This window comes from Arthrobacter sp. UYP4 (assembly GCF_057291175.1).
In genome coordinates this window covers 230,102-285,010 of sequence record NZ_JBXAVU010000001.1, presented here as the reverse complement: position 1 = coordinate 285,010, position 54,909 = coordinate 230,102, and the positions used below count along the sequence as shown (strand labels likewise).

The following is a 54,909-nucleotide window of genomic DNA, read 5'->3' as shown; positions in this document are numbered from 1 at the left end:
GGGACGAGGTGCGCGAGTTCCGCGAAGACCCCGCGGTCGATGTCGAGCGTCTTGAGGTTCCGGACGTTCACGCCGATGATGCGGGCCTCCGCGGCCGCGGCACGCCGCACCTCCTCCGCCGTGTGCGTCTCCACGATCGCGTTCATCCCGAGCCGGTGTGTCAGGGCCAGGAACGAGGTGAGCTCCTCGTCGGAGAGGGCCGCGACGATCAGGAGGACGACATCGGCTCCGTGGGCGCGCGCCTCCCAGATCTGGTACTCGTCCACCGTGAAGTCCTTGCGGAGCACGGGGAGGCCCACGGCGGCGCGGACGGCGTCGAGGTCGGCGAGCGATCCACCGAAACGCCGCTGCTCCGTCAGCACGGAGATGACGGCGGCACCGCCCTGTTCGTAGGACGCGGCGAGGGCCGCCGGATCGGCGATGTCGGCCAGGGCACCCTTGGACGGGCTGCTCCGCTTCACCTCGGCGATGACCGCCAGGGCATCGCCCCGGCCTGCCCCGAGCGCCTCGAAGGCGTCGAGCGGAGCGGGTGCGGCGAGGGCTGCGGCCCGGACGTCCTCGAGGGGAAGGCTACGGCGACGCTCCGCGAGGTCCTCGCGGACGCCGACGATGATGTCGTCGAGGACCGTCATCTAGTGGCCGTTGTTCTTGAGCTTCGATCCGCCCACGCCGTAGCCGATCCTGCGCATGATGAAGCCGACGATCAGGCCGACGAACATGATGCCGATGCCGACCCAGAAGAGCAGCGTGCCGAAATCGTGATTGCCCTCGGTGCTGGCGAGGATGTAGGCGAAGGAGGCGAGTGCGGCTCCGGCCAGCATGATGAACACGCAGGTCCACGCCGCGGGGCTGTTGCCGTGACCGATCGTCTCGTCGCCCATCTGGGCGTGGTTCGCGGGGGTGTTGCGGGTAGCGGAGGTGCGGGTCTCGGATGCCATGGAAATCTCCTTCGAACGGGTTCCGTTCCATTCTGCCATTGATGGCGTGACCCGGCGGAACGTGGATGGTGGTGGAGCCGGTGGACGGCGGCTCCGGGCGGCGTGGCCGGGGAAGAGGTCAGCGCGTCGGATCGTTGCCGCGCGAGAGCTCGTCCCAGCTGTCGATCTCGTCCGCGTGGGAGCTGGTGCGCCCTGTCGGCGTGCGGGCGGAGCCGGGGGCCTCGACCGGGCCGGTGCCCGGTACCGGGGGAGCGTCCTCGGCGCCGCTGCCGGAGCCGTCGGACACAGCACTGCCGGAACTGCCGGAACTGCCGGAACTGCCGGAACTGCCGGAACTGCCGGAACCGCCGTCGCGCCCTGCATCCTGCTCCGCCGTGGGCACCGACGGGGTAGGCGGGGTGGGCGGGGTCGACACGCCCGGCCCAGCCGTCCGCGCGGCGTCGTCGGAGACGGCGCCGGGGGCGACGTCACCGGTGGACGGGGCCGGCGCGCCGGGTCGGAGGCCGCCTCCAGGAGTCCGCCCGACCCGGGACGCGCCGGCGTCGTACCGCCGGTTCACCCCCCAGGTCCGGCCCGCCAGGACCACCCAGGCGGCGGCGAGTGCCACCAGGATCCCGGCCACGACGGCGAGCCAGGGCATGCCGGTCGCGCTCGCCTCGGCTCCGGTCAGGCCGCTGACACCGATGGCGGTGCCGATGGCCGGCTCTGCCGCTCCGGCGGGATCGAGGGCCACGGATGCGCTGGACAGTGCGATCCCGACGCCGGACAGCACGAGGATGACGGCGATGATCCAGCGCGCCACCCGGCCGGCGATCGAGACGGCGAGCGCCGCGGCCAGCGCCACGAGTGCGAACGCCGTCACGGGGGTCGCCGCGTCGCTGCCCGCGATGGCGAGGTCGGGCATCTGGACGGCATCCTGCGGCAGGCGCACCGAGAGCCAGGTCCGGGTCGTCGAGCCGAAGGCGAGCAGTGCGAGGACCACGATCCCCATCACCACGATTCCGCGGCGCGCGAAGCGGCGCGGTGCCGGTCCCTCCGCGGCGCTCACGGCACGTCCGCCGTCGCCGGGCGCAGGCCGGCCGCCGTGAGTGCCGCGCGCAGTGGCGCTGCTGCCTTGTTGACCGTCTCGAGTGCCTCGGCCTCGAGGACGGAGTCGGCGACGATCCCGCCGCCGGACTGCACATAGGCCTTCCCGTTCCGCAGGAGCGCGGAGCGGATGGCGATCGCCATGTCCATGTCCCCGGCGAAGTCCAGGTAGCCCACCACTCCCCCGTAGATGCCCCGCCGGTGGGGTTCCACCTCGTCGATGAGGCGCAGCGCGCGTGGCTTGGGTGCGCCGGAGAGCGTGCCGGCCGGGAAGGTCGCCGCCAGGACGTCGTAGGCGCTCCTGGCGGGCGAGAGCCTGCCGACCACGGTGGAGACGAGGTGCATGATGTGGCTGAACTTCTCGACCTCCATGAACTGCGTGACGTCGACGCTGCCCGGTACGCAGACCTTCGAGAGGTCGTTGCGCGCGAGGTCGACGAGCATGAGGTGCTCCGCCTTCTCCTTGGTGTCGGCGCGGAGCTCGACGGCGAGGTCGCGGTCCTCCTCGGTGGTCCTCCCGCGGGGGCGGGAACCGGCGATGGGGTGCGTGATGACCTCGTCGCCCGTGACCGTCACGAGGGCTTCGGGTGAACTGCCCACGATCGAGTAGCCCTGCCCCTCGGCGTCCTCGAGGCTGAACAGGTACATGTAGGGGCTCGGGTTCGTGGTGCGGAGGATGCGGTAGACGTCGAGGGCCGAGGCGTCGCACTCGATCTCGAAGCGGCGGCTGATGACCACCTGGAACACGTCGCCGTCCACGATGGCCCGCTTGCCGCGCTCGATCGCCTTCAGGTAGTCGGGCTCGAACCAGGACTCACGCACGCGGCCCATGGACGCCTCGGCTGTCGGCGCGTCCGGTGCCATGACGGACACGGCGAGCTCGGCGGGAGCCACGAGCGTGGCGAGCATCGCGCGGACCCGCGCGACGGCGTCGTGCCAGGCCTCGTCGACGCGCTCGTCCGTGCCGTCGAAGTTGATCGCATTCGCCACGAGGGTCAGGGAGCCCTCGGCGTTGTCGTGGATGGCCAGGTCGGAGACGAGGCACATCGCCAGCTCGGGCAGCAGCAGGTCGTCCTCGGGCGGGCTGGTGAGCCGCTCCCAGTGCCGGACGGCCTCCCAGCCCACGAAGCCGACCATGCCGGACGTGAACGGGGGCAGCTCCTCGAAGCGCTCCGTGCGGAGCGCCTCGACCGTGAGGCGCAGGGCCTCGACGGGGTCACCGCCCACCGGTACCCCCGCCGGCGGTTCACCCAGCCAGTGCGCCTCGCCGTCGCGGGTGGTCAGCGTGGCACGGGACCGCGCGCCGATGAAGGAGTAGCGCGACCACACCCCGCCCACGGCCGCGGACTCCATCAGGAACGTCCCGGGCTGCCCGGCTGCGAGCTTCCGGTAGATGCCGATGGGCGTGTGGGAGTCCGCGAGGACCTTGAGGTGCACGGGGACCACACGGCGGCCCTGGGCCAGCTCGCGGAATTCCTCGAGGGTGGGGCGGATCGTGCCCAGCTGCTCCATGGCGTCAGGGTCCTTTCACATCGGGACGGCCGGCGGTCACGGCGGGCAAGGCCCGGCCGTCGAAGCAGGTGCGCGTGCCGGTGTGGCAGGCCGCACCCTCCTGGTCGACCGTGACGAGCAGGGCATCGCCGTCGCAGTCCAGCGCGACGCCCCTGACCCACTGCCGGTGGCCGGAGGTGTCACCCTTGCGCCAGTACTCCGAGCGGGACCGCGAGTAGAAGGTCACACGGCCGCTCGTGAGCGTGCGGTGCAGCGCCTCCTCGTCCATCCACCCGAGCATCAGCACCTCGAGTGTGTCGTACTGCTGGACGACGGCGGCGACCAGGCCGGCGTCGTCCTTCTTCAGCGCTGCGGCGATGGCCGGGTCGAGGAGCGGACGCTCCTCCCCGGCGACGTCGGTCGGGGCAGCGGCGGGATTGTCCGGGGAGGAGGTGGAGGAAGGCATCACCTGTGATTCTAGTGCGGTCGACGGCGGGGCGCGGCGCACCTGCCCCGGCCGGTGTCCCCCGTGCTACTTTCAGCTGTGATGCACTACGTAACCCCGTCCCGCGAGGTCCTGGCCGAGACGCTGCTGGCAGCCGGCCCCGACGCACCGACCCTGTGCGAGGGCTGGCGGACACGCGACCTGGCCGCACACCTCTACCTCCGCGAGCACAAGCCTGCGCTGGGCGTCGGGATGGTGGTCCCGAGGCTGGCGGCCCTCACCGAGCGTGCGACGCGGGACATGGCCGAACGCGCCGCATCACCTGCCGGTTTCGAAGCGCTGGTGAACCGGTTCCTGGCGGGACCGCCCGCCCTCTCGCCGATGCGCATCAACCCGATCGACAAGAGCGTCAACCTGATCGAGTACTTCGTCCATACGGAGGACGTCCGCCGCGCCGGCACCCGATGGGCTCCACGCGCACTCGACGGGGACTACGCGGAGGCGCTCTGGGAGGAACTCGTCAAGCGTGCTGCGATCCTGTACCGCGGCGCGGACCTCGGCATCGTGCTGGTACGCCCGGGCGGTCCGCGGCACGTGGCCAAGCGCGCACCGGTCTCGGTGGCCATCGTCGGGGACCCCGGAGAACTCCTCCTGCACGCCCACGGCCGGCGCCGGCAGGCCTTGGTCACCTTCGAGGGTCAGCCGGACGCGGTCGCCCTGCTCGAGAGCGCCGACGTCGGCATCTGAAGCCGCCGCGCGGCTCCTGCGTCCACCGGCGCCTGGAGTGCGGACCGACCGCGCAGAGACTGCGGGCCGCGCTCCGATCGCGAGTACCCACCCATGGCGCTCACCAGTACACCGGCCTCACACCGACCTCGGCCGTGCCACCGCTCCGCCCCTGACCGGGGGCGGAGGATGGTCCGGACCGTCAGCGGACGGGGAACCCCGCAGCGCGGATGGCGGCCTTGACCTGCGCGATGGCGTCCACCGGGCCGAAGTGGAAGACGGACGCGGCGAGGACCGCGTCGGCGCCTGCCTCGACCGCCGGCGGGAAGTGCTCCGGCCTGCCGGCCCCGCCCGAGGCGATGAGCGGCACCCCGACGGCGGCACGGACGGCGCGGATGAGTTCCAGGTCGAAACCCTCCTTGGTGCCGTCGGCATCGATGGAGTTGAGCAGGATCTCGCCGACACCGCGGTCCGCCGCTTCCTTCGCCCACGCGACGGCGTCGATCCCGGTCCCCTTGCGGCCTCCGTAGGTGGTGACCTCGAAGCCCGACGGGGTGCTCGCGTCCCGGGTGCGCCGCGCGTCGAGCGAGAGCACGAGGACCTGCGCCCCGAAGTGGCCCGTAATCTCGTCGATGACGGAGGGGCGTGCGACGGCGGCCGTGTTGATGGACGCCTTGTCCGCACCGAAGCGCAGGAGGCGGTCGACGTCGGAGATCTCGCGCACGCCTCCGCCCACGGTCAGCGGGATGAAGACCTCCTCGGCGGTTCGGGCGACCACGTCGAAGGTCGTCTCGCGGTTGCCGGAGGACGCTGTGACGTCGAGGAAGGTCAGCTCGTCCGCGCCGGCGCGGTCGTAGCGGTGCGCGAGCTCGACGGGGTCACCGGCGTCGCGCAGGTCCTCGAAGTTGACGCCCTTGACGACGCGCCCGGCGTCGACGTCGAGGCAGGGGATGACGCGGACGGCGACGGTCATGGCTGTGCTCCCCTAGATCCGGCAGGCGTGGATGGTGCTGACGAGGATGGCGCGCGCGCCGAGTTCGTACAGCTCGTCCATGGTGCGGTTGGTCTGGTTCCGCCGGACCATGGACCGCACGGCGACCCACTCGGAGTCGCGCAGCGGCGAGACCGTCGGGGACTCGAGGCCCGGCGTCAGGGCGGCGGCCTCGTCGACGAGGTCCTTGCGGATGTCGTAGTCCATCATCACGTACTGGCGTGCCACGAGGACGCCCTGCAGGCGCCGCAGGAGCACGTCGAGCCCTGCGGGGGCCTCGACGCCCGCGCGGCCGATCAGCACGGCCTCGCTCTGGAGGATGGGGTCCCCGAAGATCTCCATCCCCGCGGCACGGAGTGTGTTGCCGGTCTCGACGACGTCGGCGATCGCGTCGGCCACGCCGAGGCGTACCGAGGACTCCACGGCACCGTCGAGCCTTACCACTGCGGCGCTGATGCCGCGCTCGGCGAGGTAGTCCTTGAGCAGGCCCTCGTAGCTCGTGGCGAGGCGCTTGCCCTCGAGCTGCTCGACTGTGGCGAAATCGCCCACCGGACCGGCGAAGCGGAAGGTCGACGCGCCGAACCCGAGCTGCAGGAGCTCCTCGGCCTGCACCTGCGCGTCGAGGAAGAGGTCCCGGCCGGTGATGCCGACGTCGAGCGTGCCCGAGCCGACGTACACGGCGATGTCACGGGGACGGAGGAAGAAGAACTCGATCTCGTTCTCGGGATCGACGAGCACGAGCTCCCGGGAATCACGGCGCTGGCGGTAGCCGGCCTCGGCGAGCATGGACGAAGCGGCCTCGGAGAGGGCGCCCTTGTTGGGGACTGCTACACGGAGCATTGGGGGTCTTTCGCTGGATCGGAGGGGTGGCACGCGGGAGCCGCGGGCGGGGTACGCCGGGGCGGCTAGAGATGCTTGTAGACGTCCTCCAGGGTGAGTCCCTTCGCCAGCATGAGGACCTGCAGGTGGTACAGCAGCTGGGAGATCTCCTCGGCGGCATCCTCGGTGGACTCGTACTCGGCGGCCATCCACACCTCGGCGGCCTCTTCGACGACCTTCTTGCCGATGCCGTGCACGCCTGAATCGAGCTCCGCGACGGTCCGCGATCCGGCGGGCCGCTCGGCGGCCTTCGCACTCAGTTCCTCGAACAGGGAATCAAAGGTTTTCACGTCCCCTAGGCTATCGGCTCGGCGGGCCGACCCGTTCCTCCGGCTCCCCGGTGTGACGGACGCCTCCGCGCTCACCGCGTCCACGATCGCAGGACGGCGGCCGTCGCCAGCGCCGCGGAGACCGCCTCGTGCCCCTTGTCCTCGGAGGAGCCCGGCAGGCCGGCGCGGTCGAGCCCCTGCTGTTCGGTGTCGCAGGTCAGCACACCGAAGCCCACCGGCACGCCCGTGCTGACGCTCACGTCCGTGAGGCCGGACGTCGCCGCCTGGCAGACGTACTCGAAATGGGGGGTGCCGCCCCGGATGACGACGCCGAGCGCTGCCACGGCGTCCACGTGCGGAGCGAGGCGTGCGGCGGCGACAGGCAGTTCGAAACTGCCGGGGACGCGGATCTCGGTCACCTCGGCTCCCGCCTCGGCTGCGGCACGGCGGGCGCCGTCGAGCAGACCGTCCATGATCTGCGTGTGCCAGCTGGCCGCGATGATCGCGAGACGCAGGGGGGCGCCCTCCTGCGTGGTCAGTCCGCTCATGTCGATGCTGGGTGCTCCGTGGCCGCTCATGGTTCTCCTTCGGTGGTGCTGATGCTGGGTGGGGTGGTTCGTCGGGTCGTGGTGGGGTGCCGCCGGCTCAGGCGCCGGCCGCGTCCGGCTGCTCGTCGACGTCGTCGCGGCCGTCGCGCTCCCCCAGGTACGCGACGAGGTCCTCGATGGAGACGAGCGGGATGCCGTGGTCGTCGGCGAAACGGCGCAGAGCGGGCAGACGCATCATGTCACCGTGGTCGTGCACCAGTTCCGCGATGACCGCGGCGGGCCGCTTGCCGGCGAGCCGGCTCAGTTCGACGCCGGCCTCGGTGTGTCCCTGCCGCTCGCGGACGCCGCCGGGGGCGGCGCGCAGCGGGAAGACGTGACCCGGCCGGGTGAGGTCCGAGGGGACGCTCGCCGGATCCGCGAGCACCGTCACGGTGCGGGCGCGGTCCGCGGCGCTGATCCCGGTGCTGACACCGGTCGCGGCGTCGCACGAGACCGTGTAGGCCGTGCCCTTCGAGTCCTCGTTCACGGCGGTCATCGGTGGCAGGAGGAGACGGTCCGCGTCCTCGGTCAACAGCGGCACGCACAGGACGCCCGACGTCCAGCGCACGGTCCAGCCCACCAGTTCGGGTGTGGCGTCCTGGGCGGCGAACACGATGTCGCCCTCGTTCTCACGGTCCTCGTCGTCGACGACGACGACGGCGCGTCCCGCGGCGATGGCCTCGACGGCGTCCCCGATGGGGTCCAGCCGGATGCCTCCTGCAGCGCTCACTGCCCGCCTCCGGCGTCCGTGCCCGACCGCGCATCCACGGCGGCGAAGCCGAGGAGCCGTTCGGCGTACTTCGCGAGCACGTCCATCTCGAGGTTGACGGGGTCGCCGAGGGACTTGGCCCCGAGGCCGGTCTCCTTGAGGGTGGTCGGGATCAGCCCGACCTCGAACCACTGCTCCGGTTCGTCGGGTGCGCTGACGGCGGTGACGGTCAGCGAGACACCGTCGATGGCCACCGAGCCCTTCTCCGCCGCGTACCGGCCGAGTTTCGCCGGGAGGCCGAAGCGGAGCCGGTGCCAGGCGCCCAGGTCCTCGCGTTCCAGCAGCACCCCGAGGCCGTCCACGTGGCCCTGCACGACATGCCCGTCGAGGCGGCCCCCGGCCGGGACGCAGCGCTCGAGGTTGACGGGCGCCCCCGGTTGCAGCTCGCCGGTGGTGGTCCGGCGGAGGGTCTCCCCCATGACGTCGACGCCGACTCGTCCGCCGTCGAGCGTCACGGCCGTCAGGCACACGCCGTTGACGGCGATGGACGCGCCGGGGGTGAGGTCCTGGCCGGTCTGCGGCGCCTCGAAGACGAGGAGGCCGCTCTCGCCGTCGGGCGCGAGCTCGAGTGAGACCACGCTGCCCTGCTCGGACACGATTCCTGTGAACACTGGTACTTCCTTCGGCTGGAGGTCGGGACTGGGGATGGGGCTGGGGATGGGGCTGGAGAGGTCAGGGGCCGGTGGACGGTGGCCGCAGATGCATCCGGACGTCCGGGCCCAGCTGCTGGATGCCGGGCCCCCCGGCATCGTCGAGGGCCCACCGGGCGGCGGCTTCGAGGGTGCCCACGCCCAGGTCGGGGAACGCCGGTGCGCCGTCACCGAGGACCAGCGGGGCGACGTAGCTGAACAGCTCGTCCACCACGCCCTCCCGGAGGAAGGCGGAGGCGACGCGGGGTCCGCCCTCGACCAGGAGGTGGCGGACTCCCCTGCCGAACAGCTCGTCGAGCACCTCCCGCACGTCCCGCGTCGGCAGGTGGAGGAAGCCCGGCCCCCTGATCGCGGCGTCTTCGGGTACGGCGGTGCGCCCCATCACGACGCGCAGGCCCTTACCCGGGGTCGGGGTCGCTGCGGGGGCGCCGCGGGGCGTGAGGCGGGGGTCGTCGGCGAGGAGGGTACCCGTGCCCACCAGGACGGCGTCGGCGAGGGCACGGATCCGGTGGCCGTCCGCGCGCGCCTGCGGACCGGTGATCCACTGGCTCGTCCCGTCCACGGCCGCGACCCGGCCGTCGAGCGACTGCGCGGACTTGAGCGTGACGAACGGTCGGGCTCCAGCGAGGGCTGCGGCCCAGCGTGCGTTGAGCCGGCGGGAGCGGTCGGCGTCGAGACCGCCGACGCAGTCGACGCCCGCTCCGCGGAGCCGCTGCGCTCCCCCCGCAGCCGGCCCGTTGACGTCGGCGGCGGCGTACACGACGCGTGCGACACCCGCGTCGATGAGGGCCTCGCTGCAGGGGCCCGTCCGGCCGGTGTGGTTGCACGGTTCGAGGGTGACCACCACGGTGGCGCCGCGCGGGTCGCCGCCCCGACGACGGACGTCGGCGAGGGCCGCCGGTTCGGCGTGCGGCGTGCCCGCGCCCCTGTGGTGGCCCTCGCCGAGGAGTGCGCCGTCGGCCGAGAGCACGACGGCGCCGACGAGGGGGTTGGCGCCGCGCACTCCCTGCGCTGCGAGGTCCAGGGCGCGGCCCATCGCCTCCGACTCTGCCGTGGTCACGGCCGGCGTCGTCGTGCTCATCGCAGGGTCGGATCCGGCAGGAGCGTCTCGATGCTCGGCTTGGCAGTGCGCTGGGCGCGTGCCCAGACGAAGAAGCCGACCAGGGTGAAGGCACCGTAGAAGATGTACATGAAGGCGCTCGCGTAGTAGCCGGCGCTGAAGAGGAGGGGCACGCCGACGATGTCGACGGCGACCCAGACGAGCCAGAACTCGACCCAGCCCTTCGCCATGCCGTAGGTGGCGAGCAGGGAGCCGACGAAGGTCCAGGCATCGGCCCAGACCGGCTCGTAGGAGCCGAGCACGCGGAAGAGCGGCGTCAGCGCGAACGTGCCGACCACCAGGAAGGCGACCATGCCGAGGCGCGCCCGGGTGCCGGCCCACTGAGGCGTGACGGCCTGCCCGCCGCTGTGCCTGCTGGCCTGCCACTGACGCCAGCCGTAGATCGAGACGGCGATGAACATGACCTGGCGTCCCGCCTGGCCGAGGAGGTTCGCTGCACTGGCGGCACCGAAGAGGGAGCCGAGGAACACCGTCAGGAGGAGGAGGTTGCCGACGATGCCGACGGGCCATGCCCAGACCCTGCGGCGCATCCCGCCGAGGGCGCTGAGGAGGCCGAACACATTGCCGACCACTTCACGCGCCAGGAGGGAACCGTCGCCTACCGGGATGCGGGCTTCGAAGAGCCACTGCAGAAAGTCCATGCCGATCCTTCGCCGATACGACGGCTCCGGGCAATGGCAGCAGGAGGGCACCCTCCCGCGGGCGATGCCGCCGAAGGCGCTGCGGCCCGTGGTGCGGGCAGCGGCGAGCCCCTGCTGTTCGTGCTTCTCCCATCCAGACTTTGACTGTCGGTCCCGGAATTCCACCGGCTCAACCGCCGCCGTCCCGCGGGTGCGGAACGAGGAACGGGTCGCGGACTATCACCGCCGGTTCGGACTCACACCGACCCCGGAGCACGTACTGCTCCCAGTATTTCACAGGCGGGCCGCAGGTCCGGGCCCGTCGTCACAATTCTTCCGACAGCGATCGGACGGCAGGACGCGGTGCGGACACGACAGGGCACCCCGTGCGGAGTGCCCTGTCCCGGTGCTGCCAGACCTCGCCGTCCGATCAGCCCTCGGTGGCGGCCTTCGGCTTGGCGTCGACGCCGGCCTCCCTGCGCTGCTGCGGCGTGATCGGCGCGGGCGCGGCCGTCAGCGGGTCGTATCCGCCGCCGGACTTCGGGAAAGCGATGACGTCGCGGATCGAGTCCGTGCCTGCCAGCAGGGAGACCACGCGGTCCCAGCCGAGCGCGATGCCGCCGTGGGGAGGCGCACCGTACTTGAAGCCCTCGAGGAGGAAGCCGAACTTCTCCTGGGCTTCCTCGGCGCCGAGGCCCATGACGGCGAACACGCGCTCCTGCACGTCGCGCTGGTGGATACGGATGGATCCGCCGCCGAGCTCGTTGCCGTTGCAGACGATGTCGTAGGCGTACGCCAGGGCGTTCTCGGGGTCGGTGTCGAAGGTGTCGAGGAACTCCGGCTTCGGGGACGTGAACGCGTGGTGGACGGCCGTCCACGCTCCTCCGCCGACGGCGACGTCGCCCGCGGCGACCGCAGCCGAGGCGGGCTCGAACATGGGTGCGTCGACCACCCACACGAAGGCCCAGTCGCCCTCCTTGATGAGCCCCGTACGTCGCCCGATCTCGACGCGCGCAGCGCCGAGGATGGCGCGCGAGGACGTCCTGTCCCCCGCGGCGAAGAAGATGCAGTCGCCGGGGGCAGCACCGACGGCGGCCGCGAGGCCGTCCCGCTCGGTATCCGTCAGGTTCTTGGCGACCGGGCCCCGGAGGCTGCCGTCGTCGTCGATCAGGACGTAGGCGAGGCCCTTGGCGCCGCGCTGCTTCGCCCACTCCTGCCAGGCGTCGAGCTGGCGGCGGGGCTGGGATCCCCCGCCGGGCATGACCACGGCGCCGACGTAGGGCGCCTTGAAGACGCCGAACCCGGTGTCCTTGAAGAACTCGGTCAGCTCGGTCAGTTCGAGGCCGAAACGGAGGTCCGGCTTGTCCGAGCCGTACTTCGCCATCGCGTCCGCGTAGGTCATGCGGCGGATCGGGAGCGGGATCTCGACGTCGATGAGCTTCCACAGGGCGGACACCAGCTGCTCGCCGAGGGCGATGATGTCGTCCTGCTCGACGAAGCTCGCCTCGATGTCGAGCTGCGTGAACTCGGGCTGGCGGTCGGCGCGGAAGTCCTCGTCCCGGTAGCAGCGCGCGAGCTGGTAGTACTTCTCGAACCCGCCGACCTGCAGCAGCTGCTTGAACAGCTGGGGCGACTGGGGCAGGGCGTACCAGGAGCCGGGTGCGAGCCGGGCGGGTACCAGGAAGTCGCGGGCACCCTCGGGCGTGGAGCGTGTTAGCGTCGGCGTCTCGATCTCCACGAAGCCGTCCCCGTGCAGCAGTTCGCGTGCCACGCGGCTGGCCTCGGAGCGCAGGCGCAGGTTGGCCTGGGGGCCGGGACGGCGGAGGTCGAGGTAGCGGTGGCGCAGGCGCGCCTCCTCGCCGACCTCGACGTGCTCGTCGATCTGGAACGGCAGCGGGTCGGAGGTGTTGAGGATGGTCACGGTGTCCGCGATGACCTCGATCGCCCCCGTGGGCAGGGCGGGGTTCTCGTTGCCCTCGGGGCGCTGCTGGACACTGCCGACGATCTGGAGGACGTACTCGTTGCGCAGGCTGGAGAACACATCCTCCTCGCGCACCACCACCTGGGCGACGCCTGAAGCGTCACGGAGGTCGAGGAACGCCACCCCGCCGTGGTCGCGGCGGCGGGCCACCCAGCCCGCCAGGGTGACCGTCTGTCCTACGTGCTCGGGCCGAAGGGAGCCCAGTTCATGCGTGCGGAGCACAGCATTCCTTCCCACAGATCTGTTTCGATGAGTCGCAGGCCAGCTGCACCTGCCTAGAGTTGGTTCAAGCCCGACCAACTTTACCGGTCCGGTCCGGCGGGTCGGACCGTCGCCCCCGACGGCGGCGTCCGGCCCTCGTACCGCCGGTGCTCCGACGCCGCGTACCGCGTCCGACCCCGAGGAGAACCGTGTCCCAGCCCCCGGAACTGCGCCGAGCCATGGGCGGCTTCGACGCCACCACCGTCGGGATCGGCGCGATGATCGGCGCAGGCGCCTTCGTGGTCTTCGCCCCGGCAGCAGCCGCCGCCGGCTCGCTCCTGCCCCTCGCCGTGGTCCTCGCGGGTCTCGTCGCCTACTGCAACGCGTCGGCGACGGCCGCCCTGGCTGTCCGGTACCCCTCGAGCGGTGGGGTCTATCTGTACGGACGGGAGCGCCTGGGACCCTGGCCCGGCTTCCTCGCCGGCTGGGGCTTCGTCACGGGCAAGCTCGCCTCCTGCGCCGCCATGGCGCTGACCTTCGGCCTCTATGCCGCGCCGGGCGCGGAGAAGGCCGCCGCGGTGGCCGCCGTCGTCGCACTGACGACGGTGAACCTCTTCGGGATCACGCGGACGGCCCTCGCCACACGCGTCATCGTCTCGCTCGTGCTGCCGGTCCTCGCCTTCGTGATCGTCGTCGGATTCACCTCCCCGGCGGCGTCGGTGGACGCCGTGCCGGCAGGGGCAGGGGGCGTGCTCCAGGCCTCGGCGCTGCTCTTCTTCGCCTTCGCGGGGTACGCCCGGATCGCGACGATGGGCGAGGAGGTCCGGGAACCACGCAGGAACATCCCTGCAGCGATCCTCGGCGCGCTCGGGGTGACGCTGGTGCTGTACCTGCTGCTGGCGCTCTCCCTCCTGCACGCTCTCGGGCCCGAGGGCCTGGCCGGCACGACCACGCCGCTCCGGGACGTCATGGACGTCGGGGTCCCCGGCGAAGGATCGATGGGGCGGGGCGGTGCCGTCGTGACCCTCGCGGCGGCACTCGCCAGCCTCGGCGCACTGCTCGCCCTCATCGCGGGCGTCGGCCGCACGAGCCTCGCCATGGCCCGCGGCGGCGACCTGCCGAGGGTCCTCGCCCGCATCTCGGTCCGGCACTCCGTACCCTGGGTGGCCGACCTCGCGACGGCCGTCATCGTCGGAGCCCTCCTGCTCGCCACGGATGTGCTGACCGTGGTCGGGTTCTCCAGTTTCGGCGTCCTGCTGTACTACGCGATCGCGAACATCTCGGCGCTCACGCTCCGCGAACGCCCGTGGTACTCCCCGCGCTGGCTCAACGGTGTGGGTGCGCTCGGCTGCCTCATCCTCGCGTTCACGCTGCCGGCGGCGTCGGTGCTGACCATGGTCGCGGTGCTCGCCGCGGGGGTGGCCGTCCGCGCCGTCGTCCTGGCCGCGCGGCGGCGGGCTGCCTGAACGGCATCTGAGGAGCGCCGCCCGACGGCACGATGGGGACCTGGGACCGCAGCGGCACCGGCGGAGTGCCGGGCGGGCTCAGGCGGTGGCGACCACCGGGCGCAGGTCCGCGGCCGGCGGGGACCACGACGCGGGGTCGGCGGACACCTGCTCGCCGGACCGGATGTCCTTCACCTCGTGCGCACCGTCCGGCGAGGTGAACCACACGAAGGGGATGCCGCGGCGGTCGGCGAACTTGATCTGCTTCCCGAACTTCTCGGCGCTCGCGGCGACCTCGGCGGAGATCCCCCGGCTCCTCAGCGCAGCGGCGACGTCCTGTGCCTCGGACCACGAGTCGTCGTCCGCGAGCGTCACCAGCACAGCCGTGGGGACGGGACGGGAGACCGTGGCGAAACCCTGGCTGAGGATCCGCGACACGATGCGGGTCACGCCGATGGACAGCCCGACGCCGGGGAACGTGCGGTTGCCCTTGCGCGCCAGGGCGTCGTAGCGCCCGCCGGAGCAGATCGAGCCGAGGCCCTCGTGTCCGTTCAGGACCGTCTCGTAGACGGTGCCCGTGTAGTAGTCGAGACCGCGGGCGATGCTGAGGTCCGCGACGACCCGGCCCGGCGCACGCCGCGACGCCTCGCCGACGACCTGCCGGAGTTCCTCGAGGCCCTCCTCGAGCAGCTCGCCGGAGATGCCGAGGCTGCGGACGCGGTCCACGAAGGAGGTGTCGGCGGTGCGGATGGCGGCGAGTTCGAGTGCAAGCCTCACCTGCTCGTCATCGGCGCCGACCTCCTCGCGCAGCAGGGCACCCACCTTCTCCGCGCCGATCTTCTCGAGCTTGTCGATGCTCCGCAGGACGGCGGCCGTGTCCTCGAGTCCGATACCGCGATAGAACCCCTCGGTGAGCTTGCGGTTGTTGACGCGCAGCGTGAAGTCGGGGATCGGAAGCGCACCGAGGGCCTCGACGACGGCGAGGGCGAGTTCGACGTCGTACCGGAACGGCAGCACGCCGTCACCCACGACGTCGATGTCCGCCTGGGTGAACTCGCGGGCGCGGCCCTCCTGCGGCCGCTCCCCGCGCCAGCACTTCTGGATCTGGAACCGCCGGAAGGGGAAGGCGAGGTAGCCGGCGTTCTCGACGACGTAGCGGGCGAACGGAACCGTCAGGTCGTAGTGCAGCGCGAGTCCGCTCTCGGAGGCGGACGCCTCGTCGGCCTGGAGGCGGGACACGGCGTACACCTCCTTGTCGATCTCACCCTTGCGCAGCAGGTGCTCCACCGTCTCGACGGCACGCGTCTCGATGCTCGAGAAGCCGTGGAGCTCGAAGGTCCGCTGGAGCACCTCGAGGACGTGGAGCTCGATCAGGCGCTCCTCCGGCAGCCATTCGGGAAAGCCTGACAGTGATGCCTTGCGGGCCATGGGGTGGGTCTCCTCCGGGGCGGGGTGTGCCGGCCGGCGCCCGGGCAGGGCGGCCGGCCGGTTCTGCGGCCTCAATCCTAGGTGCCGCGGGTGGTCCGCGGGAAAAGCACCGAGCGGGGACGCCGCCCGCCGTCCAGCGGGAGGCTCCTCTACCCGCTCCGGGACGCGGGTGGAGGACCAGTGGGTAAAGTAACCTCAGGGCAGGTTCCGTGATGTTCCTGGATCCTGCAGAAAATGGCCCCGGCGTTGCTCACGGCCATCCGACGAGCGAAAGACTTCTAGCGGTGACAGACAGTCAGCAATCCGACGAAACGACCATCAGCGGAGCTCCCCAGCAGGACAGCGGGACGGACGACGGTATTCATGCCCCGTCCGCCGGCGATGGTTCGGACACCTCCACGGACGGGTCCCCCGCCGCCGTGACCGGAGCCGCCCCGCAGGACGGACCCGACGCCGGGCCCGCCGCCGACGAGGTGGATGCCCCCGCTGTCGATCCGTCCGGAATGGCGGATGCCCTCGCAGCCGATCCAGCGGACGCGGCCGACACCGCCGTGGCGGATCCCGCCGCCGACGCCGCCGTGGCGGATTCAGCAGGCGACGCCGATGCCGCCGTGTCGGATCCAGCAGGCAAGGCCGACGCCGCCGTGTCGGATCCCGTAGCCGACGCCGACGCCGCCGTGGCGGATGCCGCCGGCACCGCGGAAGCGGAGGCCTCTGCGCCTCCGGCGGAAGGATCCGCGGACCCCGTGGACTCCTCCGACGACGACATGCGCTCACCGGAGGACACGGACGTGCCGGCCGAGGCGGCAGAGGGGACGACCGGGACGATCGAGCAGGCTGTGCCCCTGGCGCCCGAGCCTGCCCCGCTGAGCACGCCGTCGCCCCGCCTGACCGCTCCCCGCCCGCCGCTGCCGACGGCGATGGCCCCGCGTCCGGCGAAGAAGGCCGCACAGCCCGTGGCAGCACCCCCGGCCCACAGCACCTCCCTCGAGGAGGCGGGCAGATTCGCGCGCGTGGAGGAGGACGGCCACGTCTTCCTCCTCGTGGAGGGGGACGAGCACGCCGTCGGCCAGTACCCGGACGCCACGCGTGAAGAGGCGCTGGCCTACTTCGTCAGGAAGTACGACGACGTCGTCAGCCAGGTCGCCCTGCTCGAGCAACGCGTGCATGCGAAGGCGCCGTCCTCGGACATGGCGAAGACGGCCAAGCACCTGCGTGCGCAGGTCGGCGAACGGAAGATGGTCGGAGACGTCCTGGCCCTCGAGGCGCGGATCGATGCGCTGCTCGGCGCCATCAGCGGGCTCGAGAAGGCCGAACGCGCGGTGCAGGACGAGCTGAAGGCGAAGGAGCTCGCGGCCCGCGAGGCGATCGTCGCCGAAGCCGAGGAACTGGCCGGCAGGGACCCCTCCACCGTGCAGTGGAAGGCGAGCAGCACCCGCATGAACGAGTTGTTCGAGCTGTGGAAGGCGGCGCAGAAGAACGGGCCGAGGCTGGGCCGCGGCACGGAGGATGCGCTCTGGAAGCGGTTCCGGTCGGCACGCACGGTCTTCGACCGGCACCGGCGCGCCTACTTCTCCCAGCTCGACAGCGACAACGCCGAGGCGAAGCAGGCGAAGGAAGCCCTCATCAAGCGCGCCGAGCAGCTCGCGGACTCGACGGACTGGGGCCACACCGCCGCCGAGTACCGGCGCCTGATGGACGAGTGGAAGGCATCCAAGCGCGCCAGCCGCAAGGACGACGACGCCCTCTGGGCCCGTTTCCGCGCGGCGCAGGACCGCTTCTTCGAGGCCCGGAAGGCAGCCAACGAAGCCGTCGACGAGGAGTACGCGGGCAACCTGACGGCCAAGGAGGCACTGCTGAAGGAAGCCCAGCAGATCCTGCCCATCAGGGACCTCGCTGCAGCCAAGAAGGCACTGCAGTCCGTGCGTGACCGCTGGGACGAGGCAGGCAAGGTCCCCCGCGCCGACATGGGGCGCATCGACGGTGCCCTGCGGCAGGTCGAGGACGCCGTGAAGGCTGCCGACGACGAGCACTGGACGAAGACGAACCCCGAGACGAAGGCACGCACCAACAGTGCGCTCGCCCAGCTCGAGGCGACGATCGCGCAGCTCAGGGACGACCTCGCCGATGCCGAGCGCGCGGGGAACGCCAAGAAGATCGCCTCCGCACGGGAAGCGCTGGCGGCACGCGAGCAGTGGCTCGAGATGCTGCAGAAGTCGGCCCAGGACTTCTCCTGAGCCCATCCCTCCCGTCCGTCCGCGGACAGGACCGAGCCCCCCGGCACCGTTGTCCACATCGGTGCCGGGGGGCTTTTCCGTGCGCGGCGCAGTGGCGATGCTGGAGCGATGCCTCCCCTGGACAGCGCCGGCGCCGCAGCTCCACCCGAACGCACCCTCGGCACATCGAATCCGGTGACGTCCACCGGCGGAGCGCTCTTCCACGCGGGTGAGATCTTCACCTCGGCAGAGCTGCAGGCCATGCGGCTCGACGGGCTCGTGCAGCTGGTCATCGGCGACTCCTATCTCCGCAGCGATTTCCGGGAGGATGCGGCCGCGCGGTCGCAGGCAGCGGCACGGAGCGTCCCCTCCTCCCTCCGCCCGCGCGTCGCGCTCGGCCGCACCTGCGCCGCCTGGGTCTACGGCTGTGCTCCCCGGCCGTCGCTGATCAGCCTCGTCACGGACCACCGCCGCCGCACCACGGCCCTACCGCCCTTCACACCCGCAGTCCTGCATCAGGTGGCGCTCGGGCCCTTCGACGTCAACCTGGTGGGAGGGGTCTCGGTGACGACACCGCTCCGGACGGCGCTGGACATCGCTGTGCACGGGGAGGACACCGGCGCCGTCGAGATCCTGCGTGCGATCGGGACGGCACGGGAGCTCGCGTGTCCGCTGCGGCTCGTGGAAGCAGCACTGGTCAACACCTCGCGGGTGCCGGGCAAGACGCGGGCCCTCGCGAGGCTGCGCCTCGCCCGTGACCCGGGGCGGTCCCGGGCGTGAGCGGGCCGGTCAGGAGCGGCGCTGGGAACCGGTGGTCCGGTACACGTCGAAGACGCCGTCGATCCGGCGCACGGCGCTCAGGATGTGGTTCAGGTACTTCGGATCGCCCATCTCGAAGGCGAAGCGCGACATCGCCACGCGGTCCGACGACGTGTTGACGTTAGCCGCCAGGATGTTCACGTGGTTCTCGGCGAGCACGCTCGTCACGTCCGAGAGCAGGCTCTTGCGGTCCAGCGCCTCCACCTGGATCTCCACGAGGAACACACTGGACTGGGTGGGAGCCCAGTCGACGGGGACGATACGGTCCGGCTGGTCACGCAGTTCCTGCACGTTGCGGCAGTCGCTGCGGTGGACCGAGACGCCGGACCCCCGTGTGACGAACCCGATGATCGGGTCCGGCGGGACCGGGGTGCAGCAGCGAGCCAGCTTCACCCACACGTCCCCGACCCCACGCACGGTCACACCCGAGTCGGAGAACTTCGGGCGGCGGGGCTGCGTGGCGACCGCCGTCTCCGCGATGTTCTCCTCCGCCCCCTCGTGTCCGCCCATGAGCGCCACGAGGTGCTCGATGACGTTCTGCGCCGACGTGTGGCCGTCACCGACCGCGGCGTACAGGGCCGAGATGTCCTGGTGGCGCAGATCCTGCGCGACCGTCAGCAGCGCGCTGTGCGTCATCATCCGCTGCAGCGGCAGGTTCTGCTTGCGCATCGCGCGCGTCAGCAGTTCCTTGCCCTTGTCGATCGCCTCTTCGCGGCGCTCCTTGGTGAACCACTGGCGGATCTTGTTCCGGGCACGCGGACTCTTGACGAAGCCCTGCCAGTCCTGGCTCGGCCCCGCCCCCTCGGCCTTCGAGGTGAAGATCTCCACCCAGTCGCCGTGGTTCAGTTCGCTGTTCAGCGGCACGAGCTTGCCGTTGACTCTCGCGCCGATGGTCCTGTGGCCCACCTCGGTGTGCACCGCGTAGGCGAAGTCGACCGGCGTCGAGCCGGCGGGCAATGCCATGACCTCACCCTTCGGGGTGAAGACGAAGACCTCGCGCGCGTTGATCTCGAACCGCAGCGAGTCGAGGAACTCGTCCGGGTCCGACGTCTCCTGCTGCCAGTCGACGAGACTGCGGAGCCAGCCCATGTCGCCGTTGTCCGAGGCCTCCAGCTGCCGGCCGCCGCTCTTGTACTTCCAGTGCGCCGCGACGCCGTACTCGGCGCGCCGGTGCATGTCGTGCGTCCGGATCTGGATCTCGACGGGCTTCCCGCCGGGGCCGATCACGGTGGTGTGCAGCGACTGGTACATGTTGAACTTCGGCATCGCGATGTAGTCCTTGAACCGCCCCGGCAGGGGGTTCCAGCGCGAATGCAGCGATCCGAGGGTCGCATAGCAGTCGCGGACACTGTCCACCAGGACACGCACGCCCATCAGGTCGTGGATGTCGTCGAAGTCCTTACCCCGCACGATCATCTTCTGGTAGATCGAGTAGTAGTGCTTCGGCCTGCCGGTGATCGTCGCCTTGATCTTGACTGCCCGGAGGTCTTCCTCGATCTGGTTCCGGACCAGACCGAGGTGCTTCTCGCGCTCCGGGGTCCGGTCGCCCACCATCCGCACGATCTCCTCGTACACCTTGGGGTGGAGCGCCGCGAAGGAGAGGTCCTCGAGTTCCCACTTGATGGTGTTCATGCCGAGGCGGTGGGCGAGCGGCGCGAAGATCTCGAGCGTCTCCCGCGCCTTCTTCGCCGACGAGGCGGGCGAGACGAACCGCCACGTCCGGGCGTTGTGCAGCCGGTCCGCCAGCTTGATGACGAGGACACGGATGTCCTTGGCCATCGCGACGACCATCTTGCGCACGGTCTCGGCCTGCGCGGCGTCCCCGAAGGACACCTTGTCGAGCTTCGTGACGCCGTCGACGAGCATCGCGACCTCCGGCCCGAAGTCGCGCTTGAGTTCGTCGAGGGTGTAGGAGGTGTCCTCGACGGTGTCGTGCAGCAGGGCGGCCGCCAGGGTGGTGCCGGTCATGCCGAGCTCGGCGAGGATCGTGGCGACCGCCACGGGGTGCGTGATGTACGGGTCACCGCTCTTGCGGGTCTGGCCGTCGTGGCTGCGTTCCGCGACGAGGTAGGCGCGCTGGATGAGGTCGAGGTCCTCCCTGGGATTGTTCGCACGGACGGTGCGCAGGAGGGGCTCGAGGACGGGTGAGTAGCCGGAGGAGCCGCGGCCGGTGAGGCGGGCGATGCGCGCCCGTGTGCGGCCCCGCCGCCCGGGCGCCACCTGGTCGGCACTCGTGGCCGACGGTGCGGAGGCTGCCGAGGCCGGCTGCACCAGCCCGCGTGGGGCCGGCGCCGCGGGCTGCACGAGTCCGCGGGAAGGGGCAGGTCGTGGGTCATCGGTGACGGTCGGAGCAGGAACTCCTGGCGCCGTAACGCCCTGGTCCTCGCCGGACCGTACCGCAGGGTTCACCGCTTCAGCCATATGCAGTCCCTCAATCTCGATCTCGGATCCGGCAAGGACTCAAGATGCCACACGTTCGCGACAACTCCAAGTCTAGCTGGGCTTTGAACGGCATCGGCCGCAGGGATGCCCGGACGGGCTCCCTGCGGCCGATGGTCGTGCTGCGGTCGGCAGCGGTGCGTGGATCAGGCCGACGTCGCTTCGAGCGACCGCCGGTTCAGGACCTTCTTCTCCTGCTTCTTCAGCTCGGGCTCGTTGAGCCGCAGGGCCGCGTACAGCGGCGCCGCGATGAAGATGGTGCCGAGAGTGCCGAGGATGATGCCGATGAACAGTGCCAGCGACAGGTCCTGCAGGGTGCCGGCGCCCAGCAGGAAGGCGCCGATGAACAGGATCGACGCGACCGGCAGGATCGCGACCACCGAGGTGTTGATCGAGCGGACGAGCGTCTGGTTCACCGCGAGGTTGACCTGCTCGGCGAAGGTGCGCTTCGTGGAGATCGTGACGTCGGCCGTGTTCTCGCGGATCTTGTCGAACACCACCACCGTGTCGTACAGGGCGTAGCTGAGGATCGTGAGGAAGCCGATGATCGCCGAGGGTGTCACCTCGAAGTCGCTGAGCGAGTAAAGTCCCGCGGTCACGACCATGACCACCACCAGGGCTGCCATCGCAGCGAGGGCCATCTTCCACGTGCGGAAGTAGATGGCCATGAGTACCGCGGCCAGGAAGACGAACACGCCGAAGCCGATCAGGGCCTGGCGGCTGACGTCCTCACCCCAGGTCGGGCCGACGAAGCTCGAGGTCACCTGGTCCTCGCCCACCCCGTACCCGCTGATGAGGTTGTCGCGGACGCTGAGGGTCTCGTCGTCCGAGAGGCGCTCGGTCTGGACACGCATGGTGTCGGCCGCGATGTTGGTGACCCGCGGGACGGCGTCGGGCACGACGTCCGTCACGGCGGCCTCCCCGATCGCGGTGTCGGTGTTCTCGGTGGCGGACACCGTGAACTCGGATCCGCCGCGGAAGTCGATGCCGAGGTTGAAGCCGCCCTTGACCACCGGGATGATGATCGAGATCAGCACGGCGAGACCGGCGATGAGGAACCAGAGGTTCCGCTTGGCGACGAAGGGATAGGACCGCTTCCCCGAGTACAGCTCGTTGCCGAACGTGGCAAAGCTTGTGCGGCTCATTCGTTGTTCTCTTTCTGGGACGAACCGGTGCGCCCGGCAAGGGCCTTCTGCTGCTCCGCGCGGCGGCGCTCGGCGATGGTCATGCGGCGGTCGGCTTCGGCTGCGGCGCCCTTGTTCCTGGTCCGGGCCACGGCGACGGACTGCTCCCCCTTCTCGGTCCTCTCGCCCGGCTCGCGCAGCCTGCCTGCTCCGCGGTAGAGCGGGATGCCTCCGAGCCTGCTCGGGTCCAGCCCCGACCAGGGGTGTCCCTCGCCGAAGAACTTGGTCCTGGCCAGCAGGCGGAGCACCGGATGGGTGAAGAGGAAGACGACCACGAGGTCGGCGATGGCCGTCAGGCCGAGCGTGAAGGCGAAGCCACGGACGTTGCCGACGGCCACGAAGTACAGCACGAGTGCGGCCAGCAGGTTCACGGCCTTCGACGCGAGCACGGTGCGCTTGGCACGGCGCCAGCCGTTCTCGACGGCGGAGATGAGCCCGCGCCCGTCACGGAGCTCGTCCCGGATGCGCTCGAAGTAGACGATGAACGAGTCGGCGGTCTGGCCGATGGCGACGATCAGCCCGGCGACACCGGCCAGGGACAGCCGGTAGTTCTCCGTCCAGCCGAGGATGCAGATGGCCAGGTAGGTGAGGACGCCGGCGACCACCAGCGATGCGATGGTGACGAGGCCCAGCAACCGGTACTGGAACATCGAGTACACGGCGACGAGGAGGAGTCCGATCAGGCCGGCGACGAGACCGAGCCGGAGCTGGTCGGCACCGAGGGTCGCGGAGATCTGCTGCTCGCTCTGGATCTCGAAGCTGATCGGCAGTGCGCCGTACTTCAGCTGCTCGGACAGTGCGGCGGCGGATTCCTCCGTGAAGTTGCCACTGATCTGGGGGTTGCCGTCGGGGATCACGGCGTTGGTGGTCGGCGCCGAGACGATCCGGCCGTCGAGCACGATGGCGAACTGGTTGCGGGGGTCTCCCGAGCCGATGGCGTAGAGGCGCTCGGTGACCTCCCGGAAGGTCTGCGTGCCCTCGTCGTTGAAGTCGATGTTCACGGCCCAGGTGTTCAGTGCCTGGCCCTGCGCTCCGCGCTGCAGCCCGTAGCTCGCGGTCGAGATGTCCGTCCCGGGGACCTCGACGGGTCCCAGGATGTACTTGCCCTGCGTGTCGGGCTCGCAGGCGACCATCGGCTGGTCGGCCGGCGCGGGCTCCTCGGCGGGCTCGAGCGCGGCGGGATCGAGGCAGTCCAGTGCCTCGAACTGCTTGTAGAGCTCCGGGGTGATCCAGTTCGGATCGCTCGCGTCCTGCGGCTCGGCCGCCGGCTGCGGCAGCTGGTCGTCGGGTGTCGGGGTCTCCGCGGGCGGCGCCTGGCCCGGTCCTCCGGCGAGGACCGGTCGGAACTCCATCTGGGCCGAGGCCTGGATGAGGTCGCGCGTCTCGGGATCCGGGGTGCCGGGCAGCGACACGATGACGTTCTGCCCGGACTGGGTGTTGATCTCGGCCTCGGCGACGCCGGAGCCGTCCACGCGCTGGCGGATGATCTCGACGGCCTGGTCGAGCTGTTCGGGGGTGATCTCCGTGCCGCCCTGGACCCGTGGGGCGAGGATCATCTGTGTTCCGCCCTCGAGGTCGAGGGCCAGCCGGGGACTCCAGCTCGCGGTGCTCCAGTAGGAACCCGCTCCCAGCAGGATCGCGAGCAGTGCTGTCAATGCGCCCAGCCAGACTAGTGTCCGCTTGGCTGCCGTCCCGGGACCGGTACGAGGCATGGTGGGTGTCCTTATTCAGTGGCGCGGCTCTCGCGCCGGGTTGATCCAGAGAGGGCGCGGCTGAGTACCGCGCCCCAGAAGATGCTAGTTGTCGGGGTTCACTTTGGGGTCGCGCGCATCCCGCGCGTCGCGGTTCTCCCGGGTGGACTGCTCGCGGTCCAGCCGCTCCAGCGTCTCCTCCGGGGTCTCGACACCCGATACCGCGCCGGGAGTTCCCGCGGCGGTCGAACCGGCCGTCGGCGTCCGATCGAGCGACGACGCGTCGTCGGGCACCGCGGCGCCGTCGTAGGCGTCGAGATCGCCGCGGTCCGCCGTGGCGTCCGCGTCATGGGCGACGGTCGGTTCCTGCGTGACGACCTTGGAGAGGGCCTGGGTGTGCACCGTGGCGGTGTTCCCGGGCGACAGTTCGAGGACGGCCTTGTTGTTCTCCTGGTCGATCGAGACGATCGTCCCGTAGAGGCCGAACTGGGTCATGACCTCGGTGCCGGGCTCCATCTGCGTCCGCATCTCCTTCACCTGCTGCTGCGTCTTCCGCTGCCTGCGGAACATGGTGAAGATCAGGAATGCCAGCGCCAGCGGCAGCAGGAGGGAGAAGATGTCGAAGGGAGGGGCATCTCCGGAGGTGGTCTGGGCGACTACATGTGCGAGCACTGGGAATTTCCGTTCCTGGGACTGGAGGTGTGGGCGGCAGGACTGTGCCCCGGCACACATTCGAAGACACCAGTGTAAAGGGGAAAGCTGGGCGTCTCCTCGTCAGGAGTCCGGCCGGCTCCAGCTGTCAAGGCCCGATTCCGCTCCGAGGAGGGTGTCCGGCGCCACGGAGAACAGGTCCTCCGGCATGGCCGCGGCCACGTTCGCGGGCATCTCCAGGCCCAGATGCTTCCACGCTGCCGCCGTCGCGATCCTGCCCCGCGGAGTGCGCCCCAGCATGCCCTCACGGACCAGATACGGCTCGGCGACGGTCTCCACCGTCTCCGGTTCCTCCCCCACCGCGATGGCGAGGGTCGACAGCCCCACGGGACCGCCGTTGAACTTGGTGATCAGCGCTGTCAGGACGGACCGGTCCAGCCGGTCCAAGCCCCTGGCGTCCACCTCGTACATGTCGAGGGCTGCACTGGCTGACCGCGCGTCGATGAGGTCGATACCGTGCACGAGCGCCCAGTCCCGCACGCGTCGGAGCAACCGGTTCGCGATACGGGGCGTTCCCCGTGAACGCCCGGCGATCTCGGCGAAGGCGGCGGAGTTCACCTTCATGTCCATGAGCATCGCGGAGCGGCGGAGCACCAGCTCGAGCTCCTCGGTCGAGTAGAACTCGAGGTGTCCGGTGAATCCGAACCGGTCGCGGAGGGGTCCGGGCAGCAGCCCGGCGCGGGTGGTCGCGCCGACGAGTGTGAACGGCGGCAGCTCCAGCGGGATCGCGGTGGCCCCGGGGCCCTTGCCCACGATGATGTCCACGCGGAAGTCCTCCATGGCCATGTAGAGCATCTCCTCGGCGGGCCGCGACATGCGGTGGATCTCGTCGAGGAACAGGACCTCCCCCTCCGTCAGGGACGAGAGGATCGCGGCGAGGTCACCGGCGTGCTGGATCGCGGGCCCGGAGGTGATGCGCAGCGGTGCGTTCATCTCCGCGGCGATGATCATGGCGAGCGTCGTCTTCCCGAGTCCGGGAGGGCCGGAGAGCAGGACGTGGTCAGCGCTGCGCCCGCGCAGACGCGAGGCCTCCAGGACGAGCGAGAGTTGCCGCCGTACCCGCTTCTGGCCCACGAAGTCGTCGAGGTTCTTCGGCCGCAGGGCCGCCTCCACCGCCCTGTCCTCGGGGTCGGCCGCCGGCGCGACGAGCGGGGCGTCCTCGGGGTGGCTGTCCGTCATGACCCGACCTTCGTCCGGGCCGAGCTGCGCGCGCCGTCCTGGCCGAGGCGACGCAGGGTGAGCTTCAGGATCTGGCCCACCTCACCCGTCTCGGCGATCTCCGGTGCCTCCGCGACGGCTGCGTCGATGGCGGCCCCGGCGTCCTTCTCGGACCAGCCGAGCCCCATCATGGCCGTGAGCACCTGGCCCTGCCACGTCTGCTGGGAGACGCCCGGCTTCGACTCCAGGGGCACGAGCTTCCCGGCGAGTTCGAGCACGATGCGCCGCGCACCCTTGGGGCCGATGCCGGGCACCTTGCTGAACGCCTTGTCGTCACCCGAGGAAGCAGCCACCCGGATCGCGTCCGGTGCGTGGACGGCGAGGACGGCGAGGGCGAGGCGAGGGCCCACGCCGCTGACCGCCAGGAGGGTCTCGAAGACCTCGCGCTGATCGGCGTCCTCGAAACCGAAGAGCGTCATGGAATCCTCGCGCACGATCATCGCGGTGGCGACCGTCGTCTCGGCCCCGACGCGCAGCCCGGCAAGGGTCTGCGGCGTGGCCTGGACCTGCATGCCGAAGCCGTTGACGTCGATAACGGCGGAGTGCAGGCCCACGTGGGTCACTGTCCCGCGCAGGGAACTGATCATGAGGGTCTCCAGGGGCACGAGTGGGAAGGGGCAGGCCGGGCTGTCACCCGGCGTCGAACATACGTTCTAATCGTCAACCGTACCGGCCTCTCCGCGCAGGGGCGACCCCGCCACACCGGGAAGGGCGTATCTGCGCCAGCACGGAGCGGCTGCAGGGCCGGTCGACGGCGATCGAGGCGCCGTGCCGGGGTCCTGGCAGCGTAGGCCCGGACCGGCTAGCGACGTCGGGCGCGGGCTTCCGCCTCGGCCCAGATCCGCTGGGCGGGCGTGACGGACCCGCCGGACGCCGCAGCACCCTGCAGGCCCACTCCCCTCCGCCAGGCGTGCGTGATCGCGAGCGCGAGCGCGTCGGCGGCGTCGGCCGGCTTCGGCGCGGTCTCCAGGCGCAGGATCTTGGTCACCATCTTCGTGACGGCGACCTTGTCCGCCTGCCCGTTCCCCGTGACGGCGGCCTTGACCTCGGTGGGCGTGTGGAGGGCCACCGGGATGCCCCGGCGCGCGGCGGCCACGATGACGACCCCGGACGCCTGCGCGGTACCCATGACGGTACTGATGTTGGTTCCGCTGAACACGCGCTCGACGGCGAGGGCCTGCGGTTCGTGCAGGTCCAGCCACGAGTCGACGGCCTCCGAGATGACCAGGAGGCGCTCGTCGAGGCTCCTGCCCGCCTCCGTACCGACCACGCCGACGGCGACGAGCGTCGAGCGCCGGTTCGGCTCGATGTCGACGACGGCGAGGCCGCAGCGCGTCAGCCCCGGGTCCACGCCCATGACGCGGTACGTCACGGTGTCACCGGTCCGGCGATGCCGAGCGGTGCGATGTCAGTCGTCGTTCTCGAGCTCACCCAGGACATCGTCTGAGAGGTTGGCGTTCGAGTAGACGTTCTGGACGTCGTCGAGCTCCTCCAGGGCGTCCACGAGCTTGAGGAACTTGCGGCCGCCGTCGGCGTCGAGGTCCACCTGCATCGACGGCACGAACTCGACCTCGTCGGTCTCGTACTCGATGCCACTCTCATCGAGCGCCGCGACCACGGCCCGGAGGTCCTGCGGCTCGGAGACGATCTCGAAGGTGTCGGCCGATTCCTTGACCTCGTCCGCTCCCGCGTCGAGGACCGACAGCAGCAGCTCGTCCTCGGTGAGTCCGTTCTTCGGCAGCGTGACGACGCCCTTGCGCGCGAACAGGTACGCCACGGAACCGGGATCCGCGATGGTCCCGCCGTTGCGGCTGATCCCGAGGCGCACCTCGGAGGCCGCGCGGTTCTTGTTGTCCGTGAGGCACTCGATGAGCAGGGCCGAGCCCTGGGGCCCACGGGCCTCGTACATGATGGTCTGGTAGTCGACGGCCTCGCCGAGCAGGCCGGCGCCGCGCTTCACGGCACGGTTGATGTTGTCGATTGGCACGGAGGTCTTCTTCGCCTTCGACACGGCCAGCTCGAGGCCGGGGTTACCCGCGACGTCGGCCCCGCCGGCCCGCGCGGCGACCTCGATGTTCTTGATCAGCTTGGCGAAGGACTTCGCGCGCTTGGCGTCGATCGCCGCCTTCTTGTGCTTGGTGGTTGCCCACTTGGAGTGCCCCGACATGCTTACGCTTCTCCTCTGATCATCCGAATAAACAGTTCGTGGACCCGCCGCTCCCCCGTGACCTCCGGATGGAAGCTCGTGGCCAGCAGGTTCCCTGAACGCACTGCGACAATTCTAGCGACCGGCTCCAACTCGGACGCCCCGCCGGCACCATCGTCCCTTGCTGCACCGCCCGGGCTGGTGGACGTGCCGGCGGCCGGGCCCGGCTGTGGAGCCTGCCCGGCGGGCACCTGCGCGAGCACCTCGACGCCGTCGCCCACCTTCTCCACCCACGGCGCGCGGATGAAGACGGCCCGCACGGGGTCGCCTCCCGCAGCCGTGCTGGTCGTTGCGAGGCCCGCAAAGGCGAGGTCGGTCTCGAAGGACTCCCGCTGGCGGCCGAAGGCGTTGCGCCGCACCACCATGTCGAGCCCGCCGAGCGTCTGCTGCGGATTGCCGAGCCGGTCCACCGATGGGTCGGCGATGACGTCGGACAGCAGGATCATGCCGGCGCACGAGCCGTAGACGGGCAGGCCGCCGGCGATGAGGTCCCGCAGCGGGTCCGCCAAGCCGAAGGTGCGGGTGAGCTTGTCCATCGTCGTGGACTCGCCGCCGGGGATGATCAGGCCGTCGATCGCTGCGAGTTCCGACGGCCGCCGGACGGGCACGGCGCGCCCGCCCAGCGAGGTGATGGTCGCGATGTGCTCGCGCACGTCACCCTGGACCGCGAGCACTCCGACGACGACGTCCGCGCGGACCGTCGTCGTACCGGCGGCAGCGCGGACCGTGGCGTGGTCGGAGGCGGCGGACGGAGCGGCGCCCGACGTGGGCAGGGGGGCCGAGAAGAACGGGGAGGTCATCCCTCAATTCTAGGTCGCCGGCACCGTCCTGCCGCCGCCGGAGGGCCGGCGTGAGCAGCGCCTCCCCGCCGCGTCCCGGGAAGACGGGCCGGCCTGCGATAATTTGTAGCGATGAATCCCCTTCCAGTCCTCGTGGGCAAGGCCGTGCGGGTCGCTTCGCGCCTGCGCGGCGGCGGCTCCGCGTTCCCCGGCCTCGTGGTCGAGCGCCTCGACCCCGGCTTCATGGGCCGGGCGCTCTCCGGCCTCCCCCACGGCGTCGTCGTCGTGAGCGGGACGAACGGCAAGACCACCACCACCAAGATGGTCGTCGAGCTGCTCGAGGGCCAGGGCCTGAGCGTCTTCACCAACCGGACGGGCAGCAACTTCACCCGCGGCGTCGCCGCCGCGCTGCTCGGCGAGGTCGACTGGCGTGGACGCCTGAAGGCCGACGTCGCCGTGCTCGAGCTCGACGAGGCGCACGCCGTGCACTTCGTGAAGCTCGTCCCACCCCGGCACTCGCTGCTCCTGAACGTCCTCCGCGACCAGCTCGACCGCTTCGGCGAGATCGATGCCACGACACGCCTGCTCGAGCGCATCGCCCTCGCCACCACGGGGACCGTCGTCCTCAACCGTGAGGACCCCCGCGTCGCGGGCCTCGCCTCGTCCGTACCGGCGACCGAGGTCGTCTACTTCGGCCTCGACGCGTCGCTGAGGAGCACCTTTCCCAACGACGACGAACTGCGCGGTGCCGAGGGCACCGCGCCGGCGTCGGCCCTGCCCGCGGACGTGGTGCTGCGCTCGGTGGACGGGAACTCGGCGGAGTTCGAGGTCGCGGGTACGACCACCCGGACCGACCTCCGCCTCCGCGGCGTCTACAACATCTTCAACGCTGCGGCGGCCCTCGCGGCGGCCCGGGCGGTCCTGGGCGGGACGGCCGACACCGCGAAACTGTTCTCGTCGCTGGCCGCTGTCGAACCCGCCTTCGGTCGCGGGGAGAGCCTCGTGGTCGACGGGCAAGCGCTCGAACTGGTACTCGTCAAGAACCCGAGCGGTTTCCGGCTGGGGCTGAAGTCCTTCGACCCCGCCGGCTGCGCGACCATGGTCGCCATCAACGACAACTACGCCGACGGCCGCGACATGTCCTGGCTGTGGGACGTCGACTTCGACTCCCTGGGCCTCGGCGGCGTGGACGTCGTCAGCGGCGTCCGCGCCTACGACATGGCGCTCCGGCTCAAGTACGACGACGTCCGAGTCGACGCCGTCGAGCCCGACATCACCGACGCGCTCAGGGAGTTCGTCCGGATGTCGGCAGGGCGCCCGAAGCGCATCTTCTGCACCTACACCGCCATGCTCGCGGTCCGCCGCGAACTGTCCAAGATCACGAAGGTCGAGGTGGTCTCCTGATGAGTGACGCCCCATCCGCGAGCTCGCTGACGGAGGCCCCTGCCGATCCGTCGAAGGGCTCCCTGCGCATCCTGCAGCTGTACCCGCGGGAGATGAACATCTACGGCGACTACGGGAACGTCCTCGTCCTCAAGCAGCGCCTCGCGTGGCGAGGCTACGGGGCCGAGATCCTCGAGCACAACGCCGGGGACGCCTTCCCGGAGGACGTCGACATCATCGTCGGCGGCGGCGGCCAGGACAGCGGGCAGGTCGTGATCCAGGACGATCTGCAGGCCATCGCCCCCCGCCTGCGGGAGCTGGCCGAGGACGGCACCCCGATGCTCCTCATCTGCGGCCTCTACCAGCTCTTCGGCAACGTCTTCCGCACGCACGACGGCACCGTCATCCCCGGCATCGGCGTCCTCGACCTGGAGACACGCGGCGGGACCGAACGGTTGATCGGCAACGTCGTCGCGCGGAGCGACGAGTTCGGGGAGATCCACGGCTACGAGAACCACAGCGGGCAGACCTTCCTCGGGAGCGGACTGAGGCCCCTGGCGACAGTGGTCAAGGGGGCGGGCAACAATGCGGAGGAGAACCACGAGGGCGCCCGCCATCGGAACATCGTGGCGAGCTACCTCCACGGTTCCCTGCTGCCGAAGAATCCCGCGATCGCCGACTTCCTGCTGCGCACCGCCGCGGAACGCCGGTTCGGCTCGTTCCAGGACGACGGCGTCGACGACTCCCTGGCCGAGCTCGCCCGGCAGCACGCCGGCGCGAGGCCGCGGTAGTCGGGACAGCATCCCGGCGGGCCCGTCAAGGCCCCGGGCCGACCGGGAAGCCCGGCGGGTGGTGCCGGTAACGTTCGGTGCGACGGGCCCGGTCAGGGCCCGCGAGCCGTCGGACCGCCGCACGCGGTCCGCGAAAGGAGCGCCATGGCACAGGGAATTGCAGCAGTCTGGGTACCCGTCGAGGACATGGACAGGGCCGTCGCCTTCTACCGCGACACCCTCGGTCTCAGCGTGACGATGCAGGACACCGACTGGACGGAGATCGACGCCGGTGGACTGACCGTCGGTCTCAACGCCCGGGAGAACACCCACGGCGGATCGGGCGGTGGCGCCGTCATCAGCTTCTCGCCCGAGGGTTCCATCGAGGACGAGGTGCAGCGCATCGCCGCGCGCGGTGGCGCGTCGATCGAAGGGGAGATCAGCGAGTACCCCTGGGGCCGGATCCTGCCGTTCAAGGACAGCGAGGGCAACGACCTCCAGCTGTACAGCCCGCCGGCCTGACCGGCAGCCTGACCGGCGAGGTCCCGGAGGTGCCGGGAAGGGTCCGGTGCGTCGCCCGGACGGAGGGCCGAGGACCTACGAGGGGAGCCAGTCCCCGCGGTTCCGGATCTCCTGCACGGCCCAGCCGTTGCCGTCCGGGTCCGAGAAGTAGATGAAGGCGGACGCGTCACCCTCACCCATCCGGGTGACGGGATCGACGGCGACGCCGCGCTCCAGCAGTTCCGCGCGGGCCAGTTCGACGTCACGCACCACGAGCTGCAGGCCGGAGACGGGTCGGCCGGCATCGGACCCCATGCCCTCGGTCAGGACCACAGAACACGAGGATCCCCGGGGCGTGAGCTGGACAATCCTGACGCCCGGCGCAGGCTTCACGTCGTGATCCAGGACGAAGCCGACCCGGTCGCGGTAGAACGCGAGCGAGCGGTCGAGGTCGGCGCTCGGGAGCACGACGACTTCCAGTTTCCATTCCAGTGCTGTTTCCGACATAGGCGAACACTACAGGCACTCCTGCCCGGCGTCCCGGCGTCCCGGAGCGGTTCCCGGGACGCCCTGCCGTCCCGGCCGTCCTCGACGTCCCCAGCCCCATCGCTCTCGGCTGGTGCCGGTCACCTGCCGTCTCAGGACCGGTCGGGGCACGAACGACACCACCGCCCGACGGCGCGTCCAGCCGCCTGCCGGCCGACCCGCAGGAACCCGCCGGAACGCGCCGGAACGCGCCGGATATCAGGTGTGCGGTCGTTCGCGTCCCGCCGACTTGTGGCCGGCGATGGCGGCGCGGAGGTCGCCCCCTTCGTGGCCGCCCTTCTTCCTGCTCGAAGGCAGCAGTCCCAGCAGGGGGTGCACGACGACGAGGACCAGGGCACCCCAGGCCAGTCCGAGGACGGCCGAGCAGAGGGTGTTCACCAGCCATGCAAGGAGACCGCCGACCACGGGGACACCGACGAACGGGTGCTCGAGCACGTGGACCAGGTCGTACGGCGCGTGCCAGCCGAGGTCGTAGGCGCCCTGCAGCATGATGTGGCCGCCCACCCACAGCATCGCGACGGTCCCGACGAGGGTGATCGCCGCCAGCACTCCGGGCATGCCCTTCACGAGCATCCGGCCGAGGCGCTGCGAGCCCTCCGAGTCCTTCGTGGTCAGGTGCAGGCCGATGTCGTCCATCTTGACGATCAGCGCCACGGCGCCGTACACGAGCACCGTGATGGCGAGCGCGACGACGATCAGGATGAGCGCCCGGGCCACCAGGGACTCGTCGGACACCTCGTTCATCGAGATGACCATGATCTCGCAGGAGAGGATGAAGTCGGTGGTGATGGCGCCCTTGGTGACCCTGGCCTCCGCCTCCGGCCCCCGCTCCACCGCCGGCGCCTGCTTGGACTCGTGGTGGCCGCGGATCTTGTGCCAGACCTTCTCCGCGCCCTCGTAGCAGAGGTAGGTGCCGCCGAGCATGAGGATGAACGGGATGATGCCCGGGATGAACGCACTGACGAGCAGCAGGGCGGGCAGGATGATCAGCAGCTTGTTCCGCAGCGAGCCCCAGAAGATCCGCTTGATCATCGGCAGCTCGCGGGAGGGATCGGCACCGGAGACGTACTGCGGGGTGACGGCGGCGTCGTCGATCACCACGCCGGCGGCCTTCGCCCCCGCTTTGGCGGCGCCGGCGGCGACGTCGTCCACCGAGGCGGCCGCGATGCGGGCGAGGGCAGCGACGTCGTCCAGCAGGGCGACGAGACCGCCGCTCACAGTGCGCGTCCGCTCTGCTCGAGGGCGGGCTGCTGGGCAGGGCTGCTGCGGTCGAGGCACGGATTCGGCATGTTCGGAGTATATGGGAGCGCCGGCCGGTGGGCCGCGTGGCGCGGTCGTAGGACCGGCGGCAGCGTCCGGGCGGCAGCGTCCGGGCGGCGAAGATGAAGAAGTCCTCATGCAGTCTTCACGACGACCTCACCTGCGTGCGCCAGAGTAGGTACGGCGACGGGGATTCCGACGCCGGCGGCCCGGTACCGTCCCGATCCGCCCCCGTTCCGACCCATCCGCACGACCACAAGGAGAACCCCATGGCTCTTGGCCCCCGCATCCTCGCTGCAGCAGGGCTGCTCGCGGTGCCGGCACTCCTCGCGGTCGGGAGCCGGGAACTGAGCCGCCCCGCCGACATCCCTTCCGTGGATCCGCAGACCGTCGTCGTGGAGCTCGCTCCGACCGGTGGGAAGGACACCCGGACGACCGGGACCGATGAGCCCTCAGGGTCCGTGCCGGCCCCGGAACCGCCGGCCGCACCGTCGCCCTCTGCCAGCCCGGCCCCCACGCTCCGGCCCGCGCCCGAGCCTGCGCCTGTCCCCGCACCAGCAGCCCCACCGGCGCCGGTACCCGTACCCGCCGTCCCACCGGCACCTGCACCTGCGTCGGGCCAGGGCACCCCCGGCCTGGTGGAGCGCGAGGTGTTCGACGACGACGGGGAGGACGAAGGACCCGACGGGATCGACGACGACGCCACGAGCCAGGACGGCCAGGACTGATGGGGCTGCAACCACTTCCTCCGGGCTCGAGGCCCGCCGCGGGATCAGCGACCGCGGGGCGGACGGTCCGGCCCGTGGGTGGTTCGGCCGTCTCCGCACGATGGCGCATCGTGGGCTGGATCGTGCTCACCACGGCCCTGGCCCTCCTGGCGCTGCTCGTCACCGTCCGCTCCCTGCTGATCGCCGGCGTCGATCGGGATGCCAACGACGACGTCGTCCAGGAAGCGCAGGAGTTCACCACCTTCGCGGCGGAGGCCGTGGATCCACTCACGGCGCAGCCGTACTCGTCGGTCAGCGAGCTGCTGGAACGCTATCTGTCCCGCCAGAACGCCTCCGCCGGCGAGGTGATCCTCGGAGTGACCGGGGGCGAGGTGCTGTACCTGGGGTCCGATGGACGCGGCAACAACGACGAATACCGGCTGCCCTCCGACACGGCGCTGCTGGAGGAGCTGCGGACGGACCCGGCCGCGTCCGGCGTACGCGAGACGGCGGCGGGGCCCATGCGGTGGGGGAAGGTCGAGGTACAGGCCGGTACCGAGTCCGGGACACTCGTGGTCGCCGCGTTCCCGCGCGGAGGGTACGAGCAGGTGCAGGAGACCGTGACCGTGATCTTCTTCGTCGCGCTCGGCGGTCTGCTGTTCACCGCCGGGATCGCGTGGCTGGTGGCAGGCCAGATCCTGCGGCCCGTCCGGGACGTGAGGCGCGTGGCCACCGAGATCACCGAGTCCGATCTCACCGCACGCGTGCCGGTCCAGGGCCGCGACGACGTCGCCGCGCTCGCGGTCACGTTCAACGACATGCTGGATCGCCTCGAGCAGGCGTACGTCACGCAGCGACGCTTCATCGACGACGCCAGTCACGAACTGAGGACGCCGATCACCGTGATCCGCGGGCACCTGGAACTGATCGACGACGACCCGGCGGGTCGTGCGGCCACCCTGACCCTCGTGGACGGCGAGCTGTCCCGGATGGCGAGGATCGTCTCCGACCTCCTCCTGCTGGTCAAGGCAGAGCGCCCCGACTTCGTCCAGCCCGCACCGACCGACGTCGCCGAGCTGATGCTCGACCTCGAAGCGAAGATGCAGGCACTCGGCGACCGGCGATGGCTCCTCATGGAGGTCGCCGAAGGGACGGTCGCGCTGGACAGCCAGCGCGTCACCCAGGCGGTGCTCCAGCTGGGAGCCAATGCCGTGCAGTACACGCCCGACGGCACCGACATCAGCCTCGGTTCCGCGTTCGAAGGTGCCGGTACCGACCGGCGGCTGCGTATCTGGGTGAAGGACTCCGGCCCCGGCGTGACGGAGGACGAGGCCGCGGTGATCTTCGAACGCTTCGAGCACGGTTCGGCGAACGCGCTGCCGGCCGACAGGCTGCGGACCGGCGGAGCGCGCGGCGGTGCGGGACTGGGGCTGTCCATCGTGCGGGCCATCGCGGACGGGCACGACGGCTCCGCCTGGGTGCGCAGCGAACCGGGCCGCGGTGCCACGTTCGGGCTCCTCCTGCCGGCACCCGCGAGGCTCCGGGTCGATCCTGCGTCGGGACCGCCCCTCCGGCCGCCGGGGACCCTCCCTCCGGGCAGAGGCACGACGACCGGCCGGCAGACCACAGGGAACAAGCCGTCGACCATCTCCGAGCCCGCTCCGCCCCAGCGGGCCATCCTACGACCGACACCGCAGGAGACACCATGAGCCGCATCCTGATCGCCGAGGACGACCCCCGCGTCGCCTCCTTCATCCAAAAGGGCCTGCACGCGGCCGGCTACTCCACGGAACATGCCGCGGACGGCGAGACGGCGCTCTTCCTCGCCCGTGCCGCCGGTTTCGACCTCATCATCCTCGACATCGGACTCCCCCTGATGGACGGGTTCGAGGTCCTCGCCCAGATCAGGGGGGAGGGCGTGCCGACACCAGTGATCGTCCTGACCGCGAGGGACAGCGTCCCGGACACGGTGGCGGGGCTCGAGGGCGGCGCCGACGACTACGTCACGAAACCGTTCCACGTCGCGGAACTCCTCGCGCGTATCCGCCTGCGCCTCACGGACCGGGCACCCATGACAGCCGGCACCGTCATCGAGCATCAGGGCCTGTCGCTGGACCTCCACTCCAGGCGGGCACGCATCGGGGACGACGCCGTCGAGCTGACGTCGCGCGAATTCGCGATCCTGGAGGTCTTCCTGAGGCACCCCGACCGCGTCATCTCCCGCGAGCAGCTCCTCAACCAGGTGTGGGGCTACGGATTCGATCCGGGCTCGAACGTCGTCGACGTCTACGTCCGTGCCCTGCGCCGGAAGATCGGCGCAGAGCGGATCGAGACGATCCGCGGAGCAGGATACCGGCTGCCATGACCCTGGTCGAGCACTCCACCACGCCGCCACGGACGGCGAAGGCTCCCGGCACCGCGCCCGTCGCCGATGCCGGCGCACGGGCCGCTGCACGACGCTCCCTCGTCATCCGGTCGGTGGCCGCCACCGTCGGACTCACGATCGCCGCCGCCGTCGTCCTCGCCGCCCGGCAACCCGACGCAGGCCTGTCCCCGCAGGGCGCGGTCACGCTCATGGTCTTCGTGCTGGCGGTGTGGCTCTGGATCTTCACCTCGATCGACGACACGTACATCGCGCTCGGCGCGGCGACGGTCCTGGTCCTCACCGGGACGATGGAGACCGGGGAACTCTTCTCCACCCTGGGCGAGGAGACCATCTGGCTGCTCCTCGCCGCGTTCGTCATCGCCGCAGGTGTCCGCGCCTCGGGACTGGCCAACCGCGGGGCAGCGTTCATCATCACGGGCGCGACGACACCGCGGCAACTCGCACACCTGACGACCCTCGCCCTCGTCGTCACCACCTTCGCCGTCCCCTCGACGTCCGGGCGCGCCGCGCTGGCCCTGCCGGTGTTCCTGGCACTGAGGCAGGCACTCGCCGGCCGCGTCGCGCTCGTCAAAGCCCTGGCGATCCTCTTCCCGTCGGTGATCCTCCTCTCCGCGGTCGGGTCCTTCCTCGGGGCCGGCGCCCACCTCATCACCAGCCAGATCCTCGAGACCGCGACGGGCAGCAGTTTCGACTTCGCCACGTGGCTCCTTCTCGGCCTGCCCCTCGCCCTGGTCGCATCCCACCTCTGCGCCGAGATCGTGCTGCGCATGTTCACCACCGCCGCCGAGCGCGGCGAACACCTGCGGATCCATGTCGCCGCCCTCGAAGAGCACTCCGACACCCCCGTCACCGGTCCGCTGACCGTTGCCGAGTCCCGTGCCGCGCTCCTGCTGGGCGCCGTCGTCGTCCTGTGGTGCACCGAGCCGCTGCACGGGCTCCATCCCGCCCTCGTCGCGCTGATCGGCGCCCTCGTCGCGGCGTCGCCGAGCTACGGCTCGGTGGACCTCGCCAAGGGACTGAAATCGGTGCCGTGGTCCCTGCTGCTCTTCATGGCCGCGACGCTGGCTCTCGGCAACGCCCTCGTCTCCACCGGAGCGGCCGATTGGCTGGCGAGCGGCGTGCTGGGGCCCATCCGTTCGCTGGGAGCGGCAGCAGCCCCCCTCTTCGTGGTGCTCGTGGTGCTCCTCTCCACCGTCGCCCACCTCGTCATCCAGAGCAGGTCGGCGCGGTCGGCCGTCCTGATCCCCGTCGTGATCGCCCTCTCCCCGGCCGTCGGGGTGGAACCCATGGCAGCGGCGTTCGCCTCGACGGCGGCTGCGGGTTTCTGCCACACCCTCACGAGTTCCGCGAAGCCCGTGGCGATGTTCGCCGCGGTGGACGGCGTCGAGACCTACACGCCGAAGGACCTCCTCCGGCTGTCATCGCTCCTGGCGCCCGTCAACGTGGCCCTGGTGCTGATCTTCAGCTTCCTGGTCTGGCCGCTCCTCGGCCTGCCGCTCTTCCCCTGACGACCCGTTCCATCGCCCGTCCCTACCCGAAGGAGAACCACCATGGCAGTCCCCCAGCGCATCCTCATCGCACCCAGCGGCTTCAAGGAGTCCCTCGACGCGGAGACGGTGGCCCGGTCCATCGCCGCGGGCGTCCGGCGGGTCCTCCCGGGGGTGCAGGTCACTGCCGTTCCGATCGCGGACGGCGGCGAAGGGACGGCTGCGACCCTCGCGGCCGCGACGGACGGCGTCCTCGTGCCGGTGAACGTCACAGGACCGGTCGGCGCGCCGGTCGAATCGCACTATGCGAGGCTCGGCGGAAGCGCCACCGGCACGGCCGTCGTCGAGATGGCCGCCGCCGCCGGGCTCCGCCTCGTGCCGCGAAAACTCCGCGACCCCGGAGCCACGACCACCTACGGCGTGGGTGAGCTGATCCGCGCGGCGCTCGACGAGGGCATCCGCACCATCGTGGTGGGGTGTGGGGACTCCGGGACGAGCGACGGAGGCGCCGGGGCGCTCCAGGCGCTCGGTGCGCGCGTCCTCGACGGGAAGGGGCGGGACCTCCCCTTCGGCGGCTCCGCCCTGATCGACGCGGAGCGGCTCGACCTCTCCGGCCTGCATCCCGCCGTCCACGAGGCGACGATCGTCCTGGCATGCAACCAGCACAACGTGCTGTGCGGCAAGACCGGCGTCGCCCGCGTGTTCGGACCGCAGAAGGGAGCATCGCCCCGGCAGGTCGAGGAACTCGCGAAGGCCATGCGCCAGTGGGCGAGGGTCCTCGAACGTGACGGGCTCGCCGCCGGGATGGACTACCGGACCGGCCCGGGGACGGGGGCGTCCGGCGGCCTCGGTGCCGGGCTCGCCGCCGTCGGCGCCCGGCTGGTGCCACGCTTCGAGGCCCTGATCGACAGCGGTCTCGCCGGACTCGACCTCGACGCGCTCATGCGCGGGGCGGACCTCGTCATCACGGCCGAGGGCGCCATCGACTTCCAGACACCGAACGGAAAGGTACCCGCCGTCGTCGCGCGCAGGGCTCAGCTCGCCGGCGTACCCGTCCTGGCACTGGCGGGCTCCCTCGGGAGGGGCGCCCCGGACGTGCACGACATCGGCATCGACGCGATCGCCTCCATCATGACCATCCCGATGAACCTGGCGGATGCCGTCGCGAACGGCGAGCAACTGCTCATCGAGGCCACCGAGCGGACCATGCGGTTGCTCCTGCTCGGCGCCGCCGTGTCATCGTCCATCGACGCCCGGTACCGCGAGCTCCGGCCCATCTGACGCGGTACGGCGGCACGCGGACGGAGTGCGGACGAGCCCGCAGGTAGTGCACGGATGAGCGACGACGTGCAAAAGTTAGTTCCCATGAGCAACCCTTTCCTCGCGCCAAGCACCCTCGACTACCAGCTGCCGCCGTTCGCCGCCATCCGGGACGAGCACTACCTGCCGGCCTTCGACGCGGGTTTCGCCGAACACCTCGCCGAGATCGACGCCATCACGGACACCGCCGAACCACCCACGCTCGAGAACACCGTGCTGCGGCTCGAACAGGCGGGCAGCACCCTGGACCGCGTCTCGCGTGTGTTCTTCAGCAACTCCGTCAGCCATGCGACGGACGCGATCCAGGGCCTCGAGCAGCAGGTGGCCCCCCGCCTCGCGGAGCACGAGGACAACATCAAGCTCAATCGCGCACTGTTCGAACGCCTCCGTCAGGTGCCGCTCGACGGCCTGGACGACGAGTCCACGCGCCTCGTCCAGGAGTACGTCCGCAGCTTCGTGCGGGCGGGAGCCGAACTCGACGACGACGCGCAGGCGACGCTCCGCCGGCTCAACTCCGAACTCTCAGCACTCAGCACCGAGTTCTCGCAGAAACTGCTGAAGGACACCAACGACTCCGCCCTGCTGCTCGACTCCGCCGACGACCTCGACGGACTGTCCGCGGACGCGATCTCCGCTGCGGCCACGGCGGCGACCGACGCGGGCCACGACGGCAGGTACCTGCTGACACTGATCCTCCCGACGGCGCAGCCGGCCCTCGAGTCACTCACCGACCGGGAGGTCCGCCGTCGCCTGCACGAGGCCGCCGTCGACCGCGGCGCACGCGGCAACGACGCCGACACCCTCGCGATCGCCACCCGCATGGCGACCCTGCGCGCCGAGCGCGCAGCCCTGCTCGGCTTCGACACGCACGCCTCGGCAGCGACCGACAACCAGACCGCCCCGTCGCTGGACGCGATCATGGACCGGATGCGCGAACTCGCGGCCCCCGCCGTGCGCAATGCCCGGGCCGAGGCCGCAGAGCTGGAGGCCGAGGCCGGCCATCCGATCGAACCGTGGGACTGGGCCTACTACGCCTCGAAGGTCCGGAAGGCGAAGTTCGACGTCGACCTGGACGCCCTCCGCCCCTACTTCGAACTCGAGCGCGTCCTGCAGGACGGAGTGTTCTACGCCGCGACCCGGCTGTACGGTCTCACGTTCACCGAGCGCCCCGACCTTCTCGGGTACCACCCCGATGTGCGGGTGTGGGAGGTCTTCGACGAGGACGGCTCGGGCCTCGGCCTGTTCCTCGGCGACTTCTACACCCGCGACACCAAGAGCGGCGGTGCCTGGATGAACTCCTTCGTGGACCAGTCGCGGCTCCAGGGCACACGTGCCGTCGTCATCAACAACCTGAACATCTCGAGGCCCGCGGCGGGCGAGCCCACCCTGCTGTCCTACGACCAGGTGGTCACCATGTTCCACGAGTTCGGCCACGCACTGCACGGCCTGTTCTCCGACGTCACCTACCCGCTGTTCTCCGGCACGTCGGTGCCGCGCGACTTCGTGGAGTACCCGTCGCAGGTCAACGAGATGTGGATCCTCTGGCCGGAGATCGTCGCGAACTACGCCCGTCACCACGAGACGGGCGAACCGCTCCCCCAGGACGTCATCGACCGCATCCACGCCGCCGGCGCCTGGGGCGAGGGATTCGAGACGACCGCCTACCTCGGTGCCACCCTGCTGGACCTGGCCTGGCACTCGATCCCGCCGGGCACGGTCGTCGAGGACCCGCTGGCCTTCGAAGCCTCGGCCCTCGCCGATGCCGGCGTCGACTTCGCGCCCGTTCCGCCGCGGTACCGCACCTCCTACTTCAAGCACATCTTCGCCGGCGGGTACGCGGCGTCCTACTACGCCTACATCTGGAGCGAGATGCTCGACGCCGACACCGTGGAGTGGTTCAAGTCCTCGGGCGGCCTGACACGCGCCAACGGGGACCACTTCCGGCGGGAGCTGCTGTCGCGGGGCAACAGCATCGATCCGCTGGAGGCGTTCCGCGCCTTCCGGGGCCGGGACGCCGACCTCGAGCCACTGCTCGTCCGCCGCGGGCTCGCATGACCGGCCCTGCCGGCGGTCCAGCCGCATGGTGACCATCGCCCAGTGCCAGCGGCTGCAGGCCGCCTGGTCCGCGGCGCTGGCCACGGCGACGGGCGGGAGGACCTTCTCGACGCACGGCTCCACGTGGGTGTGGCTGCCCGCGCGACGCGAACTGGGGATGATGTTCCCGGAGTCCGTGAGCGCGCACGCCGTGCGGCCCGCCCTGGCCGAGGGGGTGCGGCTCGGCGCCTCCTCGGTCCGGGTCTGGCTCAACGGCGCGGTGGACCCCGTCGAGCTCGCCGGTCTGGGATTCGGTCCGAGCTGGCAGCCCTGGTGGATGGCAGCACCCGCGGCCGCCGTGGTCGTGCCCGGGGACGACGACGCCGTCCTCGCCACCGATGTACCCGACTACTCGGGTCCGCTGGAACAGGAGCTGCGGGTGGTCCGCTCCCAGCCGCGGCAGGCGTGGCATGCCGTGACCCGGAGTGGGGAAGGCGGCAGCATCTCCGGAGCCGCGTACTCGTTCTACCCGTCCGGCGTCACGGGCCTGCGACGCCTCGGCGGTGTCCACAACCTCGAGGTGCTCCCGGACCACCAGCGGCGCGGGCTCGCCACGGCCCTGCTGAGCGCCACGGCGCGGGCCGCACTGCAGGCCGGTGCGGTGGACCTCGCCGTCAACGCCACACCGCAGGGCTACGAGTTCTTCTCGAAGCGGGGCTTCACACTGCTCGGACGCGGCAGGACCTACGCGCTGCACCTCTGACCGGCTGCGGCCCGACGGTGGACGCATGACAGCCGAGCCGCGTCCCCCTCCACCGCCGACGGTGATGTCGGAGGTGCGTGGGCCCGGTCCCGGCGGGACCGCGCCCGGGCGTTCGGGGCGACGGCCGAGGACATCCTCGGGGACCTCCTCGGGGACCGCGAGGCCCCGCGAGGCACTGACGCCGTCGCCGCCTCCGCGGGAAACGGCAGAGGACCGCGGCCTGCCGGCCGCGGTCCTCTGCACTGCCCGTGCTGTGCTGCTACCAGCCGCGCTCGGCGAGGCGGTGCGGCTGCGGGATCTCGTCGACGTTGATGCCGACCATGGCCTCGCCCAGACCGCGCGAGACCTTGGCGATCATGTCCGGATCGTCGTGGAACGTGGTCGCCTGGACAATCGCGTTGGCGCGTTCGGCCGGGTTGCCCGACTTGAAGATGCCGGAGCCGACGAAGACGCCGTCCGCGCCGAGCTGCATCATCATGGCCGCGTCCGCCGGGGTCGCGATGCCGCCGGCGGTGAAGAGGACCACGGGGAGTCGACCGGCGGAGGCGACCTCCTTCACCAGCTCGTAGGGCGCCTGGAGTTCCTTCGCGGCGACGTACAGCTCGTCCTCGGCCATGGAGGAGAGGCGGTTGAGCTCCGCGCGGATGGTGCGCATGTGCATCGTGGCGTTCGAGACGTCGCCGGTGCCGGCCTCGCCCTTCGAGCGGATCATCGCAGCGCCCTCGGTGATGCGCCGCAGTGCCTCACCGAGGTTGGTCGCACCGCAGACGAAGGGGACGGTGAACTTCCACTTGTCGATGTGGTTCGCGTAGTCGGCGGGCGTGAGGACCTCGGACTCGTCGATGTAGTCGACCCCGAGGGACTGCAGGACCTGCGCCTCCACGAAGTGGCCGATCCGGGCCTTGGCCATGACCGGGATGGAGACAGCCTCGATGATGCTGTCGATCATGTCGGGATCGCTCATGCGGGACACGCCGCCCTGGGCGCGGATGTCCGCGGGAACCCGTTCGAGCGCCATGACCGCTACCGCACCGGCGTCTTCGGCGATGCGGGCCTGCTCTGCTGTGACGACATCCATGATGACGCCGCCCTTGAGCATTTCGGCCATCCCGCGCTTGACCCGGTTGCCGCCGGTCTGTGCTGTGGTTGCCGAATTGTCTTCAACGGTGGACACGACTTGCCCCTAAAGGTAGATAAAAGCTGACCCTTCATGATACGCCGCCGCAGGACGCCCTTCCGGTCGCGGCCGCCGCCCCGGTCCCGGCCGTTCCCGCGGGCTCCGGACCCCGGCGCGGGACCGCGCACGTCAGCGATCCGACAGCGATCCGGCAGCGATCCGGCAGCGTCACACGGCGTCACGCGGCGGAATGCCGCGTCTTCCTGCTGGAAAGCGGACGATATGCCGCCTACGCTCGGAGCCACAGATCAAGAGTTCCGACGCGAAGCCCTGGCTCGTCGGACGGCAACCCCCTCCGTGGCGGGGTGCCCCAGGTGAAGATCCGGCCCCGTGCATCAGCGCGGGGCAAGCACGGCGCGGACCTCCAGCGGTTCCGCGTCCCGTCGATGGGACATCCATGTCGTACATCTGCCTGCTGCTCTCGGGAGCAGCCCTTCTGATCAACGGACTCGGCCTCCTCGGCCGGGTCCCGCCACTGGACGCGGGATTCCTCAATCTCGCGGTCGGTGTGCTCCAGCTCGTCCTCGCCACGGTCGTCGCAGCGACCGGGGCGCCGGATCCAGCCGCGTTCAGCACGGCGAGCGGGATCTTCCTCTTCGGGCTCACCTACCTGTACGTGGGTCTCGGCTCCGTCGCGGGTCTGGGCTCCGCCGGCGTCGGCTGGTTCTGCGGGCTCGTCGCCGTGCTCGCCGTCGTCTTCGCGGCCACGTCGCTGGACACCGACCCGCTCGGCTCGGTGCTCTGGCTCGCGTGGGCGGTGCTGTGGGGTCTGTTCTTCCTGATCCTCGCCCTCGACGCCGTCCGCCTTACCCGGGTCACCGGCTGGAGCGCGATCCTGGTCGGCACCGTCAGCACCGTGATCCCCGCCGTCCTCGGCCTCAACGGGGCCTGGCCGGCCGGCGGAGCCTCCGCCGTCGCCGCCGCGGCCGTCATCGGCGCACTGTTCGTCGGCGCCGGCGTCGCCGGTTCCCGTGAGGCGAGGGCGGCCGTCCCCCGGGTCGCCGTCCACGCCTGATCTCCTCGCCCCCGCCCCCGTCCTGCCACCTCTCCTCCCAGCCCCACTCCAAGCCCCACTCCCAGCCCCACTCCCAGCCCCACTCCCAGCCCGATCGGAAGGCCCACCATGACCACCCTGACGCACACCCATCCCACCGCGGACGCCGACTACGAACTCCTCGCGGCCCGCTTCCGACCCCTCTTCGCACGCATCGCGGACGGCGCATCGCGCCGCGAACAGGAGCACGAGCTCCCCCGGCAGGAGATCCGCGCCCTGATCGACGCCGGATTCGGGGCACTGCGGGTACCGGTCGCCGCCGGCGGGTTCGGCGCCTCGCTCCCGCAGCTGTTCCGCCTCCTCACCGAACTGGCCGCCGCCGATTCGAACATCCCCCAGGCGCTGCGCGCCCACTTCGCGTTCGTGGAGGACCGCCTCGTGTCCGCCGGTCCCCAGCGCGACGTATGGCTCCAGCGCTTCGTGGACGGCGAGATCGTGGGCAACTCCTGGACGGAGGTCGGCACCGTCACCATCGGTGACGTGATCACCAAGGTGAGCCCGGACCCGGGCAGCACCCACGGCGACTTCCGCATCAGCGGCACGAAGTACTACTCGACCGGCAGCATCTTCGCGGACTGGATCGACACGTTCGCCCAGCGGACGGACAACGGTGTCAAGGTCATCGCGGTGGTCAGCACGCACCAGGAGGGCGTCACGCACGGGGACGACTGGGACGGCTTCGGCCAGCAGACCACCGGCTCGGGTACGTCCACCTTCGACCGCGCCCGCGTCGAGGCCGGGAACGTCATCGACTTCGACACCCGGTTCAAGTACCAGACGGCCTTCTACCAGGCGGTGCTGCTGGCCGTCCTCGCGGGCAGCATCACCGCGGCCGAGCGGGACGTGGCGCGAGAGGTACGGAACCGCACGAGGATCTTCAGCCACGGGAATGCGCCGTCGTTCGCTGCCGATCCACAGATCCTCCAGGTCATCGGCGAGGTCTCCGCCGCCGCCTACGCCGCGGATGCCACCGTGGAGCGGGCCGCCCGGGCCCTGCAGCACGCCTACGAGGGCGCGTTCCTGGCCGACGAGGTCGAGGACGAGCGCCGGAACGACGTCGCCGAACTCGAGACGGCCAAGGCGCAGGTGGTCCTGTCGGCGCTCGCCACCCGCGCCACGTCCGACGTCTTCAATGCGCTGGCCGCGTCCGGCGTCAGCACGTCGAAGAACTTCGACCGGCACTGGCGGAACGCCCGCACCGCGGCCAACCACAACCCATGGGTGTTCAAGGCGAGGATCGTCGGCGACCACTCCGTCAACGGGACCGTGCCTCCCCGCGTGTGGTCCATCGGTGCGGCGCCGGGCGCAGGCAAGCCCTGAGCGACCTGGAGGACGGGACCGCCCGCGGTCCCGTCCTGCCCGGCCTCAGCCGCGCCGCGCACCGGCCGCCTGCCGCGCCGGGCAGACCTCGCGCCGCTCCAGTTCGTCCAGCACGGCATCGAGTGCCCCAGCGGGCCACCGCGACGACGGCGTCCTCACCGCCCGCTGCAGCGGCGCAGAGGGAGCCGTCCTGCGCTGCAGCAGGAGGAGGTCCGTCTCGGAGACGATGTGCAGATCGGTCGGGAGGAACCGTGTCCCGGGTGTCATGGCGTGTCCTGTTCTGGTGGATGGGTCATCCTCCCTTAGACGCACGACCGGGGGCCGAATCATCGGTTCCGGCGCAAGGAACGGCGAAGGATGCGGGCCCGCCTCCACCGCCTGCCGTCGAAGCTCAGCCTTTGGGCAGGATTGGCCCAGCGGATCAGTCGTGACGAGAGCCCGCTGATAGCTTTCAAAAGACACCTGCCGTCCTCGGCCGCTCCTTCGGGAGCGATCCGGGGCCGCACGGCCACTGAGCAGCTGGGGAGCTTGCTATGAATTCTCGCGAACGCGAAAAACTGATCGTCGACAACCTGCCGCTGGTCGGGTACCTCGTCTCGACCCTGTGCGCCCGCGCCACGCATCTCTCGCGGGATGACCTCGCGTCGGTCGGGGCCATCGCCCTGATCACATCTGCGGACTCCTTCGACCCGACCCTGGGCGTGCCCTTCGGCGCCTATGCCCGGCGCCGAATCACGGGGGCATTCGCCGACGAGATGCGGTCCAACGACTGGGCTCCGCGGTCCGCGCGACGGCGGATCGGCGACACCATCGCTGCACAGGACACGCTGGCCGCCTCCCTCGGGCGCACGCCCACGACGGACGAGCTCGCCATGACGCTCGGCGTCAGCCGGCACGAGGTCCAGGCTGCGCTCGGCGACGCCGCACGATCCGTCCAGACGCTCGACGAGACCGTCCTCGACATCGTCCCCTGTCTCGACCAGCTCCCCGAGGCATCGCTGCTGGCCGACGAGCAGGTCCGGCACATCCGCGCCGCCGTGGCCCACCTCCCCGCCCGCATGCGCCACATCATCCAGGAGGTCTTCTTCGAGGGACGATCGGTGACCGAGGTGGCAGCGGAGCTCGGGACCACCCACTCGGCCGTCTCCCAGCAGAAGTCCGAGGCGCTCCGGCTGCTGCAGGACGGCCTGGCGACCCACTACTCCGACACCGCAGGCTCCGCGCCCGCTCCGATCTCGCGCGTCTCCCCCAAGCGCAGGGCGGAATACCTGTCCGCGCTCGGTTCGGCACTGACGCCCCTGCGCGGCCACGCGGCGACGTACGCCACGGCTCGCCCGGCGTTCGCCTCGGCGTCCTGACCGTCCCGTACCGGCGGCGACGTCAGGACGCGGGCCTGGCCTCCAGCGACTGGCGATGGACGGCCCGCACCCTCTGGTAGACGGTCACGAGGCTTGCCGCGGCCAGGACGACGAGGACGGTCAGCAGGAAACCCTCGGGCAGGCCCAGTCCCGTCAGCCCGGTGACCACCAGGACGGAGACGAGGCGCTCCGCACGCTCCGCGAGCCCCACGTTCGCCGTGAAGCCGAGCGACTCGGCCTTAGCGCGGGCGTACGAGACGATCATGCCCAGCACGAGGCAGGCGAGTGAGGCGACCGCGATCGCGGCGTTCCCGCCACCCGTGAAGAACCAGATCGCGACACCCGCGAACAGCGAGCCGTCGGCGACGCGGTCGAGCGTCGAGTCGAGGAAGCTCCCCCACCGGCCCCCACGGCCCTGCATCCGGGCCATGATCCCGTCGATCACGTCGGAGAACACGAACAGCGTGATGAAGACCGTTCCCCAGAACAGCTGGCCGAGCGGGTAGAGGACCAGCGCGCCGCCGGCGACACCGACCGTCCCCGCGATCGTGACGGCGTCGGGCGTCACGCCCCACCGCAGCAGCAGGCGTGCCAGCGGCGTGAAGAGGGCCGTGAAGAATCCCCGCGCGTATCGGTTGAGCATCAGGCGTCCGATCCCGCCGGCCCGGCCGCCGACGGCCAGGCAGCCGCCACCTGCGCACGCACGTCGCCGAGGGTCTGCGTGATCGCCTTCGTCTGCGCGATGATCGGCAGGAAGTTCCCGTCACCGCCCCAGCGCGGCACGACGTGCTGGTGGAGGTGGGCGGCGATACCGGCGCCCCCGGTGACGCCCTGGTTCATGCCGAGATTGAACCCCGACGGGTTGGACACCTTGCGCAGCACACGCATGGCCGTCTGTGTGAGGGCGGCGATCTCCGCGGTCTCCGCCTCGTCGATGTCCGTGTAGTCGGGCACGTGCCGGTAGGGGCAGACCAGGAGGTGGCCGACGTTGTAGGGGAACAGGTTGAGCAGCACGAAGGCATGGGTCCCGCGGTGCACGATGAGGGATTCCTCGTCGCTCCGGTGCGGCGCCCGGCAGAACGGACAGGTCTGTTCCGACGTGACCTGGTCCTGCCCTCCCTTGATGTAGGCGAGCCGGTGCGGTGTCCACAGTCGCTGGAAGGCGTCCGGCACGCCTGCCAGCCCGAAGTCGTCCGTCACCGCCGCATCCCCCGGAGGGGTCGCGGGCATCCCCCGGCTGTCCGCGTCCTCCATCAGACGGTGGCTTCCCTGCTGCGGACCGCCTCCACGATCCGGCGGACGGCCTCGTCCACGGGCACCTGGTTGTCCTGGCTGCCGTCCCGGAAGCGGAAGGAGACGGCGCCGGCCTCCTGGTCCTCACCGCCGGCGATGAGGACGAACGGCACCTTCTCCTTGCTCGCGGTCCGGATCTTCTTCGGGAACCGGTCCGATCCCGCGTCGACCTGCGCGCGGATGCCCTCGGTCTTCAGCTTGTCGACGACGTCGAACAGGTAGTCGTTGAACGCCTCGGCGACCGGGACGGCGAGCACCTGCACGGGGGCGAGCCAGGCGGGGAACGCGCCGGCGTAGTGCTCGGTGAGCACCCCCATGAAACGCTCGATCGAACCGAACAGGGCCCGGTGGATCATGACCGGACGCTGGCGGGACCCGTCGGCCGCCTGGTACTCGAGCTCGAAGCGCTCGGGCAGGTTGAAGTCGAGCTGGATCGTCGACATCTGCCAGGTGCGGCCGATCGCGTCGCGTGCCTGCACGGAGATCTTCGGGCCGTAGAACGCGGCTCCCCCGGGGTCGGGCACGAGCTCCAGGCCGGAGGCCTCCGCGACCTCGGCGAGGGTGCGCGTCGCCTCGTCCCAGATCTCGTCGGAGCCGACCGACTTCTCCGGGTTGCGCGTGGACAGCTCGAGGTAGAAGTCCTCGAGGCCGTAGTCCTTGAGGAGGCCCAGGACGAAGTTCAGCGTCCCGGTGAGCTCGTCCTTCATCTGCTCACGGGTGCAGTAGATGTGGGCGTCGTCCTGGGTCATGCCACGAACACGCGTCAGGCCGTGGATGACACCGGACTTCTCGTACCGGTACACCGAGCCGAATTCGAAGAGCCGCAGCGGCAGCTCCCGGTAGGACCGCCCGCGCGAGCGGAAGATCAGGTTGTGCATCGGGCAGTTCATCGGCTTCAGGTAGTAGTCCTGGCCGGGCTTGCGCACGGTGCCGTCCTCGTTGAGCTCCTCGTCCACGTGCATCGCCGGGAACATGCCGTCCCGGTACCAGTCGAGGTGGCCGGAGACCTCGTAGAGGTGGCCCTTCGTGATGTGCGGCGTGTAGACGAACTCGTACCCGGCGTCGGTGTGCCGCTGGCGGGAGTAGTCCTCCATCGCCTTGCGGATGATGCCGCCCTTGGGGTGGAACACCGGCAGCCCCGAGCCCAGTTCGTCCGGGAAGGAGAAGAGGTCGAGCTCGGTGCCGAGCCGGCGGTGGTCGCGACGCTCCGCTTCCGCGAGGCGCTCCTGGTAGGCCTTCAGGGCGTCCTTCGTCGGCCACGCCGTGCCGTAGATCCGCTGCAGCTGCTTGTTCTTCTCGCTGCCGCGCCAGTAGGCGGCCGCCGAGCGGGTCAGGGCGTACGCGTTGGAGATGAGCTTGGTGTTCGGCAGGTGCGGGCCGCGGCAGAGGTCCTTCCAGACGACGTCCCCGGACTTGCGGTCCACGTTGTCGTAGACGGACAGCTCGCCGACGCCCACCTCGACGGACGCGCCGTCCTCGTCCGTGGCCCCGCCCTTGAGCCCGATCAGCTCGAGCTTGTACGGCTCGTCCTTCATCGCCTCGCGGGCCTCGTCCTCGGACACGACCCGCCGCACGAAGCGCTGGTTGGCGTTGACGATCTTGAGCATCATCTTCTCGAGCTGCTTGAGCTCGTCGGGCGTGAACGGCTCCTCCACGTCGAAGTCGAAGTAGAAACCGTCGGTGATGTACGGGCCGATACCGAGCTTGGCTCCCGGACGCAACTGCTGGACGGCCTGCGCCATGACGTGCGCGGCGGAGTGCCGCAGCACCTCCAGCCCCGCAGGATCCTCGAGGGTCACGCCCTCCACCGAGGCACCCTCGGCCAGTTCCTGGTCGAGGTCCTTCAGCTCGCCGTCCACGCGCATCACGACGACGTCCCGCCGCTCACTGAACAGCTCCGTCCCGGTGGTGCCCGTGGTCGCCTGCTGCTCTTCGCCGTCGACGATGAGTTTCATGGACTGGGGCGCTGACACGGGGAGTCTCCTCGATGCTGGGGAAATGGGCCGCCCGGAAGGGCGTGACGGGATCCGGCCGGGACCGGGACCGCCTCGTCGATCGTATCGGGTGGGCGGAGGGGCGACCAACAAGCTCGCCGCAGGACGTCGCCGTCCCGCGCAGGGGCTAGGGCTCCCGCCGCACCCGCAGCTCGAACTCGATGAACGCGGAGATCATCGCACGGTAGGTCTCCTCGACGACGGCGGGATCGACGCCCTGCCTGGACGCGTAGCCCCGCACGTTGGCGATCACCTGCTCCACGCGGGCCGGCGCCCGCACCGACGCGTCGTCGTGCTTGAGTGCTCCTGCCCTGCGGACGAGCCGCTCCCTCCGGGAGATGAGGGACACGATCTGCTCGTCCACCTCGTTGATGGCCACCCGGACCGCCGCCAACTGCTTCGCGTTCTGCTCTTCGTCTGCTTCAGCCATGGCGGAAGCCTACCGGGGCATCCGGCACCCGACGGGGTCGGACGGGGGCGGGCGGGCGCGGGAGCACGTCGGTTCGGTGATGTGCGAGGAATGACGCGGCACCGTCCCGTGTTGATGCAGGTGCGGGTGGACGAGCCGCCCGCGAGCGACAGATGCGCGCGGCGACCCGGGCGCAGATATGAGGAGCACCGTGGACTACACGCCAGAAGCCGGATCCATCACCATGTTCTCCACCTCGTGGTGCGGATACTGCCGGCGCCTGAAGTCTCAGCTCGACGCCCAGGGCATCGGCTACAACGAGGTCAACATCGAGGAGGTCGAGGGCACCGCCGAGCTCGTGGCCTCCCTCAACGGGGGCAACCAGACCGTGCCCACCGTCATCTTCCCGGACGGCACGACCGCCACCAATCCCTCCGCCGCCGAGGTGCGGGCCAGGATCGCCGTCTAGCCCGGACGCGATCCGCGCACCGCGGCCGTCCCCCATATGCTGGGAGCGGTGGGCCCGTCCTCCGGTCCACCGCTCCCAGCGGAAGGACAGCAAGACATGGTGCACAGAGTCCAGGGCGTCGTGGTGCGGGCGAAGGATGCCCCCGCGGCCATCGAGACCATCCTCGTCCCGGATCCGGGGCCCGGCGAAGCCCTCGTCGACATCCTGACCTGCGGCGTCTGCCACACGGACCTGCACTACAAGCAGGGCGGCATCAACGACGAGTTCCCCTTCCTGCTGGGGCACGAGGCCACCGGCGTCGTGAGCGCCGTGGGCGACGGCGTCACCACGGTCGCCCCCGGCGACCGCGTGATCCTCAACTGGCGGGCCGTGTGCGGCGAGTGCCGGGCATGCCGCCGGGGTGAACCGCAGTACTGCTTCGACACCCACAACGCCACCCAGAAGATGACGCTGGAGGACGGCACGGTCCTGTCCCCCGCCCTCGGGATCGGCGCGTTCGCCGAGAAGACCCTCGTGGCGGCGGGCCAGTGCACAAAGGTGGATCCCGCAGCGGACGCAGCGGCCGTGGGACTGCTGGGGTGCGGGGTGATGGCCGGCATCGGCGCCGCCATCAACACGGGCAGCGTCTCCCGCGGTGACTCCGTCGCCGTCATCGGGTGCGGCGGCGTCGGCATCGCGGCCGTCGCGGGCTCGCGGCTCGCGGGAGCCACCACGATCATCGCCGTGGACATCGACGACCGGAAGCTCGAGCTCGCGAGGGGCCTCGGCGCGACGCACGTGCTGAACTCGAAGGACGAGGACCCCGTGGAGACCATCCGCGCGCTCACCGGCGGGAACGGCGCCGACGTCGTGATCGACGCCGTCGGGCGTCCCGAGACGTACAAGCAGGCGTTCTACGCCCGCGATCTCGCCGGGACGGTGGTGCTCGTCGGGGTCCCCACGCCCGAGATGACCATCGAACTCCCACTGCTCGACGTCTTCGGGCGCGGCGGATCGCTGAAGTCCTCCTGGTACGGCGACTGCCTGCCCAGCCGCGACTTCCCGATGCTCGTCAGCCACTACCTGCAGGGCAACCTCGACCTCGATGCGTTCGTCACCGAGCGCATCCGGCTCGACCAGGTCGAGGAGGCCTTCGGGAAGATGCACGGCGGCGCCGTCCTGCGCTCGGTGGTGGAGCTCTGATGGCCGCACGCATCGAACACCTCGTCACGTCGGGCACCTTCTCGCTCGACGGCGGCACCTGGGACGTCGACAACAACGTGTGGATCGTGGGTGACGACGAGGAGTGCGTCATCATCGACGCCCCACACGACGCCGCCGCGATCGTGGACCAGGTGAACGGGCGGGTCGTCCGGGCCATCCTCCTGACCCACGCCCACGACGACCACATCCGCGCGGTCGGCGACCTCTTCGACGCCGTGCACGCGCCGATCCATCTGCACGACGGCGACCGCGAGCTCTGGGACATGGTGTTCCCGGAGCTGAGTCCCGACCAGTCGATCGGCGACGGCGACACGATCGAGGTCGCGGGGGTGTCCCTGAGGGCGCTGCACACGCCCGGCCACTCCCCCGGCTCCGTCTGCTACTACCTGGAGGAGGCCGGCACCGTCTTCACGGGCGACACGCTGTTCCAGGGCGGCCCGGGCGCCACAGGGCGTTCCTACAGCGACTTCCCGACGATCATCGAGTCCATCCGGACGAGGCTGCTGACCCTGCCGCCGGAAACGATCGCGCGTACCGGCCACGGGGACAGCACCACGATCGGCGACGAGGCGCCGCACCTCGAGGAATGGATCCGGCGCGGACACTGACCCGTGCAGCGCCGACCCGTGCAGCGCCGGAGGCGTCCCGTCGCCCGTCAGTGGCGGGACGCCTCCGGTGCCTCCAGGCGCACGACGGCGGTGTAGGCCGCCAGCAGCGCGTCCTGCACGGCGTCGACCGTGACGTCGTGCGCGAGATCCTGGGCGGCACCGGCGGTGGCCGGCCGCCACGGAAGCTCCAGGGCTGCATAGACATTGGTGAGCACGGCGCGCAGCGGGGCCGGATCCTCGACGACGACGACCGACGAGAACAGCCAGGCGCCGGCGACCACCCGCTGGGCGGTGCCGACGAGCTTGATCGTGGGCACGCCGTCGATCCGCCCGTGGACGCTGAACTCGCCCGGGCAGTACTCGCCCGGCACCTCCCCGACGTGCGCGTCGATTCCCAGGCCGGCGAGGACCTCCGCGAAGAAGGTCCCGAAGGACGCGAAGCGCGCGCGCGTGCCGGCCACGGGGTCGGGCGCGGGTTCGATGTGGTCCACCACGAGGCAGCCCCGGTGGTAGGCGGCAGCGCGGCCGCCGGCCCGCCGCACGAGCGGCTCGAACCCGAGCGCCGAGGCGGCCGCGTCCGCCGCCGGGAATCCGGGGAGCCGCGCGTCCCGCTGCCCGAAGGCGACGGTGGGGCTCGGGCGGTACAGGCGCAGCGTGGCGGGTCGTTCGCCGGCGGCGACGTCGCGCAGCAGCCCGATCCCACGCCCCAGCTCCCCGCCGGCGTCCGCCGACGGAGGGTCGAGGACGAGTGCCAGCTCGGCAGCGCCCTGCCACGGATTGCTCATCGGTCCATCGTAGGCAGTGCGCGGCGGTTCGACGGCACGGGCGGCCGGAGGGATCAGGGGACGACGTCCATCCACAGCGTGGTCTCGTGCCCGTACTCGCCGAGGGAACGCCGCGTGAGCCCGACGTCCGTCCCGCCGGGCACGTCCAGCAGGCGTGTCCCGGCGCCCAGCAGGACCGGCTCGATGAAGACCAGGATCTCGTGCAGGCGCCCGAGCGCCAGGCACTGCCGCGCGATGTCGGCGCCCAGGACGGCCACGTCCCTGTCGCCCGCGGCCTCTCCGGCCCGGTCGAGGCCGCCGGCGACGTCGGACACGTGGTCGACGCCGTCCGCGCCGGCCCCTGCGGGGCCGTGGGTCACGACGACCTGGGGTCCGGACCAGGTGCCGCCGAAGGGGCCCTCGGCGTCGGTGCCGCTGTTCGGATCGTCGCCGGATCAGGGCGTCGGCAGCGGCGTCCATTCGAGCCAGAGGCCGGCCTCGACGGCGATGGCGGAGGGGACCGTGTGCGGACCGTCGAACTCCCGGTACACCACTTCGTAGCCGCGCCGCTTGAGCGCGGGAACCACCTTCCTGCTCGTGGCGTCGATCGGGAGGACGGTGTCCGCCGTCCCGTGGGAGATGAAGACGGCGGGCTGCCCGTTCGAGGGTCCGGCGGGGACGAAGCCCGGGGAGAAGGCCACCACCTTCCGGAAGAGGTCCCCGTTCGCGAGCCCCAGGCCCAGGGCGTAGGAGGCTCCGTCGGAGAAGCCGCCGATACCGATGCGTTCGGGGTCCACCTGCACGAACGAGAACACCTCCTCCAGCGCCCGGCCGATGACCTCCGTGTCCGGACCGTACCCGCCCCGGATCGCGTCCCAGGTGGCTGCCCGTGACGCCGGCGCGAGGATCACGATCCCGAGCTGCTCGGCGGCCGCCCGCAGCACGGACAGGCCGCCCTGTGCGTCGCCGCCGGCGCCGTGGAGGGCGACCAGGAGCGGGACGGGTCCGCCGGTGTCCAGCGACTCCGGCACGAACACGATCGGGTCACGCGTGGTCGCGATACCGAGGGCATGGACCCCCGTTCTGGTCCCGCTGCCGGATTCCGCCGTTCCCGGGCGCGCGGCCAGGAGGGCGGGATGCGGCGCCGCCTCGTCGGGCTGTCTGCTGTTCATGGGTCCTCCGTCGCACGCCGTCTCCGCGACGAGGAGCGGCGC

General features: G+C 70.8%; 55 protein-coding genes and 2 riboswitches (2 of these 57 only partly in view). Of the genes, 20 read left to right on the top strand and 35 right to left on the bottom strand.

Annotated features, from left to right (window positions below; translation table 11 throughout):
- The 5 genes from trpC to hisI form a co-directional block, all read right to left on the bottom strand.
- Positions 1 to 632, bottom strand: partial view of an indole-3-glycerol phosphate synthase TrpC gene (trpC, locus tag AC0Z9V_RS01300; RefSeq protein ID WP_208741021.1) — the 5' portion only. The gene continues 193 nt to the left of window position 1, outside the view; 632 of the gene's 825 nt are visible here — the first part of the coding sequence; the start codon lies at positions 630 to 632; its stop codon lies beyond the left edge, outside the window.
- Positions 633 to 938: an HGxxPAAW family protein gene (locus AC0Z9V_RS01295; protein WP_133081835.1), complete on the bottom strand. Its 306-nt coding sequence runs from the start codon at positions 936 to 938 to the stop codon at positions 633 to 635.
- A 118-nt stretch (positions 939 to 1,056) separates the two neighbouring features.
- Entirely contained in the window at positions 1,057 to 1,986 is a 930-nt protein-coding gene (locus AC0Z9V_RS01290; RefSeq protein WP_485140481.1) for a Trp biosynthesis-associated membrane protein, read from the bottom strand.
- Positions 1,983 to 3,536 carry an anthranilate synthase component I gene (locus AC0Z9V_RS01285; protein WP_485140480.1) on the bottom strand — a complete coding sequence of 518 codons (1,554 nt, stop codon included), beginning with the start codon at positions 3,534 to 3,536 and terminating at the stop codon, positions 1,983 to 1,985. Before AC0Z9V_RS01285 ends, AC0Z9V_RS01290 begins: the two co-directional genes overlap by 4 nt.
- Positions 3,537 to 3,540: 4 nt before the next feature.
- Positions 3,541 to 3,981: a phosphoribosyl-AMP cyclohydrolase gene (gene hisI, locus AC0Z9V_RS01280; RefSeq protein ID WP_133081832.1), complete on the bottom strand. Its 441-nt coding sequence runs from the start codon at positions 3,979 to 3,981 to the stop codon at positions 3,541 to 3,543.
- 81 nt (positions 3,982 to 4,062) lie between these two features.
- Between hisI and AC0Z9V_RS01275 the strand changes: the two genes are divergently transcribed.
- Positions 4,063 to 4,707 (top strand): TIGR03085 family metal-binding protein, encoded by a 645-nt coding sequence (locus AC0Z9V_RS01275; RefSeq protein ID WP_485140479.1) that lies wholly within the window; start codon positions 4,063 to 4,065, stop codon positions 4,705 to 4,707.
- 181 nt (positions 4,708 to 4,888) lie between these two features.
- Here the strand turns inward: AC0Z9V_RS01275 and hisF are convergent, their stop codons facing one another.
- From hisF to aspS, 9 genes are all read right to left on the bottom strand, one after another.
- The gene (hisF, locus tag AC0Z9V_RS01270) at positions 4,889 to 5,659 is read right to left on the bottom strand and encodes an imidazole glycerol phosphate synthase subunit HisF (RefSeq protein ID WP_208741014.1); all 771 of its coding nucleotides are present in this window, start codon (positions 5,657 to 5,659) and stop codon (positions 4,889 to 4,891) included.
- A 12-nt stretch (positions 5,660 to 5,671) separates the two neighbouring features.
- Positions 5,672 to 6,517, bottom strand: coding sequence for an ATP phosphoribosyltransferase (gene hisG, locus AC0Z9V_RS01265; RefSeq protein ID WP_485140478.1), 846 nt, complete (start codon positions 6,515 to 6,517; stop codon positions 5,672 to 5,674).
- A 65-nt stretch (positions 6,518 to 6,582) separates the two neighbouring features.
- Positions 6,583 to 6,846 carry a phosphoribosyl-ATP diphosphatase gene (locus tag AC0Z9V_RS01260; protein WP_133081828.1) on the bottom strand — a complete coding sequence of 88 codons (264 nt, stop codon included), beginning with the start codon at positions 6,844 to 6,846 and terminating at the stop codon, positions 6,583 to 6,585.
- Positions 6,847 to 6,917: 71 nt separating this feature from the next.
- Entirely contained in the window at positions 6,918 to 7,403 is a 486-nt protein-coding gene (gene ribH, locus AC0Z9V_RS01255) for a 6,7-dimethyl-8-ribityllumazine synthase (protein WP_485140477.1), read from the bottom strand.
- Between the two features lie 67 nt (positions 7,404 to 7,470).
- The gene (ribB, locus tag AC0Z9V_RS01250; protein WP_485140476.1) at positions 7,471 to 8,142 is read right to left on the bottom strand and encodes a 3,4-dihydroxy-2-butanone-4-phosphate synthase; all 672 of its coding nucleotides are present in this window, start codon (positions 8,140 to 8,142) and stop codon (positions 7,471 to 7,473) included.
- Positions 8,139 to 8,792 (bottom strand): riboflavin synthase, encoded by a 654-nt coding sequence (locus tag AC0Z9V_RS01245; protein ID WP_485140475.1) that lies wholly within the window; start codon positions 8,790 to 8,792, stop codon positions 8,139 to 8,141. Before AC0Z9V_RS01245 ends, ribB begins: the two co-directional genes overlap by 4 nt.
- A gap of 61 nt (positions 8,793 to 8,853) precedes the next feature.
- Positions 8,854 to 9,912, bottom strand: a complete 1,059-nt coding sequence (gene ribD / locus AC0Z9V_RS01240) for a bifunctional diaminohydroxyphosphoribosylaminopyrimidine deaminase/5-amino-6-(5-phosphoribosylamino)uracil reductase RibD (protein ID WP_459267810.1) — start codon at positions 9,910 to 9,912, stop codon at positions 8,854 to 8,856.
- Positions 9,909 to 10,592 (bottom strand): nicotinamide riboside transporter PnuC, encoded by a 684-nt coding sequence (gene pnuC / locus AC0Z9V_RS01235; protein ID WP_133081823.1) that lies wholly within the window; start codon positions 10,590 to 10,592, stop codon positions 9,909 to 9,911. Before pnuC ends, ribD begins: the two co-directional genes overlap by 4 nt.
- A gap of 117 nt (positions 10,593 to 10,709) precedes the next feature.
- A riboswitch (FMN riboswitch) is annotated at positions 10,710 to 10,851 on the bottom strand.
- Between the two features lie 150 nt (positions 10,852 to 11,001).
- On the bottom strand, positions 11,002 to 12,774 hold the full coding sequence (gene aspS, locus AC0Z9V_RS01230) for an aspartate--tRNA ligase (RefSeq protein WP_485140474.1): 1,773 nt from the start codon (positions 12,772 to 12,774) through the stop codon (positions 11,002 to 11,004).
- 188 nt (positions 12,775 to 12,962) lie between these two features.
- Between aspS and AC0Z9V_RS01225 the strand changes: the two genes are divergently transcribed.
- Positions 12,963 to 14,219 carry an APC family permease gene (locus AC0Z9V_RS01225; RefSeq protein WP_485140473.1) on the top strand — a complete coding sequence of 419 codons (1,257 nt, stop codon included), beginning with the start codon at positions 12,963 to 12,965 and terminating at the stop codon, positions 14,217 to 14,219.
- Positions 14,220 to 14,297: 78 nt separating this feature from the next.
- Here AC0Z9V_RS01225 and hisS read toward each other — a convergent pair whose 3' ends face one another.
- Entirely contained in the window at positions 14,298 to 15,626 is a 1,329-nt protein-coding gene (gene hisS / locus AC0Z9V_RS01220) for a histidine--tRNA ligase (protein ID WP_485140472.1), read from the bottom strand.
- A 503-nt stretch (positions 15,627 to 16,129) separates the two neighbouring features.
- Here hisS and AC0Z9V_RS01215 point away from each other — a divergent pair.
- Together AC0Z9V_RS01215 and AC0Z9V_RS01210 are read left to right on the top strand one after the other, a co-directional pair.
- Positions 16,130 to 17,863: a DUF349 domain-containing protein gene (locus AC0Z9V_RS01215; RefSeq protein WP_485141260.1), complete on the top strand. Its 1,734-nt coding sequence runs from the start codon at positions 16,130 to 16,132 to the stop codon at positions 17,861 to 17,863.
- Positions 17,864 to 17,971: 108 nt separating this feature from the next.
- Positions 17,972 to 18,622, top strand: a complete 651-nt coding sequence (locus AC0Z9V_RS01210; RefSeq protein ID WP_485140471.1) for a hypothetical protein — start codon at positions 17,972 to 17,974, stop codon at positions 18,620 to 18,622.
- Positions 18,623 to 18,631: 9 nt separating this feature from the next.
- Here the strand turns inward: AC0Z9V_RS01210 and AC0Z9V_RS01205 are convergent, their stop codons facing one another.
- From AC0Z9V_RS01205 to pdxT, 9 genes are all read right to left on the bottom strand, one after another.
- Complete coding sequence (locus tag AC0Z9V_RS01205) at positions 18,632 to 21,082, bottom strand: RelA/SpoT family protein (RefSeq protein ID WP_485140470.1); 2,451 nt, start codon at positions 21,080 to 21,082, stop codon at positions 18,632 to 18,634.
- Positions 21,083 to 21,246: 164 nt separating this feature from the next.
- Positions 21,247 to 22,245, bottom strand: a complete 999-nt coding sequence (gene secF, locus AC0Z9V_RS01200) for a protein translocase subunit SecF (RefSeq protein ID WP_485140469.1) — start codon at positions 22,243 to 22,245, stop codon at positions 21,247 to 21,249.
- Complete coding sequence (gene secD / locus AC0Z9V_RS01195; protein ID WP_133081817.1) at positions 22,242 to 23,996, bottom strand: protein translocase subunit SecD; 1,755 nt, start codon at positions 23,994 to 23,996, stop codon at positions 22,242 to 22,244. The genes secF and secD overlap by 4 nt, the downstream gene beginning before the upstream one ends.
- Positions 23,997 to 24,080: 84 nt before the next feature.
- Entirely contained in the window at positions 24,081 to 24,647 is a 567-nt protein-coding gene (gene yajC / locus AC0Z9V_RS01190) for a preprotein translocase subunit YajC (RefSeq protein ID WP_459267804.1), read from the bottom strand.
- Between the two features lie 102 nt (positions 24,648 to 24,749).
- Positions 24,750 to 25,865 carry a Holliday junction branch migration DNA helicase RuvB gene (gene ruvB / locus AC0Z9V_RS01185; RefSeq protein WP_133081815.1) on the bottom strand — a complete coding sequence of 372 codons (1,116 nt, stop codon included), beginning with the start codon at positions 25,863 to 25,865 and terminating at the stop codon, positions 24,750 to 24,752.
- Positions 25,862 to 26,491, bottom strand: a complete 630-nt coding sequence (ruvA, locus tag AC0Z9V_RS01180; protein ID WP_485140468.1) for a Holliday junction branch migration protein RuvA — start codon at positions 26,489 to 26,491, stop codon at positions 25,862 to 25,864. The genes ruvB and ruvA overlap by 4 nt, the downstream gene beginning before the upstream one ends.
- A 215-nt stretch (positions 26,492 to 26,706) precedes the next feature.
- Positions 26,707 to 27,276 (bottom strand): crossover junction endodeoxyribonuclease RuvC, encoded by a 570-nt coding sequence (ruvC, locus tag AC0Z9V_RS01175; RefSeq protein WP_459267801.1) that lies wholly within the window; start codon positions 27,274 to 27,276, stop codon positions 26,707 to 26,709.
- Between the two features lie 36 nt (positions 27,277 to 27,312).
- Positions 27,313 to 28,071 carry a YebC/PmpR family DNA-binding transcriptional regulator gene (locus tag AC0Z9V_RS01170; protein WP_485140467.1) on the bottom strand — a complete coding sequence of 253 codons (759 nt, stop codon included), beginning with the start codon at positions 28,069 to 28,071 and terminating at the stop codon, positions 27,313 to 27,315.
- A gap of 2 nt (positions 28,072 to 28,073) precedes the next feature.
- Complete coding sequence (gene pdxT, locus AC0Z9V_RS01165) at positions 28,074 to 28,910, bottom strand: pyridoxal 5'-phosphate synthase glutaminase subunit PdxT (protein ID WP_485140466.1); 837 nt, start codon at positions 28,908 to 28,910, stop codon at positions 28,074 to 28,076.
- Between the two features lie 111 nt (positions 28,911 to 29,021).
- On the opposite strand from pdxT, the gene AC0Z9V_RS01160 reads away from it, so the two are divergent.
- From AC0Z9V_RS01160 to AC0Z9V_RS01150, 3 genes are all read left to right on the top strand, one after another.
- The gene (locus AC0Z9V_RS01160; RefSeq protein ID WP_485140465.1) at positions 29,022 to 30,293 is read left to right on the top strand and encodes a MurT ligase domain-containing protein; all 1,272 of its coding nucleotides are present in this window, start codon (positions 29,022 to 29,024) and stop codon (positions 30,291 to 30,293) included.
- Entirely contained in the window at positions 30,293 to 31,063 is a 771-nt protein-coding gene (locus AC0Z9V_RS01155; RefSeq protein WP_459267797.1) for a type 1 glutamine amidotransferase, read from the top strand. The genes AC0Z9V_RS01160 and AC0Z9V_RS01155 overlap by 1 nt, the downstream gene beginning before the upstream one ends.
- Before the next feature lie 144 nt (positions 31,064 to 31,207).
- Positions 31,208 to 31,564: a VOC family protein gene (locus AC0Z9V_RS01150; protein WP_133081808.1), complete on the top strand. Its 357-nt coding sequence runs from the start codon at positions 31,208 to 31,210 to the stop codon at positions 31,562 to 31,564.
- A 75-nt stretch (positions 31,565 to 31,639) separates the two neighbouring features.
- Here the strand turns inward: AC0Z9V_RS01150 and AC0Z9V_RS01145 are convergent, their stop codons facing one another.
- A complete protein-coding gene (locus AC0Z9V_RS01145) occupies positions 31,640 to 32,050 on the bottom strand; it encodes a VOC family protein (protein WP_485140464.1) in 411 nt (136 codons plus the stop codon).
- A gap of 237 nt (positions 32,051 to 32,287) precedes the next feature.
- Positions 32,288 to 33,307: a DUF808 domain-containing protein gene (locus AC0Z9V_RS01140; RefSeq protein ID WP_485140463.1), complete on the bottom strand. Its 1,020-nt coding sequence runs from the start codon at positions 33,305 to 33,307 to the stop codon at positions 32,288 to 32,290.
- Positions 33,308 to 33,618: 311 nt separating this feature from the next.
- Between AC0Z9V_RS01140 and AC0Z9V_RS01135 the strand changes: the two genes are divergently transcribed.
- From AC0Z9V_RS01135 to AC0Z9V_RS01105, 7 genes are all read left to right on the top strand, one after another.
- A complete protein-coding gene (locus AC0Z9V_RS01135; RefSeq protein WP_485140462.1) occupies positions 33,619 to 34,077 on the top strand; it encodes a hypothetical protein in 459 nt (152 codons plus the stop codon).
- Entirely contained in the window at positions 34,077 to 35,765 is a 1,689-nt protein-coding gene (locus AC0Z9V_RS01130; RefSeq protein ID WP_485140461.1) for a sensor histidine kinase, read from the top strand. Before AC0Z9V_RS01135 ends, AC0Z9V_RS01130 begins: the two co-directional genes overlap by 1 nt.
- On the top strand, positions 35,762 to 36,421 hold the full coding sequence (locus AC0Z9V_RS01125) for a response regulator transcription factor (RefSeq protein ID WP_133081803.1): 660 nt from the start codon (positions 35,762 to 35,764) through the stop codon (positions 36,419 to 36,421). Before AC0Z9V_RS01130 ends, AC0Z9V_RS01125 begins: the two co-directional genes overlap by 4 nt.
- Complete coding sequence (locus tag AC0Z9V_RS01120) at positions 36,418 to 37,950, top strand: SLC13 family permease (protein ID WP_485140460.1); 1,533 nt, start codon at positions 36,418 to 36,420, stop codon at positions 37,948 to 37,950. Before AC0Z9V_RS01125 ends, AC0Z9V_RS01120 begins: the two co-directional genes overlap by 4 nt.
- A gap of 42 nt (positions 37,951 to 37,992) precedes the next feature.
- The gene (locus AC0Z9V_RS01115) at positions 37,993 to 39,210 is read left to right on the top strand and encodes a glycerate kinase (protein WP_485140459.1); all 1,218 of its coding nucleotides are present in this window, start codon (positions 37,993 to 37,995) and stop codon (positions 39,208 to 39,210) included.
- Between the two features lie 84 nt (positions 39,211 to 39,294).
- Complete coding sequence (locus tag AC0Z9V_RS01110) at positions 39,295 to 41,304, top strand: M3 family metallopeptidase (RefSeq protein WP_485140458.1); 2,010 nt, start codon at positions 39,295 to 39,297, stop codon at positions 41,302 to 41,304.
- Positions 41,305 to 41,332: 28 nt separating this feature from the next.
- Positions 41,333 to 42,046 (top strand): GNAT family N-acetyltransferase, encoded by a 714-nt coding sequence (locus tag AC0Z9V_RS01105; protein WP_485140457.1) that lies wholly within the window; start codon positions 41,333 to 41,335, stop codon positions 42,044 to 42,046.
- A 259-nt stretch (positions 42,047 to 42,305) separates the two neighbouring features.
- Here AC0Z9V_RS01105 and pdxS read toward each other — a convergent pair whose 3' ends face one another.
- Entirely contained in the window at positions 42,306 to 43,220 is a 915-nt protein-coding gene (gene pdxS / locus AC0Z9V_RS01100) for a pyridoxal 5'-phosphate synthase lyase subunit PdxS (protein ID WP_133081798.1), read from the bottom strand.
- Positions 43,221 to 43,469: 249 nt separating this feature from the next.
- A riboswitch (SAM riboswitch) is annotated at positions 43,470 to 43,581 on the top strand.
- A 39-nt stretch (positions 43,582 to 43,620) separates the two neighbouring features.
- Here pdxS and AC0Z9V_RS01095 point away from each other — a divergent pair.
- Together AC0Z9V_RS01095 and AC0Z9V_RS01090 are read left to right on the top strand one after the other, a co-directional pair.
- Positions 43,621 to 44,238, top strand: a complete 618-nt coding sequence (locus tag AC0Z9V_RS01095) for an AmiS/UreI family transporter (RefSeq protein WP_485140456.1) — start codon at positions 43,621 to 43,623, stop codon at positions 44,236 to 44,238.
- 108 nt (positions 44,239 to 44,346) lie between these two features.
- Complete coding sequence (locus tag AC0Z9V_RS01090) at positions 44,347 to 45,597, top strand: acyl-CoA dehydrogenase family protein (protein ID WP_485140455.1); 1,251 nt, start codon at positions 44,347 to 44,349, stop codon at positions 45,595 to 45,597.
- A gap of 45 nt (positions 45,598 to 45,642) precedes the next feature.
- Here AC0Z9V_RS01090 and AC0Z9V_RS01085 read toward each other — a convergent pair whose 3' ends face one another.
- On the bottom strand, positions 45,643 to 45,864 hold the full coding sequence (locus AC0Z9V_RS01085; RefSeq protein WP_485140454.1) for a hypothetical protein: 222 nt from the start codon (positions 45,862 to 45,864) through the stop codon (positions 45,643 to 45,645).
- Positions 45,865 to 46,130: 266 nt separating this feature from the next.
- On the opposite strand from AC0Z9V_RS01085, the gene AC0Z9V_RS01080 reads away from it, so the two are divergent.
- On the top strand, positions 46,131 to 46,955 hold the full coding sequence (locus AC0Z9V_RS01080; protein ID WP_133081794.1) for a sigma-70 family RNA polymerase sigma factor: 825 nt from the start codon (positions 46,131 to 46,133) through the stop codon (positions 46,953 to 46,955).
- A 22-nt stretch (positions 46,956 to 46,977) separates the two neighbouring features.
- On the opposite strand, the gene pgsA is transcribed toward AC0Z9V_RS01080, so the two are convergent.
- From pgsA to AC0Z9V_RS01060, 4 genes are all read right to left on the bottom strand, one after another.
- A complete protein-coding gene (gene pgsA / locus AC0Z9V_RS01075; RefSeq protein WP_485140453.1) occupies positions 46,978 to 47,598 on the bottom strand; it encodes a phosphatidylinositol phosphate synthase in 621 nt (206 codons plus the stop codon).
- Positions 47,598 to 48,209, bottom strand: a complete 612-nt coding sequence (locus tag AC0Z9V_RS01070) for an HIT family protein (RefSeq protein WP_485140452.1) — start codon at positions 48,207 to 48,209, stop codon at positions 47,598 to 47,600. The genes pgsA and AC0Z9V_RS01070 overlap by 1 nt, the downstream gene beginning before the upstream one ends.
- Positions 48,209 to 50,203 (bottom strand): threonine--tRNA ligase, encoded by a 1,995-nt coding sequence (thrS, locus tag AC0Z9V_RS01065; RefSeq protein ID WP_485141259.1) that lies wholly within the window; start codon positions 50,201 to 50,203, stop codon positions 48,209 to 48,211. The genes AC0Z9V_RS01070 and thrS overlap by 1 nt, the downstream gene beginning before the upstream one ends.
- Positions 50,204 to 50,369: 166 nt before the next feature.
- On the bottom strand, positions 50,370 to 50,672 hold the full coding sequence (locus tag AC0Z9V_RS01060) for a chorismate mutase (RefSeq protein WP_485140451.1): 303 nt from the start codon (positions 50,670 to 50,672) through the stop codon (positions 50,370 to 50,372).
- Between the two features lie 190 nt (positions 50,673 to 50,862).
- Here AC0Z9V_RS01060 and AC0Z9V_RS01055 point away from each other — a divergent pair, with 190 nt between their 5' ends.
- The 3 genes from AC0Z9V_RS01055 to AC0Z9V_RS01045 all read left to right on the top strand — a co-directional run bounded on the left by AC0Z9V_RS01055 (position 50,863) and on the right by AC0Z9V_RS01045 (position 52,931).
- Positions 50,863 to 51,120, top strand: coding sequence for a mycoredoxin (locus tag AC0Z9V_RS01055; protein WP_279628599.1), 258 nt, complete (start codon positions 50,863 to 50,865; stop codon positions 51,118 to 51,120).
- Between the two features lie 96 nt (positions 51,121 to 51,216).
- A complete protein-coding gene (locus AC0Z9V_RS01050) occupies positions 51,217 to 52,302 on the top strand; it encodes an S-(hydroxymethyl)mycothiol dehydrogenase (protein WP_485140450.1) in 1,086 nt (361 codons plus the stop codon).
- Entirely contained in the window at positions 52,302 to 52,931 is a 630-nt protein-coding gene (locus AC0Z9V_RS01045) for an MBL fold metallo-hydrolase (RefSeq protein ID WP_485140449.1), read from the top strand. The genes AC0Z9V_RS01050 and AC0Z9V_RS01045 overlap by 1 nt, the downstream gene beginning before the upstream one ends.
- Positions 52,932 to 52,978: 47 nt before the next feature.
- Here the strand turns inward: AC0Z9V_RS01045 and AC0Z9V_RS01040 are convergent, their stop codons facing one another.
- The 3 genes from AC0Z9V_RS01040 to AC0Z9V_RS01030 all read right to left on the bottom strand — a co-directional run.
- Positions 52,979 to 53,716, bottom strand: coding sequence for a lipoate--protein ligase family protein (locus AC0Z9V_RS01040; RefSeq protein ID WP_485140448.1), 738 nt, complete (start codon positions 53,714 to 53,716; stop codon positions 52,979 to 52,981).
- A 53-nt stretch (positions 53,717 to 53,769) separates the two neighbouring features.
- Positions 53,770 to 54,075 (bottom strand): hypothetical protein, encoded by a 306-nt coding sequence (locus AC0Z9V_RS01035; RefSeq protein ID WP_133081786.1) that lies wholly within the window; start codon positions 54,073 to 54,075, stop codon positions 53,770 to 53,772.
- A 75-nt stretch (positions 54,076 to 54,150) separates the two neighbouring features.
- Positions 54,151 to 54,909, bottom strand: partial view of an alpha/beta hydrolase gene (locus AC0Z9V_RS01030; RefSeq protein ID WP_485140447.1) — the 3' portion only. Its footprint extends 39 nt past the window's final position; 759 of the gene's 798 nt are visible here — the last part of the coding sequence; the start codon falls outside the window, past its right edge; the stop codon is at positions 54,151 to 54,153.

Excerpts from the sequence above, each read along its gene's own strand:
- AC0Z9V_RS01295 (WP_133081835.1), bottom strand. The coding sequence starts at position 938 with ATGGCATCCGAGACCCGCACCTCCGCTACCCGCAACACCCCCGCGAAC.
- AC0Z9V_RS01285 (WP_485140480.1), bottom strand. The coding sequence starts at position 3,536 with ATGGAGCAGCTGGGCACGATCCGCCCCACCCTCGAGGAATTCCGCGAG.
- hisI (WP_133081832.1), bottom strand. The coding sequence starts at position 3,981 with ATGCCTTCCTCCACCTCCTCCCCGGACAATCCCGCCGCTGCCCCGACC.
- AC0Z9V_RS01275 (WP_485140479.1), top strand. The coding sequence starts at position 4,063 with ATGCACTACGTAACCCCGTCCCGCGAGGTCCTGGCCGAGACGCTGCTG.
- hisF (WP_208741014.1), bottom strand. The coding sequence starts at position 5,659 with ATGACCGTCGCCGTCCGCGTCATCCCCTGCCTCGACGTCGACGCCGGG.
- hisG (WP_485140478.1), bottom strand. The coding sequence starts at position 6,517 with ATGCTCCGTGTAGCAGTCCCCAACAAGGGCGCCCTCTCCGAGGCCGCT.
- ribH (WP_485140477.1), bottom strand. The coding sequence starts at position 7,403 with ATGAGCGGCCACGGAGCACCCAGCATCGACATGAGCGGACTGACCACG.
- ribD (WP_459267810.1), bottom strand. The coding sequence starts at position 9,912 with ATGAGCACGACGACGCCGGCCGTGACCACGGCAGAGTCGGAGGCGATG.
- pnuC (WP_133081823.1), bottom strand. The coding sequence starts at position 10,592 with ATGGACTTTCTGCAGTGGCTCTTCGAAGCCCGCATCCCGGTAGGCGAC.
- hisS (WP_485140472.1), bottom strand. The coding sequence starts at position 15,626 with ATGGCCCGCAAGGCATCACTGTCAGGCTTTCCCGAATGGCTGCCGGAG.
- AC0Z9V_RS01215 (WP_485141260.1), top strand. The coding sequence starts at position 16,130 with ATGGCGGATGCCCTCGCAGCCGATCCAGCGGACGCGGCCGACACCGCC.
- AC0Z9V_RS01210 (WP_485140471.1), top strand. The coding sequence starts at position 17,972 with ATGCCTCCCCTGGACAGCGCCGGCGCCGCAGCTCCACCCGAACGCACC.
- AC0Z9V_RS01205 (WP_485140470.1), bottom strand. The coding sequence starts at position 21,082 with ATGGCTGAAGCGGTGAACCCTGCGGTACGGTCCGGCGAGGACCAGGGC.
- secF (WP_485140469.1), bottom strand. The coding sequence starts at position 22,245 with ATGAGCCGCACAAGCTTTGCCACGTTCGGCAACGAGCTGTACTCGGGG.
- secD (WP_133081817.1), bottom strand. The coding sequence starts at position 23,996 with ATGCCTCGTACCGGTCCCGGGACGGCAGCCAAGCGGACACTAGTCTGG.
- ruvB (WP_133081815.1), bottom strand. The coding sequence starts at position 25,865 with ATGACGGACAGCCACCCCGAGGACGCCCCGCTCGTCGCGCCGGCGGCC.
- ruvA (WP_485140468.1), bottom strand. The coding sequence starts at position 26,491 with ATGATCAGTTCCCTGCGCGGGACAGTGACCCACGTGGGCCTGCACTCC.
- AC0Z9V_RS01170 (WP_485140467.1), bottom strand. The coding sequence starts at position 28,071 with ATGTCGGGGCACTCCAAGTGGGCAACCACCAAGCACAAGAAGGCGGCG.
- pdxT (WP_485140466.1), bottom strand. The coding sequence starts at position 28,910 with ATGACCTCCCCGTTCTTCTCGGCCCCCCTGCCCACGTCGGGCGCCGCT.
- AC0Z9V_RS01160 (WP_485140465.1), top strand. The coding sequence starts at position 29,022 with ATGAATCCCCTTCCAGTCCTCGTGGGCAAGGCCGTGCGGGTCGCTTCG.
- AC0Z9V_RS01155 (WP_459267797.1), top strand. The coding sequence starts at position 30,293 with ATGAGTGACGCCCCATCCGCGAGCTCGCTGACGGAGGCCCCTGCCGAT.
- AC0Z9V_RS01150 (WP_133081808.1), top strand. The coding sequence starts at position 31,208 with ATGGCACAGGGAATTGCAGCAGTCTGGGTACCCGTCGAGGACATGGAC.
- AC0Z9V_RS01145 (WP_485140464.1), bottom strand. The coding sequence starts at position 32,050 with ATGTCGGAAACAGCACTGGAATGGAAACTGGAAGTCGTCGTGCTCCCG.
- AC0Z9V_RS01135 (WP_485140462.1), top strand. The coding sequence starts at position 33,619 with ATGGCTCTTGGCCCCCGCATCCTCGCTGCAGCAGGGCTGCTCGCGGTG.
- AC0Z9V_RS01130 (WP_485140461.1), top strand. The coding sequence starts at position 34,077 with ATGGGGCTGCAACCACTTCCTCCGGGCTCGAGGCCCGCCGCGGGATCA.
- AC0Z9V_RS01125 (WP_133081803.1), top strand. The coding sequence starts at position 35,762 with ATGAGCCGCATCCTGATCGCCGAGGACGACCCCCGCGTCGCCTCCTTC.
- AC0Z9V_RS01120 (WP_485140460.1), top strand. The coding sequence starts at position 36,418 with ATGACCCTGGTCGAGCACTCCACCACGCCGCCACGGACGGCGAAGGCT.
- AC0Z9V_RS01115 (WP_485140459.1), top strand. The coding sequence starts at position 37,993 with ATGGCAGTCCCCCAGCGCATCCTCATCGCACCCAGCGGCTTCAAGGAG.
- AC0Z9V_RS01110 (WP_485140458.1), top strand. The coding sequence starts at position 39,295 with ATGAGCAACCCTTTCCTCGCGCCAAGCACCCTCGACTACCAGCTGCCG.
- AC0Z9V_RS01095 (WP_485140456.1), top strand. The coding sequence starts at position 43,621 with ATGTCGTACATCTGCCTGCTGCTCTCGGGAGCAGCCCTTCTGATCAAC.
- AC0Z9V_RS01090 (WP_485140455.1), top strand. The coding sequence starts at position 44,347 with ATGACCACCCTGACGCACACCCATCCCACCGCGGACGCCGACTACGAA.
- AC0Z9V_RS01085 (WP_485140454.1), bottom strand. The coding sequence starts at position 45,864 with ATGACACCCGGGACACGGTTCCTCCCGACCGATCTGCACATCGTCTCC.
- AC0Z9V_RS01080 (WP_133081794.1), top strand. The coding sequence starts at position 46,131 with ATGAATTCTCGCGAACGCGAAAAACTGATCGTCGACAACCTGCCGCTG.
- pgsA (WP_485140453.1), bottom strand. The coding sequence starts at position 47,598 with ATGCTCAACCGATACGCGCGGGGATTCTTCACGGCCCTCTTCACGCCG.
- AC0Z9V_RS01070 (WP_485140452.1), bottom strand. The coding sequence starts at position 48,209 with ATGGAGGACGCGGACAGCCGGGGGATGCCCGCGACCCCTCCGGGGGAT.
- thrS (WP_485141259.1), bottom strand. The coding sequence starts at position 50,203 with ATGAAACTCATCGTCGACGGCGAAGAGCAGCAGGCGACCACGGGCACC.
- AC0Z9V_RS01060 (WP_485140451.1), bottom strand. The coding sequence starts at position 50,672 with ATGGCTGAAGCAGACGAAGAGCAGAACGCGAAGCAGTTGGCGGCGGTC.
- AC0Z9V_RS01050 (WP_485140450.1), top strand. The coding sequence starts at position 51,217 with ATGGTGCACAGAGTCCAGGGCGTCGTGGTGCGGGCGAAGGATGCCCCC.
- AC0Z9V_RS01045 (WP_485140449.1), top strand. The coding sequence starts at position 52,302 with ATGGCCGCACGCATCGAACACCTCGTCACGTCGGGCACCTTCTCGCTC.
- AC0Z9V_RS01040 (WP_485140448.1), bottom strand. The coding sequence starts at position 53,716 with ATGAGCAATCCGTGGCAGGGCGCTGCCGAGCTGGCACTCGTCCTCGAC.